The following is a 56,066-nucleotide window of genomic DNA, read 5'->3' as shown; positions in this document are numbered from 1 at the left end:
CGTTTCGAGATGGACACCGACGCGCACCCGTTCGACATCTACCGGATGCTCCGCGCCTCCAACCCGAGCCCGTACATGTACCTGGTCAACGTCCCGGACGGCGACGGCGGCACCGCGTTCACCATCGTCGGATCCAGCCCGGAGTCGCTGGTCACGGTCAAGGAGGGCGTCGCGACCACGCACCCGATCGCGGGGACCCGCTGGCGCGGCGAGTCCGAGGAGGACGACCTGCTGCTCGAGAAGGACCTGCTGGCCGACGAGAAGGAGAACTCCGAGCACCTGATGCTGGTGGATCTCGGGCGCAACGACCTCGGCCGGGTCTGCGAGCCGGGCACCGTCAAGGTGCACGACTACCGGCACGTCGAGCGCTACAGCCACGTCATGCACCTGGTATCCACGGTCACCGGCCGGCTCGCCGAGGGCAAGCACGCGCTCGACGCGGTCACCGCCTGCTTCCCGGCCGGCACCCTCTCGGGCGCCCCGAAGGTGCGGGCGATGGAGCTGATCGACGAACTCGAACCGACCCGGCGTGGAATCTACGGCGGCATCGTCGGCTACCTCGACTTCGCCGGCGACGCCGACACCGCCATCGCGATCCGCTCCGCCCTGGTCAAGGACGGCACTGCGTACGTGCAGGCCGGCGCGGGGATCGTGGCGGACTCCGACCCGGTCTACGAGGACACCGAGGCGCGGAACAAGGCGATGGCCGTGCTCAGCGCGATCGCCGCGGCGGGAACCCTCGCCGCACTCGACGGAGAGCGCGATGACTGACGCGGCGGCCACCGAACCGGCCCGGCGCGGGTCCGGCGCGACGGCGGCGCTGCCGGTGCTGCTGCTGGCCGTGGCCGCGCTGTGCCTGTGGGCGTCCTCGCGGATGACCTGGGTCCAGGTCGACTCGCAGGACGGACTCGGCGAGGCCCGCAGCACCACGCTGGGCGGCGGCGTCTGGGCCGCGGCCACCACGCCGCTGGCGTTGACCCTGATCGCCGCGATCGCCGCGTCGTTCGCGGTGCGCGGTTGGGCGCTGCGGGTGGTGGGGCTGCTGGTGGCCCTGGTCGCGGTCGCGGCGGTCGTGCCCGCGGTGTCCCTCCTCGTCGGTGGTGCCGACGAGGAGAAGGCCGGCCGGCTGGCCGAGCTGCCCGGCCGGGCGGAGGTCACCGGCGCGACGACCTACCCGGCGCCGGCCCTGCTGGCCGTGTTCGGCGGTGTGGTCGCGCTGGCCGCAGCGATAGCCCTGATTCGCAAGGCCGGCCGCAGTGCGGGCCTGTCCTCGCGCTACGCCGCACCCGCCGCGCGGCGGGAGGAGGCGACCCGCCGGGGCGCGTCCTCGCAGCCACCGAGCCAGCGGGTGATCTGGGATGCGCTCGACGCGGGGGAGGACCCGACCGAGGACGAACCCCCTGCAGGACCGGCGTCCGGCACCGGCCCGGCGGAGCCAAACCACGGCCCGGACAACGACGGTCCGCCGCCCACAGAGACCCGCCGTTAGTCAAGGCATCGGGGCCAACTACGCTTGCCCAATCCGATGATTTACCTCACATCGTCGGTCTGCCCAGAAAGGACTCGGGACAAATATGACTGTTCTCGAATCGATTCTCGACGGGGTGCGTGCCGACGTAGCTGCCCGCGAAGCCGTGCTCGACTTTGCTGCGGTCAAGGCCGCGGCAGCCATCGCCCCCGCCGCGCTCGACGCGGCCGCCGCCCTCCGGGCGCCCGGTATCGCCGTGATCGCCGAGGTCAAGCGCGCGAGCCCGTCGAAGGGTGAGCTGTCCGGCATCCCGGACCCCGCCGAACTCGCACTCGCCTACGAGCAGGGCGGCGCGCGGGTGATCAGCGTGCTGACCGAGGAGCGTCGCTTCAAGGGCTCGCTCGCCGACCTGGACGCGGTCCGCAGGGCCGTCAGCATCCCGGTGCTGCGCAAGGACTTCATCGTCGGGCCGTACCAGATCCACGAGGCCCGGGCGCACGGCGCGGACGTGGTGCTGCTGATCGTCGCGGCCCTCGAGCAGCAGGTGCTGGCCTCGCTGCTGGACCGCACCGAGTCCCTCGGGATGACGGCGCTGGTCGAGGTGCACACCGAGCAGGAGGCGGACCGGGCCCTCGAGGCCGGCGCCACCGTGATCGGCATCAACGCGCGCAACCTCAAGACTCTTGAGGTCGACCGGGACACCTTCGCCCGGATCGGCCCCGGCCTGCCGAGCCACGTCGTCAAGATCGCCGAGTCCGGCGTGCGCGGGACCGGTGACCTGTTGGCCTACGCGGGTGCGGGCGCAGACGCGGTGCTCGTCGGTGAGGGCCTGGTGACCAGTGGGGATCCGCGCGCCGCCGTCAAGGAAATGGTCGCCGCGGGCGCGCACCCGTCCTGCCCCAAGCCGGCTCGCTGACCCGACCCCGGTGACCCCGGACCCGGAATGAGTCCGAGGTCACCGTTGGGGCAGACTGGACGGGTGACTGCAGACGATCCCGTACTTTCCGCCAAGGGCCGCGGCCTTCCCCGCATGAGCGCGGGTGTGACCGAGCGCAGCGCGCACGAACCCGACCAGGGCGGCCATTTCGGCGTCTACGGCGGACGCTACGTCCCCGAGGCGCTGATGGCGGTGATCGAGGAGGTCACGGCCGAGTACGACAAGGCGCGCGGCGACGACGCCTTCCTCGCCGAACTCGACCGCCTGCAGCGGGACTACACCGGCCGTCCGTCGCCGGTGTACGAGGCCACCCGGCTCAGCGAGTTCGCGGGCGGCGCCCGACTGCTGCTCAAGCGGGAAGACCTGAACCACACCGGTTCCCACAAGATCAACAACGTCCTCGGCCAGGCGCTGCTCGCCAAGCGGATGGGCAAGACCCGGGTGATCGCCGAGACCGGCGCGGGCCAGCACGGCGTTGCCACCGCGACCGCCTGCGCGCTGCTCGGCCTCGAGTGCGTCGTGTACATGGGCGAGGTCGACACCAAGCGCCAGGCGTTGAACGTCGCGCGCATGCGGCTGCTCGGCGCCGAGGTGATCCCCGCCGTCACCGGCTCGGCGACCCTCAAGGACGCCATCAACGAGGCACTGCGCGACTGGGTCACCAACGCGCACAACACCTACTACTGCTTCGGCACCGCCGCGGGGCCGCACCCGTTCCCGGTGATGGTGCGCGACTTCCAGCGGATCATCGGCCTCGAGGCGCGAGCCCAGGTGCAGGCACACACCGGCCGACTGCCCGACGCGGTCGCGGCCTGCGTCGGCGGCGGTTCCAACGCGATCGGCATCTTCCACGCCTTCATCGACGACCCGTCGGTGCGGCTCGTCGGCTTCGAGGCCGGCGGTGACGGCGTCGAGACCGGCAGGCACGCCGCGACCATCGGGGGCGGCACGCCGGGCGCCCTGCACGGCGCCTACTCGTACCTGCTGCAGGACGAGGACGGCCAGACCATCGAGTCGCACTCGATCTCCGCCGGCCTGGACTACCCGGGCGTCGGCCCGGAGCACTCGCACCTCAAGGACATCGGCCGCGCCGAGTACCGGTCGATCACCGACACCGAGGCGATGGACGCCCTCGCGCTGCTCAGCCGCCGCGAGGGCATCATCCCCGCCATCGAGTCGGCGCACGCGCTCGCGGGCGCGCTGAAGCTCGGCCAGGAACTGGGGGAGGGCGCGATCGTGCTGGTCAACATCTCCGGCCGCGGCGACAAGGACGTCGACACCGCCGCGAAGTGGTTCGGCCTCTTCCCCGACGACGACACCGACTCGAACAAGGATGGGCAGACGAAGTGAGTGCGCAGCAGTCCCGGCTCGGAGACCTCTTCGCGCAGTGCCGGGCCGAGAACCGGGCCGCGCTGGTCGGCTACCTGCCCGCCGGCTACCCCGACCTGCCCCGGTCGATCGAGGCCGTCGAGACGCTCGTCGCGGGGGGCTGCGACCTGATCGAGGTCGGCATCCCGTACAGCGACCCGGTGATGGACGGCCCGACCATCCAGGCCGCCGCCGACGAGGCGCTCACCGCCGGCTTCCGGGTCCGTGACGTGTTCACCGTCGTCGAGGCCATCACCAAGGTGGGCGGCAAGGCCGTCGTCATGACGTACTGGAACCTGGTGCTCAAGTACGGCGTCGACAACTTCGCCCGCGACCTCGCGGCCGCGGGTGGGCTCGGCATCATCACGCCGGACCTGATCCCGGACGAGGCGGCCGACTGGATCGCGGCCTCGGACAAGCACGGCCTGGACCGGATCTTCCTGGTCGCACCGTCGTCGACCACCGAGCGACTCGCCATGACCGTCGACTCCTGCCGCGGCTTCGTCTACGCGACATCGACGATGGGCGTCACCGGCGCCCGCGCCGCGGTGTCCAACATGGCACCGGAGCTGGTGGCGCGGGTGCGCGAGCACTCCGACATCCCGGTCGGTGTCGGCCTGGGCGTCCGTTCCGGGGCCCAGGCCGCCGAGATCGGTGCCTACGCGGACGCGGTCATCGTCGGCTCCGCGCTGGTCACGGCCGTCGCCGAGGGTCCCGCGGCGCTGCGCGCGATCACCGAGGAACTCGCCGCGGGAGTCCGTTCGGCTACCGTGGCGTCGTGACTTCCACCGCCGACCTGCTTGCCTACATTCCGAGTCCGCCGCAGGGAGTGTGGGAGCTCGGCCCGGTTCCGCTGCGCGCCTACGCGCTGTTCATCATCGCGGGGATCGTCGTCGCCCTGTACTGGGGCGAGCGGCGCTGGATTGCCCGCGGCGGTGAGCCGGGCACGGTCCTCGACATCGCGATCTGGGCGGTGCCCTTCGGACTGGTCGGCGGCCGGCTCTACCACGTGGCGACCGACTGGCCCACGTACTTCGGTGAGGGCGGGGACCCGGTCGACGCGCTGAAGATCTGGCAGGGCGGCCTGGGCATCTGGGGCGCCGTGCTGCTCGGCGGCGTCGGCGCCTGGATCGGCTGCCGCCGGCGAGGCATCCCGACGCCCGCATTCGGAGACGCCCTGGCCCCGGCGATCCTGCTCGCCCAGGCGATCGGCCGGATCGGCAACTACTTCAACCAGGAGTTGTACGGCCGCGAGACCACCGTGCCGTGGGGCCTGGAGATCTACCAGCGGGTCAACGCCAGCGGCCGCATCGACGCGCTGACCGGGACCTCGAACGGCGTGGTCGAGAAGGTGGTGCACCCGACGTTCCTGTACGAGCTGGTGTGGAACCTGCTGATCGTGCTGCTGCTGGTGTGGGTGGACCGTCGCTTCCGGATCGGACACGGCAGGCTGTTCGCGCTGTACGTGGCGGGCTACTGCGTGGGCCGGTTCTTCGTCGAGTTGCTGCGCGACGACCACGCCACCCTGATCGCCGGCATCCGGATCAACATCTTCACCTCCGTGATCGTGTTCCTCGCTGCGGTGGCCTACTTCGTGCTGGCCAAGAAGGGCCGGGAGGCGCCCGAGGACCTGCAGCCGCGGCATCCGCATGAGCCCGTCGCGGCCGCCTCGGCGGGGAAGACGGCGCCGGGCGGCGAGTCGGCGACGGCGAGCGCGGAGTCCGCGAAGGTCGCGCCGGGCGAGGCCAAGCCGGCGGGCGACTCCGGCGATGACCCGGCCTCCTGACGGCGGGCAGGGTTTCGAGTAACAGCCCCACCGCCAGCCCGCCTACCTCGGCGCGGTCTGGCCGGTGATCGACGGGATCGTCATGTTGGCCGGCACGGTCCGGGACAGACAGAGGCGAAAGCTTCGGGGCTGAGCGGTCGCCCGACTGCTAGAATTTCCGCACCCGAGTGTGACGCTCGGCGGCTCTTCTCGACGGTGGGCGGCCCGAATCGGGCCGCGGCATCCACCCGACACCTCGAACGATCCCTGCGCCACACCCGCCGGTCGGTGTGAGCGCGGAGGCGGCACGTGGTTGACCCCGAGGGCTTCATGAAGGTCCCGAAGCGGGACGCCCCGCGGCGTCCGGTTCAGGAGCGGGTGCACGACTGGCGCGAGGTGTACGTCGAGCAGCCCCCGGCCGAGCGGGCGCGTGAGGTGTCCGCGCAGGCGAGCCGCTGCATGGACTGCGGAGTTCCGTTCTGTCACTCCGGTTCTGCGGGCTGCCCGCTCGGCAACCTGATCCCGGAGTGGAACGACCTGGTGCAACGGGACATGTGGTCGGCGGCGTCCTACCGCCTGCACGCCACCAACAACTTCCCGGAGTTCACCGGGCGGGTCTGCCCGGCGCCGTGCGAGAGCGCCTGCGTGCTCTCCATCGACGAGCGCGACTCCGGCGGCAGCGTGACGATCAAGTGGATCGAGAAGGCGATCGCCGACGCCGCCTGGGAGGCAGGTGTCGTCGCGCCGTGTCCCGCCGTCGTCCGCACCGGCAAGGCCGTCGCGGTGATCGGTTCGGGCCCGGCCGGGCTGGCCGCGGCCCAGCAGCTCACCCGTGCCGGACACGACGTCACGGTGTTCGAACGCGACGACCGGCTCGGCGGGTTGTTGCGGTACGGGATCCCCGAGTTCAAGATGGAGAAGTCGGTGCTCGGCCGTCGCCTGGAGCAGATGTGTGCCGAGGGAACCCGCTTCCGGACCGAAAGCGAGGTGGGCGTGGCGCCTACGGTGGCGCAGCTGAGCGCCGGGTTCGATGCGGTCGTGCTTGCGGTGGGCGCACTGCGGGCTCGCGACGACAGCCGCGTCCCGGGACGCGAGCTGGGCGGGATCCACCTGGCGATGGATTACCTGGTGCGCTCGAACAGGGAGTGTGAGGGCGACGGGCCGACGGCAGTGTCGGCGAGCGGCAAACATGTGGTGATTATCGGTGGCGGCGACACCGGGGCCGACTGCCTCGGTACCGCGCACCGGCAGGGTGCCGCCTCGGTCACCCAGTTGGACTACCACCCGGAGTTGCCGGCGGAGCGCGACGAAGAGCGTTCGCCCTGGCCGTCGTGGCCGATGGTGCTGCGTACCTCGCCGGCGCACGCCGAGGGCGGGGTGCGCCGGTTCGAGGTGGCGGTGCAGCGATTCGGCGGCAACGCCGACGCCCGCGTGCGTTCGGTGGTGGTGGCCGAAGTGCGGGTCAGCGTCGACGAGGGCGGCCGGCGTCGAGTCACTCCGGTCGGATCGCAGGTCGAATTGCCTTGTGATCTGGCGCTTCTCGCAATCGGTTTCGAGGGCGTCGAGCACGGGCCGCTGCTCGACGGCTTCGGGCTGCGTCCCAACGGCCGCGGTGCTCTGTCCTGCGGACCGGACTGGCAGACCACCGCGCCCGGCGTGTTCGTGTGCGGTGACGCGCACCGTGGAGCCTCGCTGGTGGTGTGGGCGATCGCGGAGGGCCGCTCGGCCGCGCGCAGCGTCGACGCCTACCTGACCGGGCACTCGGACCTGCCCGCGCCCGTGCACCCGACCACGCTGCCGCTCGCGGTGTTGTAGGCCGGTCCGAGGGCTCGAGTTATTGCAGGCAAATTCACCGCGACAATTCCGTGAATTATCAGTTAAATGATTTGGACCAATGGTCGGCGCAATGGTGGTGAATAGAGTTGCCGGTCCGCAACGACTAGGCTCACAGTCGTGACTCGACGAACCAAGATTGTGTGCACGCTGGGACCCGCTACCGCGACCGGTGACCGTATCCGAGAACTCGTCGAGAGCGGCATGGACGTCGCCCGACTCAACTTCAGCCACGGCGAGCACTCCGACCACGAGGACAACTACCTGCGGGTGCGCGCCGCCTCCGAGGCCACCGGCAAGGCGGTCGGCATCCTCGCCGACCTGCAGGGACCGAAGATCCGCCTCGGACGCTTCGTCGACGGCCGCACCGTCTGGGAGAACGGCGAGGAGGTGCGCATCACCGTCGACGACGTCGAGGGCATCCACGATCGCGTCTCCACCACGTACAAGCAGCTCGCCAACGACGCGAAGCCGGGCGACCGCCTTCTGGTCGACGACGGCAAGGTCGGGCTCACCGTCAAGGCCGTCGAGGGCAACGACGTCGTCTGCGTGGTCACCGAGGGCGGCCCGGTCAGCAACAACAAGGGCGTCTCGCTGCCCGGCATGAACGTCACGGTGCCGGCGTTGTCGGAGAAGGACATCGAGGACCTCGAGTTCGCGCTCCGCCTCGGCGTCGACTTCATCGCGCTGTCCTTCGTCCGCTCGCCGGCGGATGTCGAACTGGTGCATGCCGTGATGGACCGCGTGGGCCGCCGCGTCCCGGTCATCGCGAAGCTGGAGAAGCCGGAGGCGATCGAGAACCTCGAGGCCGTCGTGCTGGCCTTCGACGCGGTGATGGTGGCCCGCGGCGACCTCGGTGTGGAGCTGCCGCTCGAGCAGGTGCCGCTGGTGCAGAAGCGCGCCATCCAGATCGCCCGCGAGAATGCCCGCCCCGTCATCGTGGCAACGCAGATGCTCGAGTCGATGATCGAGAACTCGCGTCCGACCCGGGCCGAGGCCTCGGACGTCGCCAACGCCGTCCTCGACGGCGCCGACGCGGTGATGCTCTCCGGCGAGACCTCGGTGGGCAAGTTCGTCATGGAGACCGTGCAGACGATGGCCCGGATTGTCGAGGCCGTCGAGTCCGAGTCCACCCGGGTTCCCCCGCTGACCCACACGCCGCGGACCAAGCGTGGCGTGATCTCCTACGCGGCCCGCGACATCGGCGAGCGACTGGACGCCAAGGCACTGGTGGCCTTCACCCAGTCCGGTGACACCGTCCGCCGCCTGGCCCGGCTGCACACGCCGCTGCCGCTGCTGGCCTTCACGCCGCTGCCCGAGGTGCGCAGCCAGCTGTCGCTGACGTGGGGGACGGAGACGTTCCTGGTGCCCGGGATGTCCACGACCGACGCGATGATCGGCCAGGTCGACACCGCGTTGCTCTCGCTGGGCCGGTACAACCGGGGCGATCTCGTCGTTATCGTCGCCGGATCGCCCCCCGGAACCGTAGGCTCGACCAACTTGATTCACGTGCATCGGATTGGCGAAGAGGACCACTAGGTGACTGACGCGGGGGCCGGAACACAACTCGACCGGTCGACGGATCTCGACGTTCTGCTCGACCTGCTCGACCTCGAGGAAATCGGCGAGGACGAGTTCCTGGGCCGGCATCCCGCGCAGGCCCAACTGGGCAGCCGCACCTTCGGCGGCCAGATGATCGCGCAGTCGATCATCGCCGCGGGCCGCACCGTCGGTCCGGGGCGTCCACTGCACGCGCTCAACACGCACTTCATCCGTGGCGGCGACGTCAAGGAACCGATCGTGTACCGGGTGCAGCGGCACCGGGACGGCCGGGCCTTCGCGAACCGGCAGGTGACGGCGTACCAGGACGGCAAGGAACTGTGTGTCATGCTCGCCGCCTTCCAGGACTCGGGGCGCGGGCTCGAGCATGCCGTCGCGGTGCCGGAGGTGCCGTACCCGGAGTCGTTGCCGCCGTTGGGTGAGCACCTCGTCGGCTTCGAGGACCGGCTGGAGATGTTCGTCAAGGCGCTCAAGCCGGTCGACATGCGTTACGCGAACGACCCGGCCTGGATCATGAAGGGCACGGGGGACAGGCTCAACCACAACCGGGTCTGGATGAAGGCGGACGGCTCGCTGCCCGACGACCCGCTCCTGCACGTCGCCGTCATGGGGTACGCCTCCGACACCACGGTGCTGGACTCGATCATCACCACCCACGGCCTGTCCTGGGGCCTGGACCGGATCGTCGCCGCGACGGTGAACCACTCGATGTGGTTCCACCGGCCGTTCCGGTTCGACGACTGGACGCTCTACGCGACGGAGTCTCCGGTCGCCGCGGGCTCCCGCGGCATGGCCACCGGCAGATTCTTTGCGCGGGAGGGCGAACTGGTCGCGACCGTCGTGCAGGAGGGGCTGATCCGGCACTTCCCCAAGAAGGGGTAGGTGCCTCCGAGCGGCAGCTACCGCCGGCAGCCGCCGCGGGAGGGGGTACCGGTCTTCCGTGAGCTTCGCCGCGCTCGCCTTCGTCTCCCTCGTGGCTCTGCTCGGGCCGGCACTGGCCGCGCGGCAGCGCTGGCACGTGCCGGTGGTGCTGGGCGAACTGCTGGCCGGGATCGTGGTCGGCGGCAGCCTGCTGGGCATCCTCGACGCCTCGGAGCCGACGTTCACGATGCTGGCGGACATCGGCTTCGCATTGGTGATGTTCGTCGCGGGCACTCACGTGCCGATGCGCGACGCGACCCTTCGGCCGGCGTTGCTGCGCGGCACCGGTCAGGCGCTGCTGGTCGGGATCCTCGCGGTACCCGCCGGAATCGCCGTCGCGGCACTGTTCGGTACCGGTCAGGCCGGGCTGTACGCGGTGCTGATCGCGTCCTCGTCGGCGGCCCTGGTGCTGCCGATCGTCGACTCCCTGGGCCTCGGCGGGTCGTCGGTGCTGCGGATGCTGGCGCAGGTCGCGGTGGCCGACACGGCCTGCATCGTGGCGTTGCCGCTGGTGATCGCCCCCGACTACGCGCTCCGCGCGGCGCTGGGTGTGGTCGCGGTCTCCGTGTGCGCCGGACTGGTCTACCTGCTGTACCGGGAGTTGGAGCGGCGCGGACTTGGGGTCCGGCTGCACCGACTGTCGGAGGACCGCAAGCTCGCCTTGGAACTGCGGATGAACCTGGGCATCCTGTTCGGTCTGGCCGCGCTGGCCGTCTGGTCGCACGTGTCGGTCATGCTGGCCGGGTTCGCGCTCGGCCTGGTCGTCGCGGCGGTGGGCGAGCCGCGCCGGCTGGCGCGCCAGCTGTTCGGGATCACCGAGGGTTTCTTCGGTCCGCTGTTCTTCGTGTGGCTGGGCGCATCACTGAACCTGCGCGAGCTCGTCGACCACCCGTCCTTCGTCCTGCTGGGTCTGCTGCTCGGGTTCGGCGCCGTGGCCGTGCATTCCGCACTCCGGCTGCTGGGCCAGCCGCTGGCACTCGGAGTGCTGGCGGCGTCGCAGCTCGGTATCCCGGTGGCCGCGGCCACCGTCGGCACGCAACTGGGCGTGCTCGCACCGGGGGAGGCGCCGGCTCTGATCCTCGGTGCGCTGGTGACGGTGGGTATTGCCGCGGTGGCGGGCGGAGTTGCCGCCCGGCAGGGATTGACGAAGACCTGACACGCGAAGGCCCCGACGGGTCTACATTTCGAAGGAATGCCACGCTCGCTCGTCCCGGCTGATCGGGGAGTCGCATGTCCGCATCGTCCGGCCTCGACTGGAACAACGAGGCGCTTCACAGCCTGATCTGGACGCTGGAGGCCTTCGCGATCACGGCGGTGTGCCTGTTGATCGTCGCGTGGCTGCTGGCGCGGATGACGCGGTGGGGCCGGCAGTTCTGGCGGATCAGCGGCGGCTACTACACCGGCCGCGGCAGCTGGCGGGTGTACGCGCTGCTGTCGGCGGTGCTCTTCCTGACCGTCTTCGCGGTCCGGATGACGGTCCTGTTCTCCTACCAGGGCAACGAGATGTACACGGCCCTGCAGATGGCCGCCCAGGCCTACGCCCAGGGCGACACGGACGCGCTGGATCTGGCGAAGGCCGCGTTCTGGCACAGCCTGCTGGTGTTCGGGATCCTCGCGACGATCCACGTGGTGCGCAGCCTGGTCGACTACTACGTCGGTCAGGCCTTCGACATCCGGTGGCGGCTGTGGATGACCGAGCACGTCACCACCGACTGGCTGGACGGGCGAGCCTTCTACCGCGGCCGGTTCGTCGACGCGGGCATCGACAACCCGGACCAGCGCATCGAGACCGACATCACCAACTTCGTGCAGACCTCGCGCACGCTGTCGATGGGTGCGGTCGGTGCGCTCGTGAGCCTGGTGTCCTTCACCAGGATCCTGTGGGACCTGTCGGGCCCGATGACGGTGTGGGGCAACGAGATCCCCCGCGCGATGGTGTTCCTGGTGTTCGCGTACGTCCTCGTCTCCACCATCGTGGCGTTCTGGATCGGACGGCCGCTGATCCGGCTCAACTTCTGGAACGAGCAGCTGACCGCCAACTTCCGGTACGCACTGGTCCGGGTGCGCGACGGCGCCGAGAACGTGGCGTTCTACCGGGGCGAGGGCGTCGAACGCCACGGCCTGCTGACCCGGTTCGCCGCGGTGATCGCCAACTTCTGGCGGATCGTGTTCCGGACGCTGAAGTTCAGCGGCTGGAACCTCGTCGTCAACCAGATCTCGGTGGTGTTCGCCTTCGTCATCCAGGCGCCGCGGTTCTTCGCGGGCACCATCACCCTTGGCGACATGACCCAGTCGTCCACGGCCTTCGGCCAGGTGCATGACTCGCTGTCCTTCTTCCGCGAGTCCTACGACGTCTTCGCCGGGTACCGGGCGAGCCTGATCCGGCTCAGCGGACTGCTCGACGCGGACCGGCACTCGCGCGAGCTGCCGACAATCGAGACCGCGGAACTCGCGAGCGCCCTGGAGTTGAGCGGTGTCCAGGTGCGCCGGCCGGACGGGCAGTCGCTGATCGCCGACCTGAACCTGGCGATGGCACCCGGCGACACCCTGGTCGTGAAGGGGCGCTCGGGCAGCGGCAAGACGACGCTGCTCCGGAGCCTGGCGGCGATGTGGCCGTACACCGAGGGTGTGATCCGTCGTCCACTCGGCGACGACACCCTGTTCCTCTCACAGATGCCGTACCTCCCGCTTGGAGACCTGCGCACCGCGGTCGCCTACCCGGGCACCCCTGACCTCCTCGACGACGAGGTGATCCGCGAGACACTGCGAAAGGTGCAGTTGGGCAACCTCGTCGACCGCCTCGACGAGCAGGCGGACTGGGTGAAGATCCTCTCGCCCGGCGAGCAGCAGCGGATCGCGTTCGCCCGGATCGTGCTGATCCGGCCGAAGCTCGCGTTCCTCGACGAGGCGACCTCGGCGGTCGACGAGGGACTCGAGTACGCCCTGTACGACCTGATTCGCACGGAGGTCCCGGAGTGCATGCTGGTGAGCGTGAGCCACCGCAGCACCGTTGACCGGCACCACTCCCGGCAGCTCGAGTTGGACGGGGACGGACCCTGGGAACTGTCGCCGGTCCCCGCCTGACCCGCCGGGTTCCGGCGCCGACGAGATGCCGGTGCCGGCACGGATCAGGGGCGCCAGCCGTTCGGCATGTGCTCGTCGGCGAAGGCCAGCTTGATGCGGATCAGCTCCGACCGGTTCGGCTTGCCGGACTTCATCAGCAGCCCCTCGTGCGCGGCCTGCTGGTCGTACTCCTGGATCTGGTTGGCATCCATCTTCACGCCCACCAACGGGCGGACCGGCCCGGGCCTAGGCACGGGCATCCTCTCGCCGCCCGGCCACTGGCTCTGTCGTCGCGCTCAATCCGACCTCCCGAAGATCGTTACCGCCAACCAGTGCGCGGCGGACGTGCACTGGTGAATGCCTGGTGAACGGATCCTTGTCCTACGGGGACCTCGCTCGCCCTGCAATGTAGCGACAAAGGGATTACCGATTGCGGGATTGGCCGTAATTTCCGATGCGGGCGTACCCGTAATTGCCGGGCCGGCGGGCCCGCGATCCCGTGAGGTGGGAACCGACGGTGTCCCGCAGACGGTCGCGGGGCAGGGTTGCGGCATGACCCACGCCGAAGCCGTCGTCGAAATCCAGTCCCTGCTCGCGCGATTGGCGCATCTCGCGGACGACGGGGAGGTCGAGGAGTACCTCGCCAACTTCACCGTCGACGCGGTGTGGGAGTCGCCGGCCAACCCACGGACCGGGATGGTTGCGCAGCGCCGCGCGGGTCGGGAGGAGTTGGGGGAGGGCGTCCGCGCGCGTCGGGCGGACGGTATCCAGGGGCCCGGCACGGCAACCCGGCACGTGCTCACGACCATCTCGGTCAGTCCGACCGGCGAGGATGTCGCGGAGGCGACGGCGTACTGGATGTTCTTCGTGGACACCACCACGGCGGTGCGGCTGTCGAGCGTGGGCCGTTACGACGACGTGCTCCGGCGGGTCGACGGACGCTGGATGCTCGCGCACCGCCGCATCACGATGGGGTGAGCCTGAGGCCTGTCGCACCGTGATGCGACGGCGCAGGGCCAGTGGACCCGGGTCATGATTCGCCTCGCCGGCCGACGGTGGATCGGGTCGCGGCGATCGTGCGGCCGATGCGGCGCAGCAGGTCCGCCGCATTCGCGATCGATCTGTCCAGGTCCGGCTCCAGTTCGGCGAGTGTGTAGGCCCGGATGATGCCGGCATCACGCAGTTGGATGTCGCTGAGCGCGCTTCGTCCCGCCACCGCGACGACCGGCACACCCGATTGGCGGGCTGCGGCCGCGACGCCGATGGGGGCCTTGCCGTGCAGGCTCTGCGCGTCCAGCGATCCCTCCCCGGTGACCACGAGGTCCGCCCCGGCGAGCACCCGGCGGAAGTCGACGAGGTCGAGGACCGTCTCGATGCCGGGCTGAGTCTGGGCACCGAGGACGGAGATGGCGCCGAATGCCGTCCCGCCCGCTGCCCCCGCCCCCGCGCGGTCGCTGTCGTCGCGGCCGGTCGCGGCGCGCACGACCCGCGCCCACTGTGTCATCGCCTCCTCGAGCGCGACGAGATCGTCAGCTGTCGCCCCCTTCTGGGGTGCGTAGACGGCGGTGGCACCGCTGCGCCCGAGCAACGGGTTGTCGACGTCGCAGGCGAGTCGGAACCGGGTCTGCGCCACCGCGGGATGGAGCCGGCTCAGGTCCACCCGCCGCGCGACGCGCAGCGGGCCGCCGCCGCGCGTGACGTCGTTTCCCTCGGCGTCGACCACCCGAACGCCGAGCGCCTGCAGCATCCCGGCACCGCCGTCGGTCGACGCGCTGCCCCCGAGGCCGATGACGATCTCGCGAGCGCCCCCCTCCAGCGCGTGCCTGATGACGGTGCCGAGCCCGAACGTGCTGGCGCCGAGCGGGTCCGGCACCCCGCCGGGGAGGGCTTCCAGTCCGACCGCCGATGCGAGTTCCACCACGGCGACCGATCCGCGCGCCGCGTACGAGGCCGAGATCGGCTCACCGGTGGGCCCGGTGGTGTTGACGAGGACGGGCGACCAGCCCGAGGCGACGACGGCGGCGACAGTGCCGTCGCCACCATCTGCCACCGGAGCGCACAGGACCTCCAGGGTGGGGTCTCCCGTCACCAATCCGTCGGCGAGGGCGTTCGCAACCTCGGCTGCCGTCAACGATCCCTTGAACTTGTCGGGCGCCACCACCACACGTTTCATGGTGGCCACTATCCAGCAGCAATTTCGACGATGCACCTCGTCCAGGCCCCGGGAGTTCGCGCAGATCACGATGGGGTGAGCCGAGGTAACGATTGAGCACAGACCTCGTCGCCGCACGCCGCCGGTAATACCGTGCTTGTCAGTGAGACCCAAGTTACTGATGTGACGGAGGTTGATTCTGATGCGCGAAACCCCGCGACCCCCACGGCGCTCGTTGCGCTCACTGGTGCTGCTCGTCGTCGCGGCGGTGGTTCTGCCGCTGGGAATCGCCCTCGGTAGCGGCGCCGCCGCATCCGCCGGACCGTACGCCAGGTTGCAGGAGGACTGGGTGTCGGCACCCGGCGGTGTCGGCCGGATCAAGGTCCGAATCTGGCTGGCCAGGAACGGGAGCAATCGCGCCGTCTACCTGCTGGACGGCCTGCGGGCCACGGACGACGTCAGCGGCTGGGAACACGAGACCAACGCCGCCTGGCTCTCGGACCACGGTGTCAACGTGATCGAACCGGTCGGTGGCGAGTCCAGTTTCTACAGCGACTGGTACGGGCCGAACAACTTCACCAACCAGTCCTACACCTACATGTGGGAGAAGTTCCTCACCGAGAACCTGCCCAACCACCTCGCCTGGAACTACGGCATCAGCCGGTCCAGGAACGCGGTGGTGGGACTGTCGATGGGCGGCAACGCGGCGCTGATCCTGGCCTCCCGTCATCGCGACCAGTTCGTCTTCGCCGGCGCCCTGTCCGGATACCTCAACCTGTCGGCTCCCGGGATGCGGGAGGCGATCCGGGTCGCGATGCTCGATGCGGGACAGTACAACGCGGACAGCATGTGGGGTCCGCCCTGGGATCCGGCCTGGTTGCTGCACGACCCGTTCGTACAGGCAGAGGGGCTGCGGGGGTTGCCCATGTGGATTTCGGCCGGCAGCGGACTGCCGGGCGATCACGACCGGCCGGCGAACCCGGTCGACTACTTCAACACGTCCACCGCGATGGGGCTGGAGGCCCTGTCGCTGGTGCAGACCCGGGCGTTCGAGGTGCGGTTGATGACCATGGGCATCGACTCCGCCCACTTCGAGTTCCCGTCCTTCGGCACGCACAGCTGGCCGTACTGGCAGGACCAGTTGTGGGCGATGCTGCCGGCGATGCGGGACGCGATCAGTCGGTGAGGCGGTCTCAGCTGCTGGGCTGCGGCAGCGTGCAGTCCGAGATCTTCGGGTTCACGCCGAAGTAGTTCAGCGGTCCCGCGACCACGGTCAGCGCGATCGTGCCCGCGCTCGCACAACTGGTCGCCGAGTCGCTGCTGTAGTACCCGCGTTGGCCCGCGGCGACGGCCCCGACAATCAACCAGGCCAGGGCCAGGATCGTGACAATTCTCATGACTCCTCCGCGGTGGTGAGTACGGGTGGGCCGGGCAGCGGGTCCGGCGTCGGTGGAATCGGGTCGGGTGGCAGCGGATCGGGAGCCGGGCCGGGTGGTGGCGGCACGGGTGGCTGGGGCGGCGGGGGTTGAGGCATCGGCGGCACCGGGTCGGGCTGGGCTGCGCGGAGGTCGGTCATGGTCGAGGAGTACCCACCGGCGGGGTATCGGAAACGGCGACGGTGCGTTCGGTTTCGGCTGGTCGTCCTGCGCAACACCGACGTCCTGCGCAACACCGACGTACTGCGCAGTGCACACCTTTTGCCGGTGTCTCACGCGCATTCCGCGCGGAACGGGTGTGCGAGGCGGCGAAAAGGTGTGCGGCGCTCGCCGTCAGTTGTTCTCGGCGCGGGTCGCGATGTCGCGCAGGTCCTGCGTCATGGCCTTGGTGGTGGCCTTCATCCCGATCCCACCGAACAGCTTCATCATGATCTTCAGGAGCAGCGAGGATCCGGTCTCGGCGGAGAAGACCATCGTCAGGTCGGTGCCCTCGCCGGCGGAGACAAGCGTGAAGGCCGTGGTGTAGTCGGTGCCGGACGAGTGCGCCTTCACCACTGTGCGGCGTTCCGGTTCCACCTCGGCGACCCACATCTCCTCGGTCGCCTCCCTGCCGAACATCTTCCGGGTCTCGCGCCAGCGGGTGCCGGCCGCGTATCCCTCGCCGGAGACGCGCTCGACCCGGGAGACCCCCGACAGCGTCTGCTGCGCGTTGTCGAGGTCGGTGAGCACCGCCCAGACCTTCGCGGGTGACGCGGCGACGTGCTGGGTCAGCCGGATCTCGTTGCTCGCCATGGTTCGTGCCCTCCGCTGCGTGACGCCGGTCCGGGGGAATGACGACCGGGCGGCGCCGGAAGTCCGTACGCTGCTGGCTGATCGCCTCCCGCAGACCGAAGGTAGCAGCCAGTGATCCGTCGACTTCGACCCCGCGCCGCAGGCGCAGCCAGGCTTCGGCACAGCGCCGCAGGCGTAGCCATGATTTTCGTCGCGTCGGTCGGCGCCGCGACACCCGCGGTCGCGGGAACGGGAGCGCCGCAGTCGGTCCCGGCCGGGTCGACCTACGCGGACACCACGTCCGTCGGCGTGCACAACACCTACGAGAAGACCGCCTACCCGTACCTGGCCGACGCCCTGGACTCCGGCACCGCGCTGATCGAGCTGGACGTCTGGAGCAACTTCGCCGCGCCGGGTTGGCGGGTCGCGCACAACAATCCGGTGGGCAACGACAACAATTGCGCGGGGGCCCAGACCGCGGCGCAGTTGCGTGGCGGGCCCCGGGACACCGGGCTCGAGGGGTGCCTGTCGGACCTGCGGGCGTGGCACGACGCGAACCCCGGCCATCGTCCGGTCTTGGTCAAGGTGGAGATGAAGGACGGATTCAACGCGGGCTGTGGTCTCGGGCCCGACGAGTTCGACCAGTTCTCGGCCGGTTGTGCCACCCACGGACCCGGCGAGTTCGACGCGCTGGTCGGCGAGCGACTCGGTGACGCCCTGCTGCGGCCCGCCGACCTGGTCGGGGACTCCGGGCTGACCCTGGACGAGGCCGTGCAGGAGCGGGGATGGCCCACCGTCGACGAGATGGCGGGCAAGTTCGTGTTCGAGTTGATCCCGGGCACCGTCGAGGAGGTCAACCCGCTCGACGACCTGTGGACCGATCGCGAGTACGCCACGCACCTGCGCGACCTGGCCGCGACGGGCAGGCTGGCCGAGGCGGCCGCCTTTCCCGCGGTGCACGGCGCGCAGTCGGGCGATCCCCGTGAGACCCGATACGACCCGACGGTGCGACCCTGGTTCGTGTTCTTCGACGGCGACGCCTCGGACTACCTCGGGGGTGGCATCGACACCCGGTGGTACCGCGATCGCGGGTACATCCTGGTGATGACCGACGCGCACCGCGTGGCGCCGCCGATCGACGGTGTCTCGCCGCCCCAGGGAGTGGCCCTCGGCCGGGTCTCGCTGCTGGCGCAGCACTCGGCGAGCGTGGTGACCGCGGACTGGACGGCGTTGCCGCAGGTGCTCTCCGCGGTGTCGCCGCGCGGCTGAGATCGGCCGGGCGCGGGCAGACTGGGCGCCCGCGCCGCCGTCGTTCTGCCGCTCCCGCGACGGTCAGTGGGGGAGCCGGGACTCCAGTGTGCGCGTGAGGATTTCGCACGCGAGGTTCCAGCCGGCCGCGACGTCCGGGTTCAGCGCCACGCCGTAGTCGGCGAGGGCAGGGGCGGCGAGATCGGCAATCTCGTCGTAGCCGACGCGGGTCTGCGCCAGTTCGATGACGTCGAGGAGCAGTCGGATCCGGTCGCCGTCGCCCATCGGCAGGCAGGCGCGGTCGGCCAGGCTGAGGGGCTCGTCGGTGCCGGCGGGGTTGGTGGACTCAATCATGGCTCACCGCCGTTTCGTGCGTCGCCGCAGTGTCGTGCGTCGCCGCATTGTCGGGAGACGTCGCGGCGAGGGCCGCCCGGGTGGCCGCGACGACGCTCGCCCCGGCGGCCTCGAGGGCCTCCGTGCTGCGTTGCGCCCGGCTGAGCACGAAGCCGCCCTCGAGCCCGGTGATCAGGGCGAGGGTCAGCGATCGGGAGGTGGCCGCGTCGAGCCCCCAACGGGCGAACCGGGGGACCCCGGCCCGGACCCAGCCGTCGAACACGTCCGCGGTGGCCCGGCGCAGGGTGTCGTTGGTGCTCGCCACCTCGAGGGCGACGGTGGCGATGGGGCAGGCGTCGGCAAAGTCGGTCTCCACCAGGGTCCGGGCCGCGCCGGTGAACATCGCGGCGACGCCGCTGAGCAGGTCTGGAGCCGGATCCATGATCTCGGCGAAGAGGTCGGCGTACGTCGCGCCGGACGCGCGGATCGACTCGTCGGCGAGCTGCTCCTTGCCGCCGGGGAAGAAGTGGTAGATCGACCCGAACGGTGCGTCCGCCTCGGCGGCGATCCGCTTGAGTCCGGTGCCCGCGTAGCCGTTGCGCCGAAGCAGCTCGGCGCTGCTGTTCATGATCCGAGTCCTGGTGTCCGGCATGGTGATTCCCTCCCTGTCGCGCGGTGGGAACGAAACGGCCGTTGCGTCCGTACTGCCTGTGACCTAGCCTACATTAGAACGATCTATCTAATCGTTGCCGAGGGGGCGCATCGTGCGCACAGTCGAGCTGTCCGTGGGAACCGTCGAGTACGAGGACACCGGCGGCGCGGGACCGGTCATCGTGTTCCTGCACGGACTGACCATGGACGGGACCCTCTGGCGCCACGTCGTCGACGACCTGCGTGAGGACTTCCGGTGCATCCTCCCGACCTGGCCGCTCGGCGGGCACCGGGTGCCGATGCGGGCCGATGCCGACCTGTCCTTGCGTTCACTGGCCGTGCTGATCGGGGAGTTCGTCGGGCGGCTCGGCCCCACCGACGTCACACTGGCGCAGAACGACTGGGGCGGTGCGCAGGTGCTGGTCGCGAACGGCGACACCTCTCGCATCGGACGGCTCGTCCTCACGGCCAGCGAGGCCTTCGAGAACTATCCGCCCCCGCCCGCGAGGCCGATCGTCGCGGCTGCCCGCGTCCCGGGTGGGTTGTTCCTCGCAATGCAACTGATGCGGCTGCGGGTGATGCGGCGGTCACCGCGGGCCTGGGGTGCGATGAGCAAGCGGCCGGTGCCGACCGAGGTGATGGACGGGTGGTTCCGTCCGGCCACCCGCGACCGGTCGATCCGGCGCGACCTGCGCAAGTACGTGACATCCGTCCCGAGCCGACGGGTGCTGGGCGAATGGGCCACCGCGGCAGCCTCGTTCGAGGGTCCGGTGCTGGTGGTGTGGGGGACCGAGGACGTGGTGATGCCGCCCGAGCACGGTCGCAGGCTCGCCGAGGCGTTCCCGCGCGCGAGGCTCGTCGAACTCGACGACTGCTACACCCTGATCCCCGAGGACCGCCCGCGTGAACTGGCCGCGGCGATCCGCGACTTCCTCGGGGCGGTCGACGATCCGCCCGGGAGTACGGGAGGAGCGGGGACGTGAGGGCCGCCGCGCGGTTCCGCTGTTCCAACCAGTCGGGCCGCTTTGTCGCTAGCCTGGGACGAACCGGACGTAGCGGATACCGACGGGCCCGTCACGTGAAGCTACTGTCGCGCAAGGTGCGACCCGGACACCCCGGGACGGTTGCCGAGAGAAGGGGCTTCCATGAAGAAGCTGCTGAAGTCGTTGTCGGAGACCGAGAACGTGCTGGTGCTGGAGACGAAGCGGGACCACCTGCACGGTCTGGACGAGGACGCCCTGATCGACCTGCACACCCGGGTGCGCAAGGCCCGCAACAAGCACGCCAAGGTCTACCGGCGTGAGGCCGCGGCCGCGGTGACCGACAAGGCGAGCCGGGGTGCGGCGGGACGGACCACGACTCGAAACGCCGCCAGGGTTGAGGTTTTCGAGCAGGCGCTCGGTCGGGTGAGTCGTCGCCTGGGCGCGGTGGCCAAGGAGAGCGCCACCGAGTTGAAGCGGGAGCGACTCGCGCGGGCACGCCAGGACGCCCCGGCCTTCGCGGGCAACGGCACCGGCCCGGATTCCGCGGGTCAGCAGGGCCGGGTGAACAAAAAGTCGAAGCAGAAGTCGGCGGGCCGTAAGAAGCGGGAGGCGTCCGACATCGCCGCCGGCGTCAAACGTCAGGCCAAACGCGACAGTTCGTAGCACCGAGGGCCGCCCGCTCGCGTATGGTCAACTCCGCCTTGACCAGATCGTATTGAAGGAGCCCACAATGGGAAGCGTCGAAACCATGCTCACCGCCGTCCTGATCGGCGTTGCCACCAATCTCGTGAAGGACCTGATCGGTTCCTGAGCTGGTGTCGAAAGGCCCCCACCCTCGTTCGAGGGTGGGGGCTTTCTCGTCTCCCGCCCCGACAGGGCGTGGGGTGCCGGGGGAGCGGACTCCTCAGACCACGCAGATCGGGAAGATGACGTTCGGCCCGAGGATCGGTAGCAGTCCGACCGGTGCGCACGAGAGGACAGCGCCGAGCGGACCGAGCTGGCCGAACAGGACGACGGGGTGGACCGCCTCGGGAACCGGGGTCGGCGCCGGGGCCGCCGCTGCGACACCGGGTCCGAGGGCGATCAGGGATGCGGCAGCCGTTGCTGCCAGTGCGAGGCGTAGCGCGGTCTTGTTCATGGCGGTCTCTCAGCGGTGTGTTGGTGGTGACTGTCCGGCCCGCCCCGGCCTGGTCCTACGGCGGAGCAGGTGTTCGGCTGCCGGTCTTGGCGTCGTGTTGCCCACTGACGTTGTGTTGTCCACTAACACTGCGCTCTGACGTCGCCGAGGGCAACCACGCCGGCCGCCACCAGTTGGCCTCGCCCATGAGCTTCACCAGGGCGGGGACGAGCAGCATTCGGACCAGCGTCGCATCGAGCACGAGCGCGATCATCATGCCGATTCCGATGAACCGCATGGGAGTGAGCGTGGAGAGGGTGAACGCGCCGGTGACGAGCACGAGCAGCGCGGCGGCCGCGGTCACCACCCGGCCGGTCCTGGTCGTGCCGGCCAGGATGGCGTCGTCGGTGCTCGCGCCCTGCTGGTGGGCCTCGACCATGCGCGAGATGAGGAACACCTCGTAGTCGGTCGAGAGTCCGAAGACCACGGCGATGACCAGTACCACCATCCCGGCCGCCAGCGGACCCTGGCTGACGCCGAGTACGCCGGCGAGATGGCCGCCCACGAACACGGTCGTCAGGATCCCGAAGGTGGCACCCAGGCTGAGGAAGGCGACGAGCACCGCCTTGACCGGCAGCACGATCGACCCGAACCCGAGGAACAGCAGCACCAGCGTCGCGAGGACCATCACCGCGATCATCAACGGCAGCCGGTCGACGATCGCGTCGACCCCGTCGGCGGTGATCGCGGTCATCCCGCCCAGCATCACGTCGGTGCTCGCCGGGGCGTCGACGGCGCGTATGCCGGCGAGGGCCTGCATCGCCTGCTGGGACCGGTCGGGCACCGACAGCTGAGCCCGGAGGAGGGTCACGTCCTCGCGGGTCCCGGCGACGGCGACCTCGGACACGTCGTCGACCGCGGCGATCTCGCGGCGCAACCCCTCCACCGCGAGGGCGGCCGGTGGTTGACCGTCGGCGCCGCGGACCGCGACGATGACGCCGCTGTTCGCCGCCGGGAACTCGGCGGCCACCTGCTCCGCCGTGACCCGCGCCGCGCTGCCGGGCGGGAGCGCGGTGTGGTCGACGTCGGTCAGCGTGATGCCGAGTATCGGGGTGGCCAGTACCAGCAGGGCCGCGGTGACGGCGGTGGCGGTGGCGAGCGGCCGCCTCAGCACGCTCCGGGTGACGCGGCCCCAGAATCGTTGGGCGCGGGCCTCGCCCCGCGCGAAGGCGTTCCGGCGCCAACTGCCCGCGCCGATGCGGGGTCCGAGGAGGACCAGTGCCGCCGGGAGCGCCGTCAGCGACAGCGCCGCGGCGACCGCGACCGCAGACATGGCGCCGTAGCCGAGGGACCGGAGCGAGACCTGCGGGAACACCAGGGTCCCGGCGAATGCGCAGATCAGCAGGACCGCCGAGAAGCCGACTGTGCGGCCGGCCGTGGCGAGCGTGCGGGTCAGGGCGCCGTCGACGTCGGCGTCGTCGTCGGCGAGTTCCTCGCGGAAGCGGCTGACGACGAACAGCCCGTAGTCGATGGCCAGTCCGAGTCCGAGGAGGGTGGCGATGTTGGCCGCGAATACGTTGACGTCGGTGAACTCGACGATCAGCCGCAGGCTGGCCATGGCCCCGAGTATCGCCAGCCCGCCGACGGCCACCGGCAACGACGCGGCGACCAGCCCGCCGAAGACCAGGACCAGGACCAGCAACGTGATCGGGAGGGACAGCGACTCGGCGACGACGAGGTCGCGCTGGGACTGCGTGTTGATGTCGGCGGCAAGGGCAGCGAACCCGGTTATGTCGGTGTGCACGCCGGGCACCGACAGGTGCGGGGCGATGTCGGCGAACGCGACGATGCGCTGGTCCTCGTCGCCCGCCGCGAACACCACGGCCAGTGCCTTCGTCCCGTCGGCCGACCGGAGCGAGGAGGCGGCGGCCGGGGTGTTCCAGTAGGTCAGCACCGGCTTGTCGAGCAGGGCCGGGTCGAGGGTGTCGAGACGGGCCTGCACCGCGGGTCCGATGTCGTCGAGACTCTGGCCGTCCGGGGCGGTGTAGACGGCGACGACGTCCGGGCTCTGGCGGCCGAACAGGTCGTCGACGAGCCGCTCGACCTGCATCGACTCGCTGCCGTGGTCGGCGTATCCGCCGGAGCCGAGTCGCGACGTCACCGAGGCGCCCCACGCGCCGGCGGCGACGACGAAGCCCACGGTGAGCAGCAGGACGATCCACGGGCGCCGTGCCACCGCCGCGGCCCACCCGGTCATCGGGCGGCGCCGTCCGGCGATCGCTGCCCGGCAGTGGCCGCGGCCAGGTCGGGGTACAGCGGGGCGAAGACCCCGAGCGAGGCGGCGCGCGAGAAACCGTCGGTCCCGCGGCGGGCGGCGATGTCCGCGAGTTGGCGACGGCCGTAGTACCCGGCGGGCTGCGTCGACGGCGGCATCGGAGACAGGGTGTTCTCGACCGCCGCGGTGAGGTTGCGTACGAACACCGCATGGCAGGCGCGCAGCCCGGCGAGCATCACCTCCTGGAACCCGTCCTGCGGCGCGATCGGGAACCGTTCGATGTCGAGGACGGCGCCGGTGTCGATGCCTGTGTCGACCTCGTGCAGTGTGGCGCCGTAATGCGTTTCACCGCCCAGCAACGCCGCGGCGATGGCGATCTCCGGCAGGCCGCGGTACGCCGGGAGCGGGCCGTTGTGGATGTTGTAGATCCGCAGGCCGGAGCCGAGCAGCTTCGGCCGCAGGATGGTCTCGTTGTTGATCGACCACACCAGCCCGTCCCGGCAGGCCGCCGTCACGGTGGCGGCGTCGTCGTTGACGTCGGTGGTCCGCAGGGCCGGAATACCCTCCGGGACAGCCTCGTCGGGGCCCACGCAGACCAGGTCGACCCGGTGTCCGGCGGCGTCGGCCGCGCGCACGGCCCGCCACACCAGGGCGCCCCGGCCGACGAAGATCACGACGCCGCCCCGGCGTCTCGGGCCGCGACCGCGGCGGCGTGCACCCGGGCGAGGGTCAGGTGGTGGACCAGCCCCTCGAGTTGCGCGACGAACCGGGCCTCGCCGGCCGCGCCGACGACGGTCCGGGAGACCTGCGAGAGCATCTCGAGGGAGGACAGCGAGTCGCCGCCGAGCGCGAAGAAGTCCGAGTCCGGTGTCAGTCGCTGCGGGCCGATCTCGAGGACCTTCGCCCAGATGGCGGTGATGCGGCCCAGGTCCGGGTCCGCGTCGTCATCCGGCATCGGGGCGGCGTCTCGCGGGCCGGCGGCCTCGACAGCGCCGGGCAGCCGGGCCAGGTCGAGCTTGCCGTTGCCCGTCAGCGGGAGGTCGTCGACGACGTGGATCGCCGCCGGGATCATGTACGCGGGCAGGCGTTCGGCGAGGAAGCTCCGCACCGCGTCGACGTCGATGCCGCCGTCCGCGACGAGGTACGCGGCGAGGACATTGCCGCCGCTCGGGCCGCGCCGGCCGGCCACCGCGGACCGGCCGATGCCCGGGAACCGGTCGAGCACGGCCTGGACCTCGCCGGGCTCGACGCGATTGCCGCGGACCTTGACCTGGTCGTCGACGCGGCCGACGAAGTCGAGCACCCCGGAGGGCAGCAGGCGGGCCAGGTCCCCGGTGCGGTAGGCCCGGACGCCGCCCGGCAGGACGACGAACCGCTGCGCCGTCAGCTCCGGCCGGCCCAGGTACTCGCGTGCCACCTGGGGGCCACCGAAGTAGAGCTCGCCGATCTCGCCGGTCGGGACGGCCCGCGCCTGCGCGTCGAGCAGGTACACCGGGGTGTTCGTCGCCGGTGTGCCGATCGGGACCGACGTCGCGTCCGGGTCGGGGTCGGGGTCGATCAGGTGTGAGGTGCACACGATGCTGAGCTCGGTGGGGCCGTAGCTGTTGTGCAGGCGCGCTCCGGGCCCGAAGAACCGGCGTGCCGCCGCGGCCAGCCCCGGCCGGAGTTGCTCCCCTCCGATGATCACGGTGCGCGGATTCGGCGGGTCGATCTCCAACCCGACGACGACCTCGAGCAGGCTGGGGGTGAGCAGGAAGGTGTTCGCGACGCCGTCGCCGACCATCGACCGCAGCGACACGTGCGAGATCTCGCCGGGCACCAGGGTGACGGCGCCTCCGGTCAGCAGCGCGCCGAAGAACGCCGCGCAGGCCATGTCCGCGGCCGGCGTGTGGTGGTGTGCGAATCGGGTCTGCGGCCCGAGCAGGTACCAGTCGGTGGCCGAGTCGACGAAGTTGACCACGCCGGCGTGGGGGACCAGGACACCCTTCGGCTGCCCCGTAGATCCGGACGTGTAGGTGACGAACGCGACGTCGTCACCGCGGATCCGTTCGCGGACGGGGTGATCGGTGTGTTCGGGGAGATCCTCCAGGACGAGCACCGGTACGTCTGCGGTGATCCGGTCGCGGTGCGGCCGCGCCGCGAGCAGCGCCCGGGCCCCCGAGTCGGCAACGATCGCCGAGAGCCGGTCGGCGGGGTGCTTCGGGTCGAGCGGGAGGAAGGCCGCCCCGGCCCGGAGGATGCCGAGCTGGCCGGCGACGCCGTCGACGCTGCGGTCGGCGAGGATGGCCACGATCGAGCCCGGCCCGGCGCCGTGGCCGCGGAGTTCCGCCGCGATCGCGTCGGCCCGGCGGTCGAGTTCCCGGTAGGTGTGCCGGCCGCCGGGTCCGATGACCGCGACCGCGTCCGGGGTCAGCTCGGCGTGCCGGCGGAACCGGAGGTCCGCGTTGTCGGAGGTCGGGGTGGCGGTGGTCTCCACGGGCAGGGCGGGCGCGAGGTCGAGGGCCGGCGCGGGGTGGTCGACGGTCAGCGCGGTGGCCACCCGGTCGAGCAGCTCGTCGAGGCGGCCCGCCACCTTGTCCCCGGCCCGGCAGGACACCGTGATCTCGGTGTTCCCACCGGATTCGAGGATCACGAACGACATCGGCACCAGGCCGGTGTGGACCGGGAGTGCCCGGACGCTGGCTGCGGTGAAGCCGGGGGCGGACAGGAGTTCGGGGCCGACGTCGCCGGCATGCGAGACGATCGCGGCGACCAGGTTCCGGTCGGCGTGGGCCCCGAGGCGATGCGCGGCCTCGAGGATCGCGCGGGTCACGGCCGCGGGCAGCTTCGCCAGGCCGCCGTTGTCCATCTCGTTGAGCTCGCGCCCCTCGACCAGGCCGACGAGCAGCTGCGCGTTCACCTCGGACCAGGACTGGCCGGGGGCGACGTCCAGGAACAGGGGCAGCGCCAGGTTCGCGGTCGAGCGGATCGTGGGGTCGTGGCGGCGCAGGTCGACCGGGACCATGATCCGGGTGGGCCGGCCGACGGCGTCGGCGAGGACCGCCGAGATCCGGGCGACCGCGCCCGTGGTGGTGCCGGGCACGGTGCGGTGCCGCCAGGTGAAGCGGGCGTCGCGCGGCGCCCGGCCGGTGACGCCGAGGGGTGAGCGACGGGTCGGCACCAGCGTGGTGGGCTTGCCCCGCATGCCGATTCGGGCGACGAGGTCGTGGTCCGCGGTGGGATCGGGCGCGCCGATCGGGTCCTCGCCCCGCAGTACCCGGAAGACGTCGGCGGCCCACGTGCCGAGTCCCTTCGCGTCCATCACGCCGTGGAAGGCGCGGAAGACGACGGTGGTGGCCTCGCCGCGCAGCAGCACCACCTCGGTGGTGGTCTGCGGGCTCAGCCCGAGCTGCCGGCGCAGGACCGGGCTGGCGTCGAGGTCGGTGAAGTCGATCTCGGCCGAGTCGACGACCTCGACGTGCGGCGGCGCGCCGGAGTCGACCCAGGTGCCGGCGCGGCGCACCAGCCGCGTGCCGGGACATGCGGCGGACGCGCGTGCCACCGCCGCGACGAGGTCGTCGGGGTCGAGGTCGCCGGTGCCGGTGACGACGAGCTGGATCGCGAACGGCGGCGCCAGCGGCTGCGTCGCCAGGTACAGCCGTTCGGTGGCCGAGACGGGTCGCTGGAAGGTGGGGACGGTCGTGGTCACAGGCAACCTCGGTTCGGCGCGGGTGGTGGGGTCAACGGAGATCACGGGTGAGCGTGGCGAGGCCGCCCTGGCGGTCCACCCAGTCCCGGAACTCGGTCATGCCGGCGGCGCGGTCGACCACCGGGACGTACCCGAGGTCGCGTCGGGCGGCGCTGGTGTCGAAGGTCGACGAGCGGGTCATCAACGCCAGCACGTACATCGAGAGCGGGGGCGAGTACCGAGTCGCCAGGTAGGGGATCTTCCAGACCAGGTCGAGGACCCGGACCGCGGACCGGACCACCCGCGGGTCGGCCGACCGGTCCGGCATCTCGAACCCGAAGTCCTGCGCCACCTCGGCCATGTACGGCCAGATGTTGGTGACCTCGGCGTCGGCGATGAAATACGCCTTGCCGCCGACGGTGTCGGATTCCGCGGCCCTGACGCAGGCGTCGACGATGTTGTCGACGTGGCACAGCGACGCGAGGACGTCGCGGCCACCGGAGAGGTTCGGCAGGGTCCCGGCCCGGGCCCGGCCGAGGAGCCGCACGATGGGACCCGAGCGGTCGCCCGGTCCCCAGATCGCCCGCGGTCGCAGTGCGCAGGTGGTGAACCCGTCGGTGTTCGCGGCCAGGACCGCCTGCTCGGCTGCGGCCTTGGTCTCGGAGTAGAGGTTGAGGAACCGGGTGGGGTAGGGCGCCGACTCGTCGAGGTCGAGCTGGTCGCCGCCGTCGTAGCTCATCAGCGCGCTGGGGCTCGAGATGAAGACGAAGCGGCGGGCGCCGTTGGCCCGCGCCGAGGCGAGCAGTTGCGCTGTGGCGTCGACGTTCTCGCGCTGGAACTGGGACCGGACACCGCGTTCGTCGACCCGGGCGGCGCTGTGCACGACGACGTCGACGCCGCGGGTGGCGGCCTCGAGCGAGTCCGGGTCGGCGAGGTCCCCGTAGACGAGCGTCATCGCGGAGGTGTCGCCGAGATCGGTCAGGATGCTGCTGCGGCGGACCAGTATCGAGACCTCGTGCTCACCGTCGTCGACCAGGCGGCGGGCGAGACGGCCGCCGAGGAATCCGGATGCCCCGGTGACCAGGATCCTCACGGGTTCGTCTCCTTTGTCTCGGAACCGGGCTGGGTCTTCCACCAGGTCATGCCGAACGTCATGGTGAGCAGGGCGGTCGCCAGCGGCGACCGGTCGCCGCCGGCCACGCGGACCGCGGCCGGGACCTGCGCGGCGTGCACCACGACGCTGAGGACCGCGTCGAGCCACCAGGCGGCCCGGGCCAGCGGATGCCGCAGGGGCCGTCCCCGCAGGGCCCGACCGGCCCCGAAGGCGAGGTAGAGCCAGCCGAGGATCGGAATCGTCCGCAGCAGGGCGGTTTTCGGCGTCACGACTGCGCTCCTCGGGTGAGGCGGGTGGCCGCCCAGACGGCCAGCTCCTCGCGGCCGATCTTGGCGTTGTGGCGGATGTCGACCGGAAACTGCGGGTGGACCAGGAACCGGTCGATCTGCGCGGTGAGCGGGAACCGGGCACCGCGCTCGCGCAGGCCGTCGAGGACGGCGGCGGCGTCGGCGCCGGGGGACGTCTCGACGCACAGGACGGGACGCTGGGCGCCGCGGTCGCCGACACCGACCAGCGCGGTGCGGGCCACGCCCGGCGCGGCGTTGAAGACCTGCTCCACCTGCACCGGGTGCAGCGTCACCGCGCCGGTCTCGACGCGCTGGGACTTGCGGCCGCAGAACCAGATCCGGCCCTCGTCGTCGATCCGCCCGAGATCGCCGGTGCGGTGCCAGGTCCGGTCGCCGTCCGCGATCTTGCCGGTCAGGTTCGCGGCCGCCGGCCAGTGGTAACGGGTGCTGACGTTCGGGCCGCTGACGACCAACTCCCCGATGGCGCCGCGCAGCGGTTGGGCCTGCGCCCAGCCCTCGAGCGGGGCGTCGGTGACGGCGATGACCCGGACCTCGACCCCGTCCACCGGCCGGCCGATGCAGGTGCCGTCGCCGCTCTGGGCGCGCTCGATCAGGCCGTCGAGCAGTTCGCGCGACTCGATCGTGGACATCGGGATCGCCTCGGTCGCACCGTATCCGGCGTGGACCTGGGCGTCGGCCGACAACACCTCGCGCAGACCGGTGACGACCGCGGCCGGCACCGGGGCGCCGCCGGAGAAGACCGCACGGACGGTCGGCATGACCACCTCGTGGGTCCGGGCGTGGTCGAGCAGCGGGCCGAGCAGGGCGGGGGAGGCGAACATGGTGCGCACCCGGAACCGGTTGACGGCGTCGACCACGTGCCGGGGGTCGGTGTCACCGACCTTGCTCGGGACCAGCGGCGGCAGCACCACCTGGGCGCCGAGCAGCAGGTACAGGACCCCGAACATCGGCAGCGTCACCAGGGCGGATTCCTCCGCGGTGACCGCGGTGACGGCCTGCGTCTGGGCCAGCATCGCGGCGAGGTTGCCGTGGGTGAGCTCGACGGCCTTCGCCGGCCCGGTCGACCCGGTGGTGAAGGCGATCATCAACAGCTCGTCGTCGCCGGCCGGTGCGGTCGGCGGTCGCTCGCCGACGGGCTTGCGGCCGAGTCCGGCGAGGGTGTGCCCACCCCAGAACCAGCGGCGTCCGACGGTCACCTTGGCGCCGACCCCACGGAATCCCCGCCGGAACAGGACCCGCACCGCATGCGCCTGGGGCAGCCCGACGAAGGCCTGCGGGTCCACCGCGGCGAGGCAGCGAAGCATGGGACGCAGCCCCATGCCGGGATCGATCACCACGGGGACGGCGCCGGTCTTGAACAGCCCGAACAGGATCGCGTACAACTCGGGACCGGGGTTGACCAGCACGATCGTCCGGACACCGGCCGTCATGCCCGCGGCGGCGAACCGCTGCGCGAGGGCGTCGGACCACTCGTCGAGCTCACCGAACGTCACGTCGGCGTAGTCGGGCAGTCCCTCGGCGGCGGCGCCGGCGGCGGACGTCACCGCCGGGGCGCCGGGCCGCCGGCGGGCCGTGGCGGTGAGTCGGTCGAGCCAGTTGTCCGTCAATGCGGCGCTCATCGCCCGGCTCGGCCGGCCGGGACCCGGTACACGGTGGCCGCGGCGCTGGGCCCGGCGCCGGCCGCCACGAACAGGACCCGCTCGACGCCGTCGAGGCGGCCGGCGCCGACGGCATGGTGGTAGGCCAGGGCCAGGGCGGCGGTGTGGGTGTCGCCGGTGACGTGGTCCGCGGTGCCGTCGTCGTCGGCGGCGCGGATGCCGACCTTCGCGGACAGTGCGGCGCGGAATCCCGGCGTCGGCCGCGAGGAGATCAGCACGGTGGTGGCCGGATCGCACTCGGTGGCGTCCAGGGCGGCGGTCGCCGCGGACAGCGCGACGTCGAGGACGCGGGCCTCGAAGTCGTCGGACCGCCGGACGGTCATCGCGCTGCGGCCGGTGACGCCCATCGTGTCGGTGTCGACGAAGCCCTCGACGGCGGCCGGGCCGTCGGCCAGCTCGACATGCAGGGGGCCGAAACCGTCTGCCCCGTCGGTGTGTTCGAGCAGGAGCGCCGCACCGGCGGTTGCGTACGGGAAGTCCGCCGGGGCGTCGGGTCCGGTCATCGACGGATGGGTGTCGCCGGAGACCACGAGCACGCGGCCGGTGCTGCCGGTGGTGAGCAGCGCGGACGCGACCTGGACGGCGTTGAGGACGCCGCAGGCGCCGTTCATCAGGTCGAACGAGAACGACCGGGGGTCGTGTTCGTCGTACTCGAGCCCGATCCCGGCGGCCTTCTGGATCAGCGCGCCGATCGCCGGTTCGACGGTGTTCGAGTCCCGGTAGATGCCGGTGTTGATGAGCACCCCGATGCTCTCGGGGGCGACGGCGGCGTCGGTGAGCACCGCACGCACGGCCCGGCCGGCGTGCTCGATGCTGCTCGCGGTGTCCGTGTCGTGGCTGGCGCCGGTTGCCGTGATGACGATACCCATTTCAGGCCTCCAGAGACGAGACGGTGGCCGACAGGAATCCGGTGACGATGCCGGACGCCGCCGGCACCATCAGGATCTTCGAGCCGGCGGGAATGTTGGACTGCCGCAACTGGTCGTGCAGGACGATGAAGTGCGAGGTGGTGGACGTGTTGCCGTACTTCTCGACCACGTTGAGCGCCTCGGGCATCGGCGTGCCGAACTCGCGTTCGCCGAGCGCGTTCATGAACGTCACCGCGGACGCGCCGAACTGGTGATGAATGATGTAGTCGAACTCTTCGTCGGCGAAGGTGCGCCCCTGGCGGGCCAGGTGATTGCGCTGGGTGTCGGTCCAGAGTTTGAACCGGTCCTCGTTGTGCATCCGTCGGTTGTCGGTGTACAGCGCGACGCCCGCGGTCCGGTCGCTGGGCATGCCCAGGCAGGCGTCGGCGTACTCGGAGGCGGTCATCAGCTCGATGTAGTTGATGCGGTCGCCCTCGTCCTCGGACCGGTCGATGACCAGCGCACACCCGGAGTCGCCGACGGAGAGTGAGGCGAACTGCGGGTCGTAGCCGCCGGCGAGTTCCTGGACGGCGGTCTCGGCGATCGGGGTGATTGCCTCGCCGCTGACCACCATCCCGTTGCGGACCGTGCCGGCCCGGATCATCCGGTCGAGCAGGTAGGTGCCGGTGAGCATGCCCGCGCAGGCGTTGGACAGGTCGAAGTGGATGGCCCGCCGCGCGCCGAGTTCCTTGGCGATCGCCGAGGCGAAGGAGGGCTCGAAGTAGGTCTTCGTGCGCTCCTTGCTGCGGGTGATGGACACCGAGATGACCACGTCGAGGTCGTCCGCGTCGTAGCGCGAGCGCGAGAGGCAGTCGCGCGCGGCCTTCATCGCGAGCGCGAATGAGTCCTCGTAGTTTTCGGGCGACTTGTCCCGGACCCGACGCTCCTGCACCCCGGTCACCGCGGCGAAGTCGAAGGACGGCTTCTGGGCGAGTTGCCCGATCAGATCTTCGGTGGTGAGGACGTCGACCGGAAGGTAGGCGCCGATCGCCTCGAATCGTGAATGAACCAATGAATTCTCCTCAGCTGGGTCGAGCAACCGGACAGCAACGATTGGGCGCGAAAACATCAGTGCTCCACGGAATTTCCGCAAACCGGGCGCGGTGGGCATGGTGGAGTGTCTGGATCCGCTCGGAGTAGGTTCTCACCCCCGCGCACTTCTGCGCCGAGGAATGTACACAGTGGGCCAGGTGTCTCGGACTCTGAGCGTGGCACCATGCTCTGGAATGTCCAGTACCTGCGGTTACATGTAGTGGTCTCGCGGGTGAGCGTGTGTGCCCATCGAAGCCGGGGCGGGCCGGATTCGTGGATGGGATCTGGTCGCGGTCAGCACCCGGTCTGAACATGCCGTGGCGCCGAACAGTGGGAGAAGTGGTTGATCATTGAAACATGGTGCGGCGAAAGGACGTCAAGGTCTCCGTCGGTGCCAATGCAACCGCGGTGATTGCGTGGCCCGTGCCGGCCTCGACTACGATTGCTGCGCTATGGCGGAGGAGTGGGGCTTGGGTACCTACGGAACGCGAGACTTGTTGCGAGCCTATGAGTGTCACGCGACACGGGAGGTGCGGCCGGTCTCCGGCGAGCTGTTGATCATGATCCCGCTGAGTGATGAGAGCACCTTGGAGATCACGGTCGTCGATCCCTCGGCGGACTGGATCGAGTCGAGGCTTCGCGGGCTCTTCGCGTCGCTGGGCGAGATAGACCGCCGTGCCCAACGCATTCTGCGCGGCGAGTTCTCGATTGGCTGGATCGAACTCGACTCAGCGCGCCACGGCGTCATCGACTACTGGGCCACCGGGGTCAACAGCGAGTACGCCATCGACATCTCGTGGACCGGAGATGCATGGGTGGAATCGCCGGCCGAACAGCTGACCTGACGCACGATCGGAGATGCTCTTGTATCTGTCCGGGCGCGGCGCTGTTGTGGGGCGTCGGCCGAGGAAGTGTTCACGACCCTGCTCGATGAGAGCGTTGTTCCGCTCCTGAAGGAGCAAGGATTTCGGAAGCGGAGACTGACTTTCACGCGGGAGCGGGATGGCCTGGTCTGGTCGACGTCGTCAATCTGCAGCGGTCGGCGGGGAACAGTTATGAGTCGATTCGGTTCTACGTCAACTGCGGTGTCTACTCGGCGGAGTTCGACCGGGTCATCGGACGGTCACCACAGGAGCATCCGGCCGAGGTCGACTGCCAGTACCGGCGCCGGATCGAGAGCATTGCGGCCGGGATCGGGCCGCACGTGACCGTGAACGCTGACACCGATGTTCCCGCAGTCGCCGACCAGCTGTGCGCGGCACTCACCAGTGCGTTGGCGGTCATGGGTCAGGTTCGTGGCTCCGACGACGTCGCCGGTTCGGTGGGGTCGGACATGGACTTCGACGTCCTCCGCTACCGACTGGCCACAGGCGACGTGTCCGGTGCGCGCGAGCAGTATCTGAGAGCGCGCTCCCGCTTCGGTGCAGAGCCCCGTTGGTCGCGCCTGCAGGAGCAGTTCCGCAGGGCGGCGGACTCCTGTGCCATCGCCGTCGTCGACCGTGAGTAAAAGGCGCGCCCACCGCAGTTCTGACAGGCGAGCCGTCAATCTCACTGTCGGGCAGGGAGAGGCCCCCATCTCGACGAGGTGGGGGCTTCTTGGTGCGGGGACCGTGAGAGACGGGCCGCTGGGTCAGGAACCGAGCGGCAGGAGGCCGAAGATCAGGTCGTCCGAGCCCGTCAGGCGGATGAAGCCGAAGTCCGTCGAGCCGGCCGAGTCGAGGGGGCTTCCCTGCCGGTGCCAGGTGGTGCAGCCGACGGAGTCGAGCCGGTCGCCGATTTGCTTGCGAGCTTCTCTGGGCATACCCCCATTGGGGTACCCGCTCGAAAACCTGCTCTGATCTGGCCTTACTGGTGCCCTCGGTGAGACTCGAACTCACACTGCACGGGTTTTGAATCCGTTTCCTCTGCCAATTGGGATACGAGGGCGGGTGCTGCGTGTCCACTCTAGAAGATCGGGTGGCAGGGTCAAGCACCGGTACCCTTCAAAAGGCTTGTGCCATGTTTCCGAGGTGGCCGGCAGTAGAGGAAGGCAACGATGAACGCTCCTGTCACGCAGGGAGAAGGACCCGCCCCGCGCCGTGTGGTGGTCGCCGAGGACGAGGTCCTGATCCGTATGGACCTGGTCGAGATGCTCCGCGAGGAGGGGTACGACGTTGTCGGCGAGGCCGGGGACGGGCAGCGCGCCGTCGAGCTCGCCGAGGAGCTGCGGCCCGACCTGGTGATCATGGACGTGAAGATGCCCCGCCGCGACGGGATCGACGCCGCCTCCGAGATTGCCGTGAAACGTATTGCGCCGGTGGTGATCCTGACCGCGTTCAGTCAGCGCGAGCTGGTCGAGCGGGCCCGGGACGCCGGTGCGATGGCGTACCTGGTCAAGCCGTTCTCCAAGGCGGACCTGGTGCCGGCCGTCGAGCTGGCCGTGAGCCGGTTCGCGGAGCTCTCCGCCCTCGAGGCCGAGGTGGTCAACCTGACCGACCGCATCGAGACGCGCAAGCTGGTCGAGCGGGCCAAGAGCGCGCTGATGGCCTCGCAGTCGCTGACCGAGCCCGAGGCGTTCAAGTGGATCCAGCGCGCCGCGATGGACGGCCGGACCAGCATGAAGGTCGTCGCAACGGTGATCCTGGATACGCTCAGCGCCGGCTGACACGCCCGGTCGGCCGCGGAAAACTGCCCCGGTGGTGACCGGGGCGTTTCCGGCATGTTTCGTGCCTGTCTGCCACGTAATTCTCCGCACCGAAACGCGAAACGCCGTGGATATTCCATTGTGATGCACGGTGATTCCGGCGGGGATATGTTTTCCCCGGGCTGGCGTGGTCGGCCCCTCCGGCGCGACCGGGGAGCACCTATTTCGGAGGTGGGACGTGCATCGTCGTGCAGCGAAGGGCGCATTGATCGTGGGAGTGGCCGCGACACTGGTGGTCGCGGGGTGTAGCAGCAAGTCGACCGACGGCGGATCCTCCGGCGGCACGTCCTCGGATTCCTCCTCGAGCGCACTGAGCATCCAGCCGCAGGTGCTCCTAGACGCCCAGGGCAGCGAGGTGCCCACCGCGGACGTCACCGACGCGGTCAACCCAGCCGGCAGCGGCAACGCGACCTGCTCCGGCGTCACCCTGGCCATGGCGGGGGCGCTCACCGGGCCGAACGCCGCGCTCGGCCAGAACATCCTCTACGGCGCCAAGCTGGCGCTCGACAAGCACAACCAGGCCAACCCGAACTGCCAGGTCGAGATGCGTCAGTTCGACACCGAGGGCGACCCCCAGAAGGCCACCCAGGTGGCGCCGAACATCGTCGGCGACCAGTCCGTCATCGGGCTCCTCGGGCCCGCGTTCTCCGGCGAGACCAAGGCCACCGGCTCGATCTTCAACCAGGCCGGCCTGCCGTTCCTCACCGCGTCGGCCACCAACCCGACCCTCACCGAGAACGGCTGGACCACCTTCTTCCGCGGCCTGGGCAACGACAACAGCCAGGGCTCCGTCGCCGCGAAGTACCTCACCGGCACCCTCGACGCGAAGAAGGTGTGCGTGGTGCAGGACGACACCGACTACGGCGTCGGCCTCGCCAAGGTGGTCACCGCCGAACTGGGCGCCGCCGCCGACCCCGGCTGCGCGGCCAGCGTGAAGAGCGGCCAGAAGGACTTCTCGGCCACCGTCTCCCAGATCAAGGCGGCCGCACCGGACGCGATCTGGTACTCCGGCTACTACGCCGAGGCCGCGCCGTTCGTGACCCAGCTGCGGGAGGGCGGCGTCACCGCGCCCTTCAGCTCCGGCGACGGCTCGAACGACCCCGAGTTCGTCAAGCAGGCCGGCAGCGCCGCGCAGGACGCCGTCCTGACCTGCCCCTGCATCCCGGCGCCGCCCGCGCTGGCCGCCGAGTACCAGGAGTTCAACGGCCAGGCCCCCGGCGTGTACTCGGTGGAGGGCTACGACCTCACCACGATCATGCTCACGGCCATCGACTCCGGCGTGAAGGACCGCGCCGGGCTGCTGGAGTTCGTCAAGGCCTACGACGGCCAGGGCGTCGGCAAGCGGTACCAGTGGAACCCGCAGGGCGAGCTGTCGAACGCCCTGATCCAGATCTACAAGGTCAACTGACCCACCGCGACGGTCCGAGAGAGGTCCGATGAGCGCGATCGCCCTCGCCGAGACGGCGACCCTGTACGCCGGCAACGTCGACTTCAACGTCGAGGGGCTGACCCGCAGCTTCTGGCAGCTCACCGTCGACGGGCTCAGCTACGGCGCCATCTACGCGTTGGTGGCCATCGGGTACACGCTGGTCTACGGGGTGTTGCGGCTGATCAACTTCGCGCACTCCGAGATCTTCATGCTCGGCATGTTCGGTCAGTACGTGGCGCTGGAGCTGATGGGGTTCACCCCCAGTGGCAACGCCTACAACGAGGGGGTCGTCGCGACGGTCGTGTTCCTGGGGCTGGCCATGCTGTTCGGCATGGCCGTCTCCGGGGCCGCGGCCGTCGGCCTCGAACGCGTCGCCTACCGGCCGCTGCGCCGACGCGGCGCGAAACCGCTGGTGTTCCTGATCACGGCGATCGGGATGTCGTTCGTGCTCCAGGAATTCGTGCACTACGTGCTGCCGAAGATCTGGCCCGGACTCGGCGGCACCAACGCGCAGCAGCCGATCAAACTGGTCCAGCCGGTGGAGGTGTTCACCATCGGCGGCGCGGTGGTCACCAACGTGACGGTCGTGATCATCGTGGCGGCGCTGCTGCTCACGCTGCTCACCGACATGATCATCAACCGCACCCGGTTCGGCCGCGGCATCCGCGCGGTCGCGCAGGACCCGGACACCGCCACCCTGATGGGGATCTCGCGGGAGCGGATCATCATGCTGACCTTCCTGCTCGGCGGCGTCCTCGCCGGCGCCGCCGCGCTGCTCTACACCCTGAAGATCCCGTCCGGGATCATCTACAACGGCGGGTTCATCCTGGGCATCAAGGCGTTTGCGGCGGCCGTGCTCGGCGGCATCGGCAACCTCCGCGGCGCGCTGCTCGGCGGACTCGCGCTCGGCGTGATGGAGAACTACGGCCAGGTGGTGTTCGGCAGCGAGTGGCGCGACGTGGTCGCGTTCGTGCTGCTCGTGGTGGTGCTGATGTTCCGCCCCACCGGCATCCTCGGCGAGTCCCTGGGGAGGGCGCGGGTATGAGCACCACCGACACCAGCACCGGACGCCGCGACCCGGACGGGTTCCCGACCGAGCCCGGTCCGCCGCGCCGCGGTGTCGGCGACGCGATCCGGGGCTGGTGGAACGGCCTGGCCCGGCCGATGCAGTGGCTCGTCGGGGTCCCGCTGATCGCGCTGATCGCGATCCTGCCGGTGTGGCGCCCGCCGCTGCTGGACACCCCGGGCACCGACTTCGGCGGCGTGATGGCGCAGTTCGCCATGTACGCGCTGATCGCGGTCGGGCTCAACGTGGTGGTCGGGCAGGCCGGCCTGCTCGACCTCGGGTACGTCGGCTTCTACGCCGTCGGCGCGTACACCGTCGCGCTGCTCACCAGCCCGAACAGCCCGTGGAACAAGATGACCGCCGACGGCTTCTTCTCCACCGACTGGGCGTGGCTGTCCTGCCTGCCGATCGCGGTGGCGATCACCGCGTTCACCGGGCTGATACTCGGCACCCCGACGCTGCGCCTGCGCGGGGACTACCTGGCCATCGTCACCCTCGGCTTCGGCGAGATCGTGCGGTTGCTGGCGGACAACCTCACCGACGTCACCAACGGCGGCCAGGGCCTGGCCGAGATCGCCTACCCGCGGATCGGGGTCTCCGAGGACAAGCCGTTCGGCGTCTTCTCCGCGGGCAACTCCGCGGGCGACATCAACTCCGGTGTGTGGTGGTACTGGGTCGGCATGGTCCTGGTGATCGCGGTGCTGCTGATCGTCGGGAACCTCGAGCGCAGCCGCGTCGGCCGGGCGTGGGTGGCGATCCGCGAGGACGAGGACGCCGCCGAGATCATGGGGGTGCCCACCTTCAAGTTCAAGCTGTGGGCGTTCACGATCGGTGCGTCCATCGGCGGACTGTCCGGCGCGCTGTACGCGGGCCAGGTGCAGTTCATCAACCCGACCGGCTTCAACGTCATCAACTCGATGCTGTTCCTGTGCGCGGTGGTGATCGGCGGCCAGGGCAACAAGCTCGGCGTGATCGTCGGCGCCTTCATCATCGTGTACCTGCCCAACCGGGCGATGTCGATCGAGGTCGGCGGCCAGTCCCTCGGCGACTACAAGTACCTCTTCTTCGGACTGGCCCTGGTGGTGCTGATGATCTTCCGCCCGCAGGGGCTCTTCCCGGCGCGACAGAAGCTGCTGACCTACGGCAGGCAGGTGTACCAGGCGGTCCGTCCGAGCGCGGCGGCCGACGCCACGACCCCGGCGGACCGGCGATGACGGCGGGGCCCGGGCCGGGCGACGCGATGTTCGACAACGAGGACATGGCCGCCGACCTCGCGCCGGAGGTCGACATCCCGACCGCCGGCGTGGTCGACGTGTCCGCGATCGACCCGGCCCTCGCGGACCCGGACGTGGTCGCGGAGGTGGTCGCCCCGCAGCGCGAGATCGACACCGGCGAGGGCGAGGTGCTGCTGCGGACCGAGGAACTGTCCGTGCAGTTCGGCGGGCTGGTGGCGCTGGATGCGGTGTCCTTCGAGATCCGCCGCGGCGAGATCCTCGGGCTGATCGGGCCCAACGGCGCCGGCAAGACCACCTGCTTCAACGCGCTCACGGGCGTATACACGCCGTCGTCGGGGTCGGTGACGTTCGACGGCAAGCTGCTCGCCAAAACGAAGCGCAACGAGATCACCCGGCTCGGCATCGCGCGGACCTTTCAGAACATCCGGCTGTTCGGGGAGATGACGGCGCTCGAGAACGTCGTCGTCGGCACCGACGCCCGGCACCGGACCTCCGTGCCGGGCGCGATCTTCCGGACCGCGCGGCACCGGCGGGAGGAACGCGACGCGGTCGACCGGGGGATGGCGCTGCTCGAGTTCGTCGGGATCGCCCCCCGTGCGGTGGAGAAGGCCCGCAACCTTTCCTACGGGGACCAGCGGCGGCTGGAGATCGCCCGCGCGCTGGCCACCGAGCCGAAGCTGCTCTGCCTCGACGAGCCGGCCGCCGGGTTCAACCCCAGCGAGAAGGCGGCGCTGATGGACCTGATTCGCAAGATCCGCGACGACGGGTTCACCGTGCTGCTCATCGAGCACGACATGCGCCTGGTGATGGGGGTGACGGACCGCATCGTGGTGCTCGAGTTCGGCCGCAAGATCGCCGACGACCTGCCCGCCGCGATCCGGGCGAACCCGGCCGTGATCGCCGCCTACCTGGGGGTGCCCGACGATGCCAGTGCCTGAGACCGACCCCACCCCGCTGCTCGAGGTGACGGACATGGTCGTCGACTACGGGCGGATCCGGGCGCTGCACGGGATCTCGCTGCGCGTCGAGCGCGGCGAACTGGTGACGCTGCTCGGCGCCAACGGGGCGGGCAAGTCCACCACCATGCGGGCGCTGTCCGGACTGCTGCCGCTGACCACCGGCCGGATCGTCTTCGACGGCCAGGACCTCACCCGGGTCAAGGCCCACGAACGGGTGCGGCTCGGGGTGGTGCAGGCGCCCGAGGGGCGCGGCGTGTTCCCCGGCATGAGCGTCCAGGAGAACCTCGACATGGGCTGTTACGCCCGCAAGTTCGAGACCAAGGCGGACTACGCGCAGCGGCTGGACTGGGTGTTCGACCTGTTCCCACGGCTCGGCGAGCGGCGCACCCAGCTCGGCGGCACCATGTCGGGCGGCGAGCAGCAGATGCTGGCGATCGGCCGGGCGCTGATGTCGCGGCCGCGGCTGCTGATGCTCGACGAGCCGTCGATGGGGTTGGCGCCCATGGTGATCCAGCAGATCTTCCGGATCATCGCCGAGATCAACGCGCAGGGCACCACCATCCTGCTGGTCGAGCAGAACGCCCAGCAGGCGCTGACCCGCACCGACCGGGCGTACATCCTCGAGACCGGCGAGGTGACCAAGACCGGGACCGGCCGGGACCTGCTGGCCGACCCGGCCGTCAAGCACGCCTACCTCGGGGTGGGCTGACCGCCGTCGGCCAGGTTGGTTCCACACTGTCGGTGTCGCTCCCTAGACTCACTGCGGTGAGCCCAGCAACCGATGAACGGTCCACCACCCGAACCGACGGCGACACCGCGGGCCCGCAGCCGACGCTGCTGCTGCTCGACGGGCACTCCCTGGCCTACCGGGCGTTCTTCGCGCTGCCCGCGGAGAACTTCAAGACCCACAGCGGTCAGACCACCAACGCGGTGTACGGCTTCACCTCGATGCTGATCAACCTGCTGCGCGACGAGCAGCCCACCCACGTGGCGGCCGCGTTCGACGTGTCCCGGCAGACCTTCCGGGCCGAGGCGTTCCCCGAGTACAAGGCGAACCGCGCGAAGACCCCGGACGAGTTCAAGGGTCAGGTGGAGATCACCAAGGACGTGCTCGGCGCGATGGGCATCCCGGTGATGGCCGAGGCCGGTTTCGAGGCGGACGACATCATCGCCACCCTCACCACCCAGGCCACCGCGCTCGGCTACCGGGTGCTGGTCTGCACCGGCGACCGCGACGCCCTGCAGCTGGTCACCCCCGACGTGACCGTGCTCTACCCCAAGCGCGGCGTCTCCGAGCTCACCCGGTTCACCCCGGAGGAGGTCGAGGGCAAGTACGGGCTCACCCCGCGCCAGTACCCGGACTACGCGGCGCTGCGCGGCGACCCGAGCGACAACCTGCCCGGCATCCCCGGTGTGGGGGAGAAGACCGCCGCCAAGTGGATCCGCGAGTACGGCTCGCTCGACCAGCTCGTCGACCGCGTCGACGAGGTCCGCGGCAAGGTCGGCGACTCGCTGCGCGCGAACCTGTCGGCGGTGGTGCTCAACCGTCAGCTCACCGAGATGGTGCGCGACGTCCCGCTGCCGTACACGCCGGACCAGCTGGTGCTGGCGCCGTGGGACCGCGACAAGATCCACATGCTCTTCGACGACCTCGAGTTCCGGGTGCTGCGGGACCGGCTGTTCGACACCCTCAGCTCCGCGGAACCGGAGGCAGAGGAGGGCTTCGAGGTGCGCGGCGGCGCGCTGGCACCCGGCGAGGTGAGCGCCTGGCTTGCCGAGCACGCGCGCACCGGGGCGCGCAGCGGCGTGTCCGTGGTCGGCGCCGGCACCCCGTACGCGGGCGACGTCACCGCGGTGACCATCGCGGCCGCCGACGGCGAGGGCGCCTACATCGTCGCCACCTCGGCCACCCCGGAGGACGAGCAGGCGCTCGGCGACTGGCTCGCCGACCCGTCGGCGCCGAAGGCGCTGCACGAGGCCAAGGCGGCGGTGCACGCGCTGCGCGGCCGCGGCTGGGTGCTCGGCGGACTGACCAGCGACACCGCCCTCGCGGCGTACCTGGTCCGGCCCGGTCAGCGCACCTTCAACCTCGACGACCTGTCGCTGCGCTACCTCAAGCGGGAGCTGCGGGTCGAGGAGTCCGAGCAGGGCCAGCTGTCGCTGCTCGACACCGAGGACCAGGCCGACGCGGCCGCCGCCGAGGCGCAGATCCTGCGGGCCCGGGCCGTGCTGGACCTGGCCGCCGCGCTGGACGGGGAGCTGGAGACGATCGAGTCCACCGGACTGCTCGCGGACATGGAACTGCCGCTGCTCGGGGTGCTTGCCACCGTCGAGTCCACCGGCATCGCGGTCGACACCGCGCACTTCAGCGACCTGCAGTCCCGCTTCGCCGACGAGATCAACCAGGCCGCGAACGCGGCGTACGCGGTGATCGACAAGCAGATCAACCTCGGCTCGCCCAAGCAGCTGCAGGTGGTGCTGTTCGAGGACCTCGGCATGCCGAAGACCAAGAAGACCAAGACCGGCTACACCACCGACGCGGACGCCCTGCAGTCGTTGTTCGAGAAGACCGGCCACCCGTTCCTCGAGCACCTGCTCGCGCACCGTGACGCCACCCGGCTGAAGGTGACGGTGGACGGACTGCTCAAGGCGGTCGCCGACGACGACCGGATCCACACCACCTTCAACCAGACCGTCGCGGCCACGGGTCGGCTGTCCTCGACCGAGCCGAACCTGCAGAACATCCCGGTCCGCACCGACGCCGGACGGCAGATCCGCGACGGCTTCGTCGTCGGCGCGGGGTACGACTACCTGCTCACCGCCGACTACAGCCAGATCGAGATGCGGATCATGGCGCACCTCTCCCGCGACGAGGGCCTGATCGAGGCCTTCAACACGGGCGAGGACCTGCACAGCTTCGTCGGGTCCCGGGCCTTCGGGGTGCCGATCGAGGAGGTCACCCCCGAACTGCGCCGTCGGGTCAAGGCCATGTCGTACGGGCTCGCCTACGGGCTCAGCGCGTACGGACTGGCCTCGCAGCTGAAGATCTCCACCGAGGAGGCCAAGGGGCAGATGGACGCCTACTTCGCCCGCTTCGGCGGCGTGCGGGACTACCTCCACGAGGTGGTCGAGCAGGCCCGCAAGGACGGCTACACCTCCACCCTGTACGGCCGGCGCCGGTACCTGCCGGACCTCAACAGCGACAACCGTCAGCGCCGCGAGGTGGCCGAGCGGGCCGCGCTCAACGCGCCGATCCAGGGCACCGCCGCGGACATCATCAAGGTCGCGATGATCGACGTGCAGAACGCGCTGGCGGCGACGGGACTGAAGTCACGGATGCTGCTGCAGGTGCACGACGAGCTGGTGCTCGAGGTGGTCGAGTCCGAGCGCGAGCAGGTCGAGACGCTGGTGCGGGAGAAGATGGCCGGCGCGATCGAGCTGTCGGTCCCGCTCGAGGTCTCGGTCGGCACCGGGCGAAGTTGGGACGCGGCCGCGCACTGACGCGGGTTGTGAAACCATCACGGCATGAGTGTTCTGGTCTGCTTCCACGCGCATCCCGACGACGAGGTTTTCGGCACCGGCGGGGTGATGCGGCAGGCGGCGGACGCGGGGCACCGTGTCGTGGTGGTCACCGCCACCGACGGCGCGCTGGGGGAGGTGCCGGAGGGCCTGCTCGCGGCGGGCGAGACGCTCGCCGAGCGGCGTCGGCGTGAGCTGGAGGAGTCCACCCGCGTGCTCGGCGCGCACCGGGTGGTGCAACTGCACTACGCGGATTCGGGGATGGCCGGGACGCCGGAGAACGCGAACCCCGAGGCCTTCTGCAACGTCGACGTGGAGGACGCGGCCGCCCGGTTGGCGGAGATCCTCGTCGAGGAGTCGGCGGACGTGGTCACGGTGTACGACCGTAACGGCGGCTACGGACACCCCGACCACGTGCAGGTGCACCGGGTGGGCGTGCGCGCCGCGGAGCTGGCGGGGGTCTCGCACGTGTACGAGTCGACGCTCAACCGCGACCACCTCCGCGCGCTGATCGCCGCGAACCCGGAGTGGTCGGCGGACGCGCAGCCGCCGGAACTCGACACCCTCGGCCTGCCGGCCTCCGAGATCACCACGGTGGTCGACGTGAGCGAGGTGATGGCGGCCAAGCGTGCCGCGATGCTCGCGCACGCCACCCAGGTCGGGGACTTCGGGCCGTTCCTGCAGATGCCCGACGAGCAGCTGCGCGCCGCCTTCGGTCAGGAGTGGTTCCGGCGGCACGGCGCCCCCGACGGCCTGGCCGAGACCGGCCTGCCGCTCTGACGGCAGGTCCCGGCCCCGCGGTCAGGCCTGCTGCTGCGCGGCGGCCTGCTCGCGGACCTTGTCCATGTCCAGCGCCTTGACCTGCGTGAGCAGGTCGTCGAGCTGGGCCGCGGGCATCGCGCCGGGCTGCGAGTAGACCAGGATGCCCTCGCGGAACGCCATGATGGTCGGGATGGACCGGATGTTCGCCGCGGCGGCGAGACCCTGCTCGGCCTCGGTGTCCACCTTGGCGTGGACCACGTCGGGGTGCTGATCGGACGAGGCCTCGAAGGTCGGCGCGAAGGCGCGGCACGGTCCGCACCAGGCGGCCCAGAAGTCGACGAGGACGACGTCGTTCCCGCCGATGATCTCGTCGAAGTTCTGCTGGGTCAGGGTCTGCGTGGCCATGAAGGTCCTCTCGTCGCTGCTTGTCTCGCCGGTTCAACGCCTCGGCGCGCTCGATTCTTCCTCAGGCTATGCGCCACTCCCTTTTGGCGTCGCCGTCCCAGCGCCGGATCCCGTCGACGGAGCCGGTGAGTTCTCGCGGCGTGAGCGCATTGATCGCCGGGCCGATCTCGTCGGGGAACACGCGCCGGGCGAGGGTGACGTGCGGCGTCCACTCGCCCGGATGGGTGTGTGCGGGGATCCCGGGGCTGGCATGTATCAGCCGGAAGACGGTCCGTTGCAATGCAAGCAGGCCCGCGGTGGGAATCACCATGTACGACAGCGTCTTTCGCTGGCCGCCGAACACCACCAGTCCGCCGAGGGTGATCCGCAGCTTCGGTGCGATCAATCCCTGCTGCAGGATCAGCTCGGTCTCGGGGTCGATGTGCCGGGCGACCGCGAGGGTGATGTGCGGGCGGTTCGTGGACTTGCGCACCACGTCCTGGCTGGGCAGGGCCTCGGCGGACAGCCGCGCCCACTGCCGTCGGACGGCGGCGTCGAGCTCGGCGTCCAGCAGCAACTCCACGGACTGCACCATGGTGAGTAATGATGGTCGGGTGAACCCAGCCAACGCAACGACGCCCCGGATCGGACTGTTGGTCGGCGACGGCATCGGGCACGAGATCGTGCCCGCGGCCCAGGCGACCGTGGACGCCGCGATGAGCGCGGTCGGCGCGCCCGCGGTGGAGTGGGTCGACCTGCCGGTCGGGTTCGACGCGATCGCCGAGCACGGGAACCCGATTCCGGACTCGACCCTCGACGCGCTCGACGGACTCGACGGCTGGATTCTCGGCCCGCACGACAGCGCCGCCTACCCGCCGCTGTTCCGCGGGCAGCTCACCCCCGGCGGCACCATCCGCAAACGCTTCGACCTGTTCGCGAACATCCGCCCCGCCCAGGCGTTCTCCGGGGTGCGGGCGACCGCGCCGGACATGGACCTGGTGATCGTGCGGGAGAACACCGAGGGCTTCTACGCCGACCGCAACATGTTCACCGGCAGCGGCGAGTTCATGCCGACGCCCGACGTGGCGATGGCGGTCGCCGTCGTCACCCGACGGGCGTGTGAACGCATCGCGCACACGGCATTCGCGTTGGCCACCGGGCGCCGGCGCCGGGTGACCGTGGTGCACAAGGCGAACGTGCTCGCCCTCACCACGGGCCTGTTCCGGGACGTGTGCCTCGAGGTCGGACGGCAGTACCCGGGAGTCGAGATCCGCACCGAGCACGTCGACGCGATGGCCGCGCACCTGGTGCGGCGCGGCGCCGACTTCGACGTCGTGGTGACGGAGAACATGTTCGGCGACATCCTCTCGGACCTGGCCGGCGAGTTGGCCGGGTCGCTCGGCACCGCGCCGTCGCTCAACGCGTCGGAGACCAAGGCGATGGCGCAGGCCGCGCACGGCGCCGCCCCCGACATCGCCGGGCGCAACCGGGCCAACCCGACCGCGGTGATGCTCTCGTCCGCGATGCTGCTGGACTGGATGTCGGCCCGGCGGGCCGACGACCTCCTCGGACTGGCCGCGGACCGGATCCGCCTCGGGGTCACCGGCACCCTCGCGGCGGGCGTGGCCACCGCGGACCTCGGCGGGCTGGCCTCGACCGCCGAGTTCACCGAGACGGTGGGCGCGCGGATCCTGCGTCGCTGACGCGGCTGTGACGGCGTCCCGAGGATTCGGGTGAACCGCAGGTGAACCAGTAGTCTTCTGCAGGTGTGGTCAAGACGGGTGCAGCAGTCTCGGAGCCCGCGTCGGCTGCGACGGGCCAGAGTTTTCGGGACGGTTCTCGCGGCGCTGTTGCTCGGGTCCGTGCTGACCGGATGCGTCACCAACAACGAGGGACTGGTCCCCGCCGAGCAGGTGAAGGTGGACCGGGTCGACGAGATCGCCGCGCTGGTGCCGCCCGACATCGCGTCGACCGGCCGGCTGGTGATCGGCGTCAACGTCCCCTATGCGCCCAACGAATTCAAGGACGAGTCCGGTGAGATCGTCGGCTTCGACGTGGATCTGATGACGGCCGTCGCGGGGGTCATGGGTCTGACCGCGGACTTCAAGCAGGCGGACTTCGCCAGGATCATCCCCGCCGTCCAGGCCGGGACCTTCGACATGGGCGCGTCGTCGTTCACCGACACGAAGGAACGCGAGGAATCCGTCGACTTCGTCACCTACTACCGGGCCGGCATCCAGTGGGCCCAGCGGGCGGGCGACTCGATCGACCCCGACGACGCCTGCGGGCTCCGGGTCGGGGTGCAGACCACCACCACCGAGGACATCGACGAGGTACCCGCAAAGAGCGACGCCTGTGTCGCCGCGGGCAAACCCCCGATCTCGAAGATCAAGTACGACAGTCAGGACGCCGTGGCGAACGCGCTGATCCTCGGGCGCGTGGACGCGCTGTCCGCGGATTCGCCGGTGACCGCCTACGCGATCAAACGCAGCAACGGACGACTGGTGCCTGCCGGTGAGCTCTTCGATTCGGCGCCCTACGGTTGGCCGGTCAAGAAGGGCTCGCCGCTGGCGCCCGCGCTGCAGCAGGCGTTGCAGCACCTGATCGACACCGGCGTTTACCAGCAGATCGCCGAGAACTGGGGCGTCGGGGCAGGCACCATCACGACGTCGCAGATCAACGGCGCAGCCGGGTAGAGGGGCGAGACCATGTCAGAGAACCAGACCAGCGCCGCGGCGGCCGCCGGCGCCGACGCGGGGGAGCCGCTGCCGATCAAGGCGGTGCCGCTGCGTCGGCCCGGACGGTGGATCGCTGCCGCCGTCGTGGTCGTGTTGCTCGCGCTCTTCGTCTACGGAGCGGCAACCAACGAGGCCTTCGGCTGGGACGTGTACGGGCGCTACCTGTTCGACCGCCGGATCACCGAGGCCGCCTGGGTGACCGTGCAGTTGACGGTGATGGCGATGGCGTTGGCGGTGGTCCTCGGGGTGATCATCGCGGTGATGCGGCTTTCGCCGAATCCGGTGCTGCGCTCCACCGCGTGGGGGTACCTGTGGATCTTCCGTGGCACGCCGGTGTACGTGCAGTTGGTGTTCTGGGGGCTGTTCCCGTCGATCTACAAGTCGATCGACCTGGGCATCCCGTTCGTGCACCAGTTCGTCCACATCGAGGTCCAGGGTCTCGAGGCCGCCTTCCTGTTCGCGATCGTCGGTCTCGGACTGAACGAGGCCGCGTACATGGCGGAGATCGTCCGGGCCGGTGTCGGCTCGGTAAACGAGGGGCAGACCGAGGCCTCGACCGCCCTGGGCATGACCTGGTCGCAGACCATGCGCCGCACGGTGCTGCCGCAGGCGATGCGGGTGATCATCCCGCCGACCGGCAACGAGCTGATCAGCATGCTCAAGACCACCTCGCTGGTGTCCGCGATCCCGTTCAGCCTCGAACTCTACGGCCGCCAGGGGGACATCGCGGGCGCGAACTTCCAACCCATCCCGCTGCTGTTGGTGGCCGCGACCTGGTACCTGGCGATCACCAGCGTGCTGATGGTCGGGCAGTACTACCTCGAGCGTCACTACTCGAAGGGGGCCTCGCGCACCCTGACCGCCCGGCAGTTGCAGGCCCTGGCCGACGCACAGGGCAAGCCTGTCGTGATCGAGCCGTCCACCGGCACCCTGCCCGACGCACCCGGAGGCGAACGCAAATGACCGCGATGGTGAAGGAGGACCGGGTCTGCAAGAACTACGGCGCGCTGCAGGTGCTCAAGGGCGTGTCCCTGGAGATCGACCGCGGCCAGGTGCTGTGTCTGGTCGGGCCGTCGGGGTCCGGCAAGTCCACCTTCTTGCGCTGCATCAACCACCTCGAGGTGGTCAACGCGGGCCGGCTGTACGTGGACGGCGAGCTGGTGGGCTACGAGGAGCGCGGCGGCAAGCTCTACGAGCTGCACCCGCGGGCCGCGGCCCGGCAGCGCCGCGACATCGGCATGGTCTTCCAGCACTTCAACCTGTTCCCGCACCGGACCGCGCTGGAGAACATCATCGAGGCGCCCACCCAGGTCAAGCGGGTGCCCAAGAAGGACGCCGTCGCCCGGGCCCGGGACCTGCTCGACCAGGTGGGCCTGAGCGCGAAGGCCGACGCGTACCCGGCGCAGCTCTCGGGCGGCCAGCAGCAGCGCGTCGCGATCGCCCGGGCGCTGGCGATGGACCCGAAGCTGATGCTCTTCGACGAGCCGACCTCCGCGCTGGATCCGGAGCTGGTCGGTGAGGTGCTCACGGTCATGCAGAACCTCGCCAAGGAGGGCATGACGATGGTCGTCGTCACCCACGAGATGGGCTTCGCCCGCGAGGTGGCCGACGAGTTGGTGTTCATGGACGGCGGGGTGGTCGTCGAGTCGGGCAATCCCCGTGAACTGCTGGCCAATCCGCAGCACGACCGGACCAAGCTGTTCCTGTCGAACCTGCTCTGACGGTCGTCGGGGCTGCTGCACCTCCTCCATTGCTGATATCGTGGTGATATCACTTTGCAATCGACGAGGTTGGGGGAGCAAATGGAGCGACGGGCGTTTCGGCTGAACGGGTTCGGGGTGCTGCTCGGACTGGTCGTGGCGGCACTCGCGGGGGCGGCGCTCGCGCTGACCGCCGGTGTCGGCGGCATCGCGGTGGGCGTGGTTGTGGCGGTGTTGGTGGCCGTCGGGCTGACCGGGTTCACGGTGATCAACCCGAACGAGGCCCGCGTGATCCAGTTCTTCGGCCGCTACGTCGGTTCGGTCTCGCAGGACGGCTTCCAGTGGGTGCTCCCGCTGACCACCAAGCGGCGGATCACGTTGCGGGTGCGCAACTTCGAGACCGCGAAGCTGAAGGTCAACGACGCGGACGGCAACCCGGTGGAGATCGCGGCCGTGGTGGTCTACAAGGTCGTCGACAGCGGCAAGGCGTCGTTCGCGGTGGACGACTACGAGGAGTACGTCGCGATCCAGTCCGAGGCGGCGGTGCGTCACCTCGCGACCACCCACCCCTACGACTCGCACGAGGCGGGCCGCACCAGCCTGCGTGACGGCAGCGAGGTGGCCGCCGAACTGACCGCCGAACTGGGGGAGCGGACCGACCTGGCCGGCGTCGAGGTGGTCGAGGCGCGTATCACGCACCTGGCGTACGCGCCGGAGATCGCCCAGTCGATGCTGGTCCGTCAGCAGGCCGCGCAGGTCGTCGCCGCCCGCACCAGGATCGTCGAGGGCGCGGTCGGCATGGTCGGCCTGGCCCTGGAGCGGCTCGCCGAGCAGGGCGTCGTCGAACTCGACGAGGAACGCAAGGCCGCGATGGTCTCCAACCTGCTGGTGGTGCTGTGTGGCGACAAGGCGACGCAGCCGGTGGTCAACACCGGCACCCTGTACGCCTGAGCCGCCGGACTTCCGATGACCGAACGCAAGAAGGTGCTGCTGCGGCTGGACCCGGCCGTCTACGACGCGATCGCGAAGTGGGCCGCCGACGACCTGCGCAGCGTCAACGCGCAGCTGGAGTACGCGCTGCGCCGGGCGTTGGACGAGGCCGGCCGGCCGCCGCGCGGTTCCGGCTAGTTGTGTGAGGTGGTGCGGCACCGCTCGACGAGGCCTCGGTGCCCTCCGTGGTGCGCGGCGCGTTCTTGTGGGTCACGCGGTCGCGCCTGGGGCCGAAGCCCGGACCGCGGTGTCCTGATTCTCGACGGCCGTGGTCACCTCGTCGATCGCCGCACGAATGAGTTCCCCATATGAATCGGGAGGCAGCGCAGACGAGCGCTTCCGGGCGGCGTCGATGTGTTCCCGGGCGGCTTCGAATGATCCCAGCCGGCGATAGTTGTCGGCGAGGTTGAGGTGGAGCGAGGGATAGAAGCCGGCGATGTGCAGGCTCGCGTGATGTTCTTGGACGCGCCGCTCGGTGACGGCGTCGGCGGCATCGAGTGCGCGCACATCCCAGGCCAGTGCCTGCGCCGGATCGCCGCAGAGGTCGGCAAGGTAATGCGCGAGTGTGCAGCGGTGCAAGGGATCGCCGCTGACTCCGATCACCTTCCACAGGTCCAGGAGTTGGCCGCGGGCCCTGACCGTGTTTCCGCTGCGCCCCTCGGTGACGGCCATGCCGATCGCGTCCATCATCGGGTCCGTACTGGAGGGTTCTGTCATGTGTCCTTCCCCTTCGGGTTTGTGGTGTTGTCTCTCGGATGGGGCTTGGTGGGCATGGCAAGGGTGGTGAGATCGCCGTGGTCGGCCGAGCGGACAGTGGCGGGCTGTGCGGGGCCCCTGAGGTCGAGCAGCACGTCCGCGCCGATCGCGGTGCTGATAGCGGGATAGAGCGTGGTCATCTCGAACCAGGCCTCGATCGAGGGCCCGCTCACGCGGGCCGGCAGGTGTACGCCCGTGTCCGGTCCGCCGCGGTTGTCCAGCACCGTGACCCCAGCCTCGGTGACGTGCATCGAGACCCGGTCAGCTGGTCGCTCCTCGAGGGCCCGCAGGAGCGATGACTTCGAGGCCTCGACGCGGGTCGTCACCGCTGGTAGCGCGTCGAGCATCGACCGGTAGTCGGGAAACGGCTCGGGCAGTAGCCGGCAATGCCGGTCACCCCGGTCCGGCAGCCGTATCCACATCCCCTGCTCGGTCGCTTCGATCCGAGCCAGAGGCGTGCGCCGCAGGTCGCCGAGGCAACTGCGTAGATCTTCGCCGTTCACCGTCGCCGCCCACGTCGCAGCAGTCGGATCGGCGGTCACAAGGGTGCGGGTGGACAGACGGTAGCGATCAGTGGCGGTCACGGTCACCGCGCCGGTATCGGACTCGAATCGGACACCGCCGAGAACGGCGATGTCCGGTTCGTCAGTGGTGGCAGTCAGAACCTGCTCGATCGCCGCCGCCAACACCGGCCCGCTCAGGGCAACGACCACCACTGCGGGCTCAGCGGCCAACGCTGCCTTGATGACGGCGGCCTGCTGTCGTGCGGCCGTGGCGCCGCTGACCACTGCGTCGACATGCTGGTCGACCAGGCGAACTGCCTCGTTGCGTCCAGCATCGAGGACGGATTTCGCCGTTGCGAGCGGCATGCCGATCTCGCGCAGTTGTCGGAGCAGAACGGCCCGCTCGAGCTGGTCTTCCCCGTAGAACCGGTATCCGGAATCCGGGTCGACCTCCGCAGGTAGTAGCAGTCTTGCATCAGCGTAGAAACGCAATGCGCTCGCCGTCAGACCGCTCCGACTCGCGAACGACCCGATCGACATCAACCCGAAATCCGCCACCCCGACATCATTGGGCTTCGACCTACCTGAAGGTCAACCAAGGCGGTGGCCGCCACCGACGCCATGCCCCGCGACAGCTGGTTGCCGGTGGTGTCGTCGTGGCCGCCGGCGACGTTGTCATGCCCCGGATCTCCCCGGGAGCGCTGCAGCGTGGCGCATCTTCGCGTTCGCCCACCCGCGCCGTCGGCCGCTGTGACCTGCGCTTTCATCCGCATAGCATCTTGTTGGCACCACTTTGACACCAGTAATGACGTGGTACCTATTGCAATGGCGTCCAAGTGGTGTCATAGTGGTGTCATGGATCTGACAAGATACGTCGACGAGCTGCAGCACCAGCTCGCAACCGCAGCCGCCGCGGGCGGGGAGGAGGCACGTGAGCTCGCCAGCCGCATGACGGCCCCGCTCGACGCCGCCGTCCGTCTCGTGCTGCTCGAGGCGCTCTCGACCGCGGCGAACGAGATCACGGCCGACCTCGCCCCGGGGTCTGTCGATGTGCGCCTTCGGGGCCGCGACCCGGAGTTCGTCGTCACCCCCGCCCCGGCCCCGGCGTTCGAGGCCCCGGAGCCCGCGGCCGCAGAACCGGTCCGGCCCACGGTTCTCGACCCCGACGACGTCAGCACGTCCCGCACCACGCTCCGCCTCCCCGACCAACTCAAGTCCCAGGCCGAGGCGGCGGCGGCTCGTGAGGGCGTGTCCGTCAACACGTGGCTCGTGCGCGCGGTCGCTGCCGCGCTCGCGCCCGCCGCACCGTCCCGCGCGGCAGCGCGCAACTCCAGCACCTCCGGTCGGCTGACCGGCTGGGTGCGTTGACCCACACCGCCCAACCGCAGTCCCGCGCCCCGCAAGCAGTGGCAGACACCAGACCCGGAGGACCCACCATGCCCACTTTCGCGACCCCCGAACCGATCACGGTCTCCGTCGACATCGCCGTCGGCGCCGTCAACCTCGTCGCGAGCGATCGCGCCGACACCGTGGTCACCGTCCACCCCGGCGACCCGAACAAGTCCGGCGACGTCAAGGCCGCGGCGGAGACGCGCGTCGACTTCCACGACGGCACCCTGACCGTGCAGACGAGCACCAGGTGGAAGTACCTCACCAAGTCCTCCGTCGAGCTCACGATCGAGCTTCCGGCCGGTTCCGCCCTGCAGGGCAGCGCGCTGGGCCCCCTGTTCGTCCAGGGCGCGCTCGGCACCTGCTCGTTCACGAGCCGCGCCGGCGACATCCGGATCGACGAGGCCGGTCGGCTCGACCTCCGCGCGAGCGCGGGCTCCGTCGTCGTGGGACGCGCCCTCGGCTCCACCGAGATCGTCGTCACCGCCGGCGGCGTGCGGATCCGCGAACTCGACGGAGACGCCACCATCAAGAACACGAACGGTTCCACCGAGATCGGCGAGGCGACCGGCACCCTGCGCGTGAACGGCGCCCACGGCCCCATCTCGATCGACCGGTCGCTCGGTGACACCACCGCCCGGACCGCGCACGGAAACATCCGCGTCGAGCAGGCCGTCGGTGGCCGGGTCCAGCTCGAGAGCTCGACCGGCGCGATCGAGGTCGGGGTGCCGGAGGGCACCGCCGCCTGGGTCGACGCCACCGCGCAGCACGGCAAGGTCCGCAACCTCCTGCGCGGCGCCGCCGGCCCCGACGAGAGCGACCGGACCGTCGAGGTGCGCGCCGGCACCAGCTACGGCGACATCGTCGTCCGACGTCCGCACTCCTGACCCAGGCCCTGACAACCCGCCATCGAAGGAGAACCCATGACCACCACCGTCCGCGGTCCCGCGATCGAGGTCGCCGGCCTGCGCAAGTCGTACCGGTCGAAGGCAGGCGAACAACTCGTGCTCGACGGCGTCGACCTGGTCGTGCCGGCCGGGACCGTGACCGCCCTGCTCGGCCCCAACGGGGCAGGCAAGACCACTGCCGTCGGCGTCATGTCCACCCTGCTCGCCGCCGACGCGGGCACGGTCCGCGTCGCGGGCCACGACGTGGCGCGCGAGCCCGAGGCGGTCCGCGCATCGATCGGCGTGACCGGCCAGATCACCGCCGTCGACGAACTGCTCAACGCCACCGAGAACCTGCGGCTCATGGCCGACCTAAATCACCTCGGCCGCGCCGAGGGGCGCCGCCGGATCACCGAACTGCTCGAGCGTTTCGGCCTCGCCGACGCCGCGCGCAAGCCCGTGGCGACCTTCTCCGGCGGCATGAAGCGCAAGCTCGACCTCGCGATGACGCTCGTCGGCGCACCGTCCGTGGTGTTCCTCGACGAGCCGACGACAGGTCTCGACCCGCGCAGCCGTCGTGTCCTGTGGGACGAGGTGCGGGCGCTCGTCGCCGCGGGCACCACGATCCTGCTCACCACGCAGTACCTCGAGGAGGCAGACAAGCTCGCCGACTCGGTCGCCGTCCTGAACGGCGGCCGCATCGTCGCCGAGGGCACACCCGCCGAGCTCAAGGCCGCGCACGACACCGGCTCACTCGACGACGTGTTCCTCGCCCTGACCGAGCCGCCAACCGAGACCGAGACCGACACGACGCAGGACAAGGAGATCGTCCGATGACCACCCTCGCCGCCACCCCGCTCGCTGCCACCCCGAGCCCCAGCCCGGTCGCCGACGTCGTTACCATGCTGCGCCGCAACCTCTTACGCGCGGTGCGCTACCCGGGGCTCACCATGTTCCTCGTCGCAGGCCCGCTGGTGATGCTCGTGCTGTTCGTGTACGTCTTCGGCGGCGCCCTCGGTGCGGGCGTCATGCCCGGGGTCGCCCCCGGTGCCGACGGGCGGGCGGCGTACCTGGACTACATCACGCCCACCCTGTTCGTCCTCACCATCGTGGGCGCGGGACAGTCCGTGGCCATCAGTGCCGCCATGGACGCCGCGAGCGGGATCATGGCGCGGTTCAAGACCATGGCGATCTCGCCGGGGTCCGTGCTCTCCGGGCAGGTGCTCGGCACGGTGCTCCAGTCGCTGGCAGCGCTCGTCCTCGTGCTCGGCGCGGCACTCGCGATGGGCTACCGTCCCGACGCCGACGTGCTCGACTGGCTCGCGCTGCTGGGTCTGTTCGTGCTGCTGGGGCTCGCCCTCAGCTGGCTGTGCGTCGCCATGGGACTGAACGCTCGGAGCGTCGAGACCGCCAGCAACACCCCGATGATCCTCCTGCTGCTGCCATTCCTGGGTAGCGGGTTCGTGCCGGTCGAGACCATGCCGACGGCGGTGCGCTGGTTCGCGGAGTACCAGCCGTTCACGCCGATCATCGAGACCGTGCGCGGGCTGCTCGCCGGCGGCGCGGGGCTCGAGGGCGCGGTGGTTGCGCAGGCGGTCGGCTGGACCGTGGCGATCGGCGTCGCCGGGTACGCGTGGGCGCGCTCGCTCTACCGGCGCGAGCGTCGCCTCTGAGCGTCCCGTCGGTGCCGCGGGCCGGTCGGGCTTGCGGCAGACGAAGATCGCGGTGCCCGGGAACAGTTGCCCGCGAAGCGGACTCCACTGCCCCCACTCGCGGTCCAGCCACTCCGGCCAGTCCGGTTCCACGATGTCGCGGACCTCGAGTCCCGCCGCGACGATCTCGCGAACCCGGTCGCCGATCGTCCGGTGGTGCTCGACGTAGGTCGGGACCCCGTCGTCGTCGACCTCGACGTAGGGGGTGCGGTCGAAGTACGGAATCGTCGCGGTGAGCCCCTTGGGGCCGGGGTCGTCGGGGAAGATCCAGCGCATCGGGTGGTTGACGGAGAACACCCAGAGCCCGCCGGGCCGGAGCACCCGGGCCACCTCGCGCATCACCAGCGCGGAGTCGGCGACGAACGGGACGCCGCCGAAGGCCGAGCAGGCGATGTCGAAACTCGCGTCCGCGAACGGCAGCGACTCGGCGCCGGCCTGAACCAGCGGCACCCGCGGCCCGCCCGCGGCCATCGCGTCGAGTCCGCGCGCGAGCATCCCCTTCGACAGGTCCAGGCCCACCGCCCGGGCGCCCTGGCCGGCCAGCCAGCGCGCGCAGGGCGCAGAACCGCAGCCGATCTCCAGCACGTCCTTGCCCGCGACGTCGCCGAGCAGGTGCACGTCGCCCTCGTGCAGGCCCTCCGGGCACCAGACGAACTCGCCGCCCGCGGACTCGACGCCGAGGAAGTCGCCGTGGGTGCGGTGGTAGTCGTCGGCGTCCGCGTCCCACCAGGCGCGGCTGGCGCGCTCGCTGTCGGCGGAACCGACGCGGGTGCGGCTGACCCCGGT

General features: G+C 70.4%; 56 protein-coding genes, 1 tRNA gene and 1 pseudogene (2 of these 58 only partly in view). 36 read left to right on the top strand and 22 right to left on the bottom strand.

Translation table 11 applies throughout. The annotated features are described in order from the left end of the window. From RT2_RS15340 to RT2_RS15290, 11 genes are all read left to right on the top strand, one after another. Nucleotides 1-771 carry the 3' portion of an anthranilate synthase component I gene (locus RT2_RS15340; protein ID WP_072845685.1) on the top strand. Its footprint begins 807 nt before the window's first position, so 771 of the gene's 1,578 nt are visible here — the last part of the coding sequence; the start codon falls outside the window, past its left edge; the stop codon is at nucleotides 769-771. Next, entirely contained in the window at nucleotides 764-1,489 is a 726-nt protein-coding gene (locus RT2_RS15335) for a TIGR02234 family membrane protein (RefSeq protein ID WP_072845656.1), read from the top strand. The genes RT2_RS15340 and RT2_RS15335 overlap by 8 nt, the downstream gene beginning before the upstream one ends. Before the next feature lie 85 nt (nucleotides 1,490-1,574). Next, nucleotides 1,575-2,384: an indole-3-glycerol phosphate synthase TrpC gene (gene trpC, locus RT2_RS15330; RefSeq protein ID WP_072845655.1), complete on the top strand. Its 810-nt coding sequence runs from the start codon at nucleotides 1,575-1,577 to the stop codon at nucleotides 2,382-2,384. 114 nt (nucleotides 2,385-2,498) lie between these two features. After that, nucleotides 2,499-3,755, top strand: a complete 1,257-nt coding sequence (trpB, locus tag RT2_RS15325; RefSeq protein WP_072845654.1) for a tryptophan synthase subunit beta — start codon at nucleotides 2,499-2,501, stop codon at nucleotides 3,753-3,755. After that, nucleotides 3,752-4,555, top strand: a complete 804-nt coding sequence (trpA, locus tag RT2_RS15320; RefSeq protein WP_072845653.1) for a tryptophan synthase subunit alpha — start codon at nucleotides 3,752-3,754, stop codon at nucleotides 4,553-4,555. The genes trpB and trpA overlap by 4 nt, the downstream gene beginning before the upstream one ends. Then, on the top strand, nucleotides 4,552-5,559 hold the full coding sequence (gene lgt, locus RT2_RS15315; protein ID WP_072845652.1) for a prolipoprotein diacylglyceryl transferase: 1,008 nt from the start codon (nucleotides 4,552-4,554) through the stop codon (nucleotides 5,557-5,559). Before trpA ends, lgt begins: the two co-directional genes overlap by 4 nt. 288 nt (nucleotides 5,560-5,847) lie before the next feature. Further along, nucleotides 5,848-7,353, top strand: coding sequence for a glutamate synthase subunit beta (locus tag RT2_RS15310; RefSeq protein WP_072845651.1), 1,506 nt, complete (start codon nucleotides 5,848-5,850; stop codon nucleotides 7,351-7,353). A 138-nt stretch (nucleotides 7,354-7,491) separates the two neighbouring features. Further along, the gene (pyk, locus tag RT2_RS15305; protein WP_072845650.1) at nucleotides 7,492-8,910 is read left to right on the top strand and encodes a pyruvate kinase; all 1,419 of its coding nucleotides are present in this window, start codon (nucleotides 7,492-7,494) and stop codon (nucleotides 8,908-8,910) included. Further along, nucleotides 8,911-9,813, top strand: coding sequence for an acyl-CoA thioesterase (locus RT2_RS15300; RefSeq protein ID WP_072845649.1), 903 nt, complete (start codon nucleotides 8,911-8,913; stop codon nucleotides 9,811-9,813). 58 nt (nucleotides 9,814-9,871) lie between these two features. Further along, entirely contained in the window at nucleotides 9,872-11,008 is a 1,137-nt protein-coding gene (locus RT2_RS15295) for a cation:proton antiporter (RefSeq protein ID WP_072845648.1), read from the top strand. Between the two features lie 74 nt (nucleotides 11,009-11,082). After that, the gene (locus tag RT2_RS15290; protein ID WP_072845647.1) at nucleotides 11,083-12,936 is read left to right on the top strand and encodes an ABC transporter ATP-binding protein/permease; all 1,854 of its coding nucleotides are present in this window, start codon (nucleotides 11,083-11,085) and stop codon (nucleotides 12,934-12,936) included. A 44-nt stretch (nucleotides 12,937-12,980) separates the two neighbouring features. Here the strand turns inward: RT2_RS15290 and RT2_RS25505 are convergent, their stop codons facing one another. Beyond that, entirely contained in the window at nucleotides 12,981-13,169 is a 189-nt protein-coding gene (locus RT2_RS25505; RefSeq protein ID WP_139191225.1) for a hypothetical protein, read from the bottom strand. Nucleotides 13,170-13,467: 298 nt separating this feature from the next. Here RT2_RS25505 and RT2_RS15285 point away from each other — a divergent pair, with 298 nt between their 5' ends. After that, a complete protein-coding gene (locus RT2_RS15285) occupies nucleotides 13,468-13,893 on the top strand; it encodes a nuclear transport factor 2 family protein (protein WP_072845684.1) in 426 nt (141 codons plus the stop codon). A 52-nt stretch (nucleotides 13,894-13,945) separates the two neighbouring features. On the opposite strand, the gene RT2_RS15280 is transcribed toward RT2_RS15285, so the two are convergent. Beyond that, a complete protein-coding gene (locus RT2_RS15280) occupies nucleotides 13,946-15,088 on the bottom strand; it encodes a glycerate kinase (RefSeq protein ID WP_072845683.1) in 1,143 nt (380 codons plus the stop codon). Nucleotides 15,089-15,269: 181 nt separating this feature from the next. Here RT2_RS15280 and RT2_RS15275 point away from each other — a divergent pair, with 181 nt between their 5' ends. Beyond that, nucleotides 15,270-16,253, top strand: coding sequence for an alpha/beta hydrolase (locus RT2_RS15275; RefSeq protein WP_072845646.1), 984 nt, complete (start codon nucleotides 15,270-15,272; stop codon nucleotides 16,251-16,253). Between the two features lie 7 nt (nucleotides 16,254-16,260). Here RT2_RS15275 and RT2_RS15270 read toward each other — a convergent pair whose 3' ends face one another. Further along, complete coding sequence (locus RT2_RS15270; RefSeq protein ID WP_072845645.1) at nucleotides 16,261-16,464, bottom strand: hypothetical protein; 204 nt, start codon at nucleotides 16,462-16,464, stop codon at nucleotides 16,261-16,263. Nucleotides 16,465-16,836: 372 nt separating this feature from the next. Beyond that, entirely contained in the window at nucleotides 16,837-17,295 is a 459-nt protein-coding gene (locus RT2_RS15265; protein WP_072845644.1) for an SRPBCC family protein, read from the bottom strand. Between the two features lie 180 nt (nucleotides 17,296-17,475). Between RT2_RS15265 and RT2_RS15260 the strand changes: the two genes are divergently transcribed. Then, on the top strand, nucleotides 17,476-18,543 hold the full coding sequence (locus tag RT2_RS15260) for a phosphatidylinositol-specific phospholipase C domain-containing protein (RefSeq protein ID WP_083577404.1): 1,068 nt from the start codon (nucleotides 17,476-17,478) through the stop codon (nucleotides 18,541-18,543). 63 nt (nucleotides 18,544-18,606) lie between these two features. Here the strand turns inward: RT2_RS15260 and RT2_RS15255 are convergent, their stop codons facing one another. Next, entirely contained in the window at nucleotides 18,607-18,876 is a 270-nt protein-coding gene (locus tag RT2_RS15255) for a hypothetical protein (protein WP_072845643.1), read from the bottom strand. After that, nucleotides 18,869-19,507 carry a TetR/AcrR family transcriptional regulator gene (locus RT2_RS15250; RefSeq protein WP_072845642.1) on the bottom strand — a complete coding sequence of 213 codons (639 nt, stop codon included), beginning with the start codon at nucleotides 19,505-19,507 and terminating at the stop codon, nucleotides 18,869-18,871. Before RT2_RS15250 ends, RT2_RS15255 begins: the two co-directional genes overlap by 8 nt. A gap of 112 nt (nucleotides 19,508-19,619) precedes the next feature. On the opposite strand from RT2_RS15250, the gene RT2_RS15245 reads away from it, so the two are divergent. Beyond that, entirely contained in the window at nucleotides 19,620-20,489 is an 870-nt protein-coding gene (locus RT2_RS15245; RefSeq protein WP_072845641.1) for an alpha/beta fold hydrolase, read from the top strand. Nucleotides 20,490-20,651: 162 nt separating this feature from the next. Beyond that, complete coding sequence (locus RT2_RS15240) at nucleotides 20,652-21,152, top strand: hypothetical protein (RefSeq protein WP_072845640.1); 501 nt, start codon at nucleotides 20,652-20,654, stop codon at nucleotides 21,150-21,152. Nucleotides 21,153-21,393: 241 nt separating this feature from the next. On the opposite strand, the gene RT2_RS15235 is transcribed toward RT2_RS15240, so the two are convergent. From RT2_RS15235 to RT2_RS15195, 9 genes are read right to left on the bottom strand one after another with little or no spacing between them, the layout of a single operon-like run. Beyond that, nucleotides 21,394-21,627: a hypothetical protein gene (locus RT2_RS15235; protein WP_072845639.1), complete on the bottom strand. Its 234-nt coding sequence runs from the start codon at nucleotides 21,625-21,627 to the stop codon at nucleotides 21,394-21,396. A gap of 55 nt (nucleotides 21,628-21,682) precedes the next feature. Beyond that, on the bottom strand, nucleotides 21,683-23,863 hold the full coding sequence (locus tag RT2_RS15230; protein ID WP_083577403.1) for an MMPL family transporter: 2,181 nt from the start codon (nucleotides 23,861-23,863) through the stop codon (nucleotides 21,683-21,685). Next, nucleotides 23,860-24,555, bottom strand: coding sequence for a formyltransferase family protein (locus RT2_RS15225; RefSeq protein WP_072845638.1), 696 nt, complete (start codon nucleotides 24,553-24,555; stop codon nucleotides 23,860-23,862). The genes RT2_RS15230 and RT2_RS15225 overlap by 4 nt, the downstream gene beginning before the upstream one ends. Continuing rightward, on the bottom strand, nucleotides 24,552-27,569 hold the full coding sequence (locus RT2_RS15220; RefSeq protein ID WP_072845637.1) for a non-ribosomal peptide synthetase: 3,018 nt from the start codon (nucleotides 27,567-27,569) through the stop codon (nucleotides 24,552-24,554). The genes RT2_RS15225 and RT2_RS15220 overlap by 4 nt, the downstream gene beginning before the upstream one ends. 31 nt (nucleotides 27,570-27,600) lie before the next feature. Continuing rightward, the gene (locus RT2_RS15215) at nucleotides 27,601-28,641 is read right to left on the bottom strand and encodes an NAD-dependent epimerase/dehydratase family protein (protein WP_083577402.1); all 1,041 of its coding nucleotides are present in this window, start codon (nucleotides 28,639-28,641) and stop codon (nucleotides 27,601-27,603) included. Continuing rightward, complete coding sequence (locus tag RT2_RS15210; protein ID WP_072845635.1) at nucleotides 28,638-28,931, bottom strand: hypothetical protein; 294 nt, start codon at nucleotides 28,929-28,931, stop codon at nucleotides 28,638-28,640. The genes RT2_RS15215 and RT2_RS15210 overlap by 4 nt, the downstream gene beginning before the upstream one ends. Beyond that, nucleotides 28,928-30,589, bottom strand: coding sequence for a fatty acid CoA ligase family protein (locus RT2_RS15205; RefSeq protein ID WP_072845634.1), 1,662 nt, complete (start codon nucleotides 30,587-30,589; stop codon nucleotides 28,928-28,930). Before RT2_RS15205 ends, RT2_RS15210 begins: the two co-directional genes overlap by 4 nt. Then, nucleotides 30,586-31,497 (bottom strand): beta-ketoacyl-[acyl-carrier-protein] synthase family protein, encoded by a 912-nt coding sequence (locus RT2_RS15200; RefSeq protein WP_072845633.1) that lies wholly within the window; start codon nucleotides 31,495-31,497, stop codon nucleotides 30,586-30,588. The genes RT2_RS15205 and RT2_RS15200 overlap by 4 nt, the downstream gene beginning before the upstream one ends. A 1-nt stretch (nucleotide 31,498) precedes the next feature. Then, nucleotides 31,499-32,548, bottom strand: a complete 1,050-nt coding sequence (locus RT2_RS15195) for a 3-oxoacyl-ACP synthase III family protein (RefSeq protein WP_072845632.1) — start codon at nucleotides 32,546-32,548, stop codon at nucleotides 31,499-31,501. Between the two features lie 490 nt (nucleotides 32,549-33,038). Here RT2_RS15195 and RT2_RS15190 point away from each other — a divergent pair, with 490 nt between their 5' ends. Further along, nucleotides 33,039-33,413, top strand: coding sequence for a hypothetical protein (locus RT2_RS15190; protein WP_245709434.1), 375 nt, complete (start codon nucleotides 33,039-33,041; stop codon nucleotides 33,411-33,413). A 119-nt stretch (nucleotides 33,414-33,532) separates the two neighbouring features. Then, nucleotides 33,533-34,075, top strand: coding sequence for a DUF4304 domain-containing protein (locus RT2_RS25115; RefSeq protein WP_307718215.1), 543 nt, complete (start codon nucleotides 33,533-33,535; stop codon nucleotides 34,073-34,075). 123 nt (nucleotides 34,076-34,198) lie between these two features. On the opposite strand, the gene RT2_RS25935 is transcribed toward RT2_RS25115, so the two are convergent. Beyond that, on the bottom strand, nucleotides 34,199-34,369 hold the full coding sequence (locus RT2_RS25935) for a hypothetical protein (protein WP_169888383.1): 171 nt from the start codon (nucleotides 34,367-34,369) through the stop codon (nucleotides 34,199-34,201). Nucleotides 34,370-34,417: 48 nt separating this feature from the next. After that, nucleotides 34,418-34,494, bottom strand: a tRNA-Leu gene (locus tag RT2_RS15180). Nucleotides 34,495-34,603: 109 nt separating this feature from the next. Between RT2_RS15180 and RT2_RS15175 the strand changes: the two genes are divergently transcribed. From RT2_RS15175 to RT2_RS15140, 8 genes are all read left to right on the top strand, one after another. Next, a complete protein-coding gene (locus RT2_RS15175; protein WP_072845629.1) occupies nucleotides 34,604-35,212 on the top strand; it encodes an ANTAR domain-containing response regulator in 609 nt (202 codons plus the stop codon). Between the two features lie 217 nt (nucleotides 35,213-35,429). Then, on the top strand, nucleotides 35,430-36,659 hold the full coding sequence (locus RT2_RS15170; protein ID WP_072845628.1) for a branched-chain amino acid ABC transporter substrate-binding protein: 1,230 nt from the start codon (nucleotides 35,430-35,432) through the stop codon (nucleotides 36,657-36,659). Between the two features lie 28 nt (nucleotides 36,660-36,687). After that, nucleotides 36,688-37,725 (top strand): branched-chain amino acid ABC transporter permease, encoded by a 1,038-nt coding sequence (locus tag RT2_RS15165; protein ID WP_072845627.1) that lies wholly within the window; start codon nucleotides 36,688-36,690, stop codon nucleotides 37,723-37,725. 119 nt (nucleotides 37,726-37,844) lie between these two features. Further along, the gene (locus tag RT2_RS15160; RefSeq protein ID WP_245709440.1) at nucleotides 37,845-38,960 is read left to right on the top strand and encodes a branched-chain amino acid ABC transporter permease; all 1,116 of its coding nucleotides are present in this window, start codon (nucleotides 37,845-37,847) and stop codon (nucleotides 38,958-38,960) included. A gap of 44 nt (nucleotides 38,961-39,004) precedes the next feature. Further along, entirely contained in the window at nucleotides 39,005-39,919 is a 915-nt protein-coding gene (locus tag RT2_RS15155) for an ABC transporter ATP-binding protein (RefSeq protein WP_245709441.1), read from the top strand. After that, complete coding sequence (locus RT2_RS15150) at nucleotides 39,906-40,649, top strand: ABC transporter ATP-binding protein (protein WP_072845624.1); 744 nt, start codon at nucleotides 39,906-39,908, stop codon at nucleotides 40,647-40,649. The genes RT2_RS15155 and RT2_RS15150 overlap by 14 nt, the downstream gene beginning before the upstream one ends. Before the next feature lie 56 nt (nucleotides 40,650-40,705). Then, nucleotides 40,706-43,441 (top strand): DNA polymerase I, encoded by a 2,736-nt coding sequence (gene polA / locus RT2_RS15145; protein WP_072845623.1) that lies wholly within the window; start codon nucleotides 40,706-40,708, stop codon nucleotides 43,439-43,441. Nucleotides 43,442-43,465: 24 nt separating this feature from the next. After that, nucleotides 43,466-44,239 carry a PIG-L family deacetylase gene (locus RT2_RS15140; RefSeq protein ID WP_072845622.1) on the top strand — a complete coding sequence of 258 codons (774 nt, stop codon included), beginning with the start codon at nucleotides 43,466-43,468 and terminating at the stop codon, nucleotides 44,237-44,239. 21 nt (nucleotides 44,240-44,260) lie between these two features. On the opposite strand, the gene trxA is transcribed toward RT2_RS15140, so the two are convergent. Both trxA and RT2_RS15130 read right to left on the bottom strand, forming a co-directional pair. Then, nucleotides 44,261-44,626 (bottom strand): thioredoxin, encoded by a 366-nt coding sequence (trxA, locus tag RT2_RS15135; protein WP_072845621.1) that lies wholly within the window; start codon nucleotides 44,624-44,626, stop codon nucleotides 44,261-44,263. Between the two features lie 61 nt (nucleotides 44,627-44,687). Then, on the bottom strand, nucleotides 44,688-45,200 hold the full coding sequence (locus RT2_RS15130) for a 2'-5' RNA ligase family protein (RefSeq protein WP_072845620.1): 513 nt from the start codon (nucleotides 45,198-45,200) through the stop codon (nucleotides 44,688-44,690). On the opposite strand from RT2_RS15130, the gene RT2_RS15125 reads away from it, so the two are divergent. From RT2_RS15125 to RT2_RS25930, 6 genes are all read left to right on the top strand, one after another. Beyond that, nucleotides 45,199-46,308 (top strand): isocitrate/isopropylmalate dehydrogenase family protein, encoded by a 1,110-nt coding sequence (locus tag RT2_RS15125; RefSeq protein WP_072845619.1) that lies wholly within the window; start codon nucleotides 45,199-45,201, stop codon nucleotides 46,306-46,308. The two genes, RT2_RS15130 and RT2_RS15125, sit on opposite strands and share 2 nt — an antisense overlap. Nucleotides 46,309-46,413: 105 nt before the next feature. Continuing rightward, a complete protein-coding gene (locus RT2_RS15120; protein ID WP_371851171.1) occupies nucleotides 46,414-47,301 on the top strand; it encodes an ABC transporter substrate-binding protein in 888 nt (295 codons plus the stop codon). Between the two features lie 12 nt (nucleotides 47,302-47,313). After that, nucleotides 47,314-48,306, top strand: a complete 993-nt coding sequence (locus RT2_RS15115) for an amino acid ABC transporter permease (protein ID WP_072845617.1) — start codon at nucleotides 47,314-47,316, stop codon at nucleotides 48,304-48,306. Further along, complete coding sequence (locus RT2_RS15110; protein WP_072845616.1) at nucleotides 48,303-49,064, top strand: amino acid ABC transporter ATP-binding protein; 762 nt, start codon at nucleotides 48,303-48,305, stop codon at nucleotides 49,062-49,064. Before RT2_RS15115 ends, RT2_RS15110 begins: the two co-directional genes overlap by 4 nt. Nucleotides 49,065-49,145: 81 nt before the next feature. Further along, nucleotides 49,146-49,994 carry an SPFH domain-containing protein gene (locus tag RT2_RS15105; protein WP_072845615.1) on the top strand — a complete coding sequence of 283 codons (849 nt, stop codon included), beginning with the start codon at nucleotides 49,146-49,148 and terminating at the stop codon, nucleotides 49,992-49,994. A gap of 15 nt (nucleotides 49,995-50,009) precedes the next feature. Beyond that, nucleotides 50,010-50,171 carry a type II toxin-antitoxin system antitoxin gene (locus RT2_RS25930; RefSeq protein WP_169888380.1) on the top strand — a complete coding sequence of 54 codons (162 nt, stop codon included), beginning with the start codon at nucleotides 50,010-50,012 and terminating at the stop codon, nucleotides 50,169-50,171. 72 nt (nucleotides 50,172-50,243) lie between these two features. Here RT2_RS25930 and RT2_RS15100 read toward each other — a convergent pair whose 3' ends face one another. Beyond that, on the bottom strand, nucleotides 50,244-50,750 hold the full coding sequence (locus RT2_RS15100; protein ID WP_072845614.1) for a hypothetical protein: 507 nt from the start codon (nucleotides 50,748-50,750) through the stop codon (nucleotides 50,244-50,246). Further along, complete coding sequence (locus tag RT2_RS15095; RefSeq protein WP_072845613.1) at nucleotides 50,747-51,850, bottom strand: DNA polymerase III subunit beta family protein; 1,104 nt, start codon at nucleotides 51,848-51,850, stop codon at nucleotides 50,747-50,749. The genes RT2_RS15100 and RT2_RS15095 overlap by 4 nt, the downstream gene beginning before the upstream one ends. 297 nt (nucleotides 51,851-52,147) lie before the next feature. Here RT2_RS15095 and RT2_RS15090 point away from each other — a divergent pair, with 297 nt between their 5' ends. The 4 genes from RT2_RS15090 (at nucleotide 52,148) to RT2_RS15075 (ending at nucleotide 55,241) form a co-directional block, all read left to right on the top strand. Further along, nucleotides 52,148-52,660 (top strand): toxin-antitoxin system HicB family antitoxin, encoded by a 513-nt coding sequence (locus RT2_RS15090; RefSeq protein ID WP_083577400.1) that lies wholly within the window; start codon nucleotides 52,148-52,150, stop codon nucleotides 52,658-52,660. A 68-nt stretch (nucleotides 52,661-52,728) separates the two neighbouring features. Beyond that, a complete protein-coding gene (locus tag RT2_RS15085) occupies nucleotides 52,729-53,568 on the top strand; it encodes a DUF4097 family beta strand repeat-containing protein (RefSeq protein ID WP_072845611.1) in 840 nt (279 codons plus the stop codon). A 36-nt stretch (nucleotides 53,569-53,604) separates the two neighbouring features. Next, complete coding sequence (locus tag RT2_RS15080) at nucleotides 53,605-54,405, top strand: ABC transporter ATP-binding protein (RefSeq protein WP_072845610.1); 801 nt, start codon at nucleotides 53,605-53,607, stop codon at nucleotides 54,403-54,405. Further along, nucleotides 54,402-55,241 carry an ABC transporter permease gene (locus RT2_RS15075; protein WP_083577399.1) on the top strand — a complete coding sequence of 280 codons (840 nt, stop codon included), beginning with the start codon at nucleotides 54,402-54,404 and terminating at the stop codon, nucleotides 55,239-55,241. The genes RT2_RS15080 and RT2_RS15075 overlap by 4 nt, the downstream gene beginning before the upstream one ends. A 27-nt stretch (nucleotides 55,242-55,268) precedes the next feature. Here RT2_RS15075 and RT2_RS15070 read toward each other — a convergent pair. Continuing rightward, nucleotides 55,269-56,066 (bottom strand): annotated as a pseudogene (locus RT2_RS15070) (class I SAM-dependent methyltransferase) (its annotated part continues 60 nt past the right edge of the window); the annotation flags it as partial.

The sequence above is a fragment of the Rhodococcus tukisamuensis NBRC 100609 genome (assembly GCF_001894985.1).
GTDB lineage: Bacteria > Actinomycetota > Actinomycetes > Mycobacteriales > Mycobacteriaceae > Rhodococcus_G > Rhodococcus_G tukisamuensis.
This window is presented reverse-complemented; position numbering and strand designations above follow the sequence as displayed.

What these genes read in the sequence shown, in the direction of transcription:
- RT2_RS15105 (WP_072845615.1), top strand. Translation starts at nt 49,146, where the DNA reads ATGGAGCGACGGGCGTTTCGGCTGAACGGGTTCGGGGTGCTGCTCGGA.
- RT2_RS15230 (WP_083577403.1), bottom strand. Translation starts at nt 23,863, where the DNA reads ATGACCGGGTGGGCCGCGGCGGTGGCACGGCGCCCGTGGATCGTCCTG.
- RT2_RS15085 (WP_072845611.1), top strand. Translation starts at nt 52,729, where the DNA reads ATGCCCACTTTCGCGACCCCCGAACCGATCACGGTCTCCGTCGACATC.
- RT2_RS15175 (WP_072845629.1), top strand. Translation starts at nt 34,604, where the DNA reads ATGAACGCTCCTGTCACGCAGGGAGAAGGACCCGCCCCGCGCCGTGTG.
- RT2_RS15285 (WP_072845684.1), top strand. Translation starts at nt 13,468, where the DNA reads ATGACCCACGCCGAAGCCGTCGTCGAAATCCAGTCCCTGCTCGCGCGA.
- RT2_RS25935 (WP_169888383.1), bottom strand. Translation starts at nt 34,369, where the DNA reads ATGCCCAGAGAAGCTCGCAAGCAAATCGGCGACCGGCTCGACTCCGTC.
- RT2_RS15130 (WP_072845620.1), bottom strand. Translation starts at nt 45,200, where the DNA reads ATGGTGCAGTCCGTGGAGTTGCTGCTGGACGCCGAGCTCGACGCCGCC.
- RT2_RS15125 (WP_072845619.1), top strand. Translation starts at nt 45,199, where the DNA reads ATGGTGAGTAATGATGGTCGGGTGAACCCAGCCAACGCAACGACGCCC.
- RT2_RS15275 (WP_072845646.1), top strand. Translation starts at nt 15,270, where the DNA reads ATGCGCGAAACCCCGCGACCCCCACGGCGCTCGTTGCGCTCACTGGTG.
- RT2_RS25930 (WP_169888380.1), top strand. Translation starts at nt 50,010, where the DNA reads ATGACCGAACGCAAGAAGGTGCTGCTGCGGCTGGACCCGGCCGTCTAC.
- RT2_RS15150 (WP_072845624.1), top strand. Translation starts at nt 39,906, where the DNA reads ATGCCAGTGCCTGAGACCGACCCCACCCCGCTGCTCGAGGTGACGGAC.
- RT2_RS15100 (WP_072845614.1), bottom strand. Translation starts at nt 50,750, where the DNA reads ATGACAGAACCCTCCAGTACGGACCCGATGATGGACGCGATCGGCATG.
- RT2_RS15335 (WP_072845656.1), top strand. Translation starts at nt 764, where the DNA reads ATGACTGACGCGGCGGCCACCGAACCGGCCCGGCGCGGGTCCGGCGCG.
- RT2_RS15205 (WP_072845634.1), bottom strand. Translation starts at nt 30,589, where the DNA reads ATGAGCGCCGCATTGACGGACAACTGGCTCGACCGACTCACCGCCACG.
- RT2_RS15270 (WP_072845645.1), bottom strand. Translation starts at nt 16,464, where the DNA reads ATGAGAATTGTCACGATCCTGGCCCTGGCCTGGTTGATTGTCGGGGCC.
- trpC (WP_072845655.1), top strand. Translation starts at nt 1,575, where the DNA reads ATGACTGTTCTCGAATCGATTCTCGACGGGGTGCGTGCCGACGTAGCT.
- RT2_RS15200 (WP_072845633.1), bottom strand. Translation starts at nt 31,497, where the DNA reads ATGGGTATCGTCATCACGGCAACCGGCGCCAGCCACGACACGGACACC.
- RT2_RS15255 (WP_072845643.1), bottom strand. Translation starts at nt 18,876, where the DNA reads ATGATTGAGTCCACCAACCCCGCCGGCACCGACGAGCCCCTCAGCCTG.
- trpB (WP_072845654.1), top strand. Translation starts at nt 2,499, where the DNA reads ATGAGCGCGGGTGTGACCGAGCGCAGCGCGCACGAACCCGACCAGGGC.
- trxA (WP_072845621.1), bottom strand. Translation starts at nt 44,626, where the DNA reads ATGGCCACGCAGACCCTGACCCAGCAGAACTTCGACGAGATCATCGGC.
- RT2_RS15160 (WP_245709440.1), top strand. Translation starts at nt 37,845, where the DNA reads ATGCAGTGGCTCGTCGGGGTCCCGCTGATCGCGCTGATCGCGATCCTG.
- RT2_RS15265 (WP_072845644.1), bottom strand. Translation starts at nt 17,295, where the DNA reads ATGGCGAGCAACGAGATCCGGCTGACCCAGCACGTCGCCGCGTCACCC.
- RT2_RS15165 (WP_072845627.1), top strand. Translation starts at nt 36,688, where the DNA reads ATGAGCGCGATCGCCCTCGCCGAGACGGCGACCCTGTACGCCGGCAAC.
- RT2_RS15250 (WP_072845642.1), bottom strand. Translation starts at nt 19,507, where the DNA reads ATGCCGGACACCAGGACTCGGATCATGAACAGCAGCGCCGAGCTGCTT.
- RT2_RS15280 (WP_072845683.1), bottom strand. Translation starts at nt 15,088, where the DNA reads ATGAAACGTGTGGTGGTGGCGCCCGACAAGTTCAAGGGATCGTTGACG.
- RT2_RS15090 (WP_083577400.1), top strand. Translation starts at nt 52,148, where the DNA reads ATGGATCTGACAAGATACGTCGACGAGCTGCAGCACCAGCTCGCAACC.
- RT2_RS15080 (WP_072845610.1), top strand. Translation starts at nt 53,605, where the DNA reads ATGACCACCACCGTCCGCGGTCCCGCGATCGAGGTCGCCGGCCTGCGC.
- RT2_RS15260 (WP_083577404.1), top strand. Translation starts at nt 17,476, where the DNA reads ATGATTTTCGTCGCGTCGGTCGGCGCCGCGACACCCGCGGTCGCGGGA.
- RT2_RS15115 (WP_072845617.1), top strand. Translation starts at nt 47,314, where the DNA reads ATGTCAGAGAACCAGACCAGCGCCGCGGCGGCCGCCGGCGCCGACGCG.
- RT2_RS15240 (WP_072845640.1), top strand. Translation starts at nt 20,652, where the DNA reads ATGAAGAAGCTGCTGAAGTCGTTGTCGGAGACCGAGAACGTGCTGGTG.
- RT2_RS15155 (WP_245709441.1), top strand. Translation starts at nt 39,005, where the DNA reads ATGGCCGCCGACCTCGCGCCGGAGGTCGACATCCCGACCGCCGGCGTG.
- RT2_RS15290 (WP_072845647.1), top strand. Translation starts at nt 11,083, where the DNA reads ATGTCCGCATCGTCCGGCCTCGACTGGAACAACGAGGCGCTTCACAGC.
- RT2_RS15140 (WP_072845622.1), top strand. Translation starts at nt 43,466, where the DNA reads ATGAGTGTTCTGGTCTGCTTCCACGCGCATCCCGACGACGAGGTTTTC.
- RT2_RS15235 (WP_072845639.1), bottom strand. Translation starts at nt 21,627, where the DNA reads ATGAACAAGACCGCGCTACGCCTCGCACTGGCAGCAACGGCTGCCGCA.
- RT2_RS15110 (WP_072845616.1), top strand. Translation starts at nt 48,303, where the DNA reads ATGACCGCGATGGTGAAGGAGGACCGGGTCTGCAAGAACTACGGCGCG.
- RT2_RS15075 (WP_083577399.1), top strand. Translation starts at nt 54,402, where the DNA reads ATGACCACCCTCGCCGCCACCCCGCTCGCTGCCACCCCGAGCCCCAGC.